This is a genomic window from Ensifer sp. Root127 (genome assembly GCF_001425225.1).
Classification (GTDB): domain Bacteria; phylum Pseudomonadota; class Alphaproteobacteria; order Rhizobiales; family Rhizobiaceae; genus Ensifer; species Ensifer canadensis.
Genome location: NZ_LMDX01000017.1, coordinates 1 through 55,241 on the forward strand (window position 1 = coordinate 1; position 55,241 = coordinate 55,241).

General features: G+C 58.0%; 50 protein-coding genes, 20 pseudogenes and 1 riboswitch. Of the genes and pseudogenes, 30 read left to right on the top strand and 40 right to left on the bottom strand.

The window, feature by feature from the left end:
• On the bottom strand, nucleotides 1-242 hold a 242-nt coding region (locus ASD03_RS18775), incomplete at its 3' end, for a sigma factor-like helix-turn-helix DNA-binding protein (RefSeq protein ID WP_156407983.1).
• A gap of 321 nt (nucleotides 243-563) precedes the next feature.
• Here ASD03_RS18775 and ASD03_RS39710 point away from each other — a divergent pair.
• A complete protein-coding gene (locus ASD03_RS39710) occupies nucleotides 564-701 on the top strand; it encodes a hypothetical protein (RefSeq protein WP_162250513.1) in 138 nt (45 codons plus the stop codon).
• A 141-nt stretch (nucleotides 702-842) separates the two neighbouring features.
• Here ASD03_RS39710 and ASD03_RS39055 read toward each other — a convergent pair.
• The 6 genes and pseudogenes from ASD03_RS39055 to rfbB form a co-directional block, all read right to left on the bottom strand.
• Nucleotides 843-957, bottom strand: a pseudogene (locus ASD03_RS39055) (transposase); the annotation flags it as partial.
• A gap of 73 nt (nucleotides 958-1,030) precedes the next feature.
• Nucleotides 1,031-3,532: a glycosyltransferase gene (locus ASD03_RS18780; RefSeq protein ID WP_057214891.1), complete on the bottom strand. Its 2,502-nt coding sequence runs from the start codon at nucleotides 3,530-3,532 to the stop codon at nucleotides 1,031-1,033.
• A 177-nt stretch (nucleotides 3,533-3,709) separates the two neighbouring features.
• A complete protein-coding gene (gene rfbA / locus ASD03_RS18785) occupies nucleotides 3,710-4,576 on the bottom strand; it encodes a glucose-1-phosphate thymidylyltransferase RfbA (RefSeq protein WP_057214894.1) in 867 nt (288 codons plus the stop codon).
• 21 nt (nucleotides 4,577-4,597) lie between these two features.
• A complete protein-coding gene (rfbD, locus tag ASD03_RS18790) occupies nucleotides 4,598-5,479 on the bottom strand; it encodes a dTDP-4-dehydrorhamnose reductase (RefSeq protein WP_057214897.1) in 882 nt (293 codons plus the stop codon).
• Nucleotides 5,480-5,496: 17 nt separating this feature from the next.
• Entirely contained in the window at nucleotides 5,497-6,069 is a 573-nt protein-coding gene (gene rfbC / locus ASD03_RS18795) for a dTDP-4-dehydrorhamnose 3,5-epimerase (RefSeq protein WP_057214900.1), read from the bottom strand.
• Between the two features lie 90 nt (nucleotides 6,070-6,159).
• Nucleotides 6,160-7,203, bottom strand: coding sequence for a dTDP-glucose 4,6-dehydratase (gene rfbB, locus ASD03_RS18800; RefSeq protein WP_057214903.1), 1,044 nt, complete (start codon nucleotides 7,201-7,203; stop codon nucleotides 6,160-6,162).
• A 226-nt stretch (nucleotides 7,204-7,429) separates the two neighbouring features.
• Between rfbB and ASD03_RS41280 the strand changes: the two are divergent.
• Nucleotides 7,430-7,591: pseudogene (locus tag ASD03_RS41280) on the top strand (IS110 family transposase); the annotation flags it as partial.
• 298 nt (nucleotides 7,592-7,889) lie between these two features.
• Here ASD03_RS41280 and ASD03_RS18810 read toward each other — a convergent pair.
• From ASD03_RS18810 to ASD03_RS18820, 3 genes and pseudogenes are all read right to left on the bottom strand, one after another.
• A pseudogene (locus ASD03_RS18810) lies at nucleotides 7,890-8,681 on the bottom strand (IS110 family transposase); the annotation flags it as partial.
• Nucleotides 8,682-8,748: 67 nt separating this feature from the next.
• On the bottom strand, nucleotides 8,749-10,302 hold the full coding sequence (locus ASD03_RS18815) for an ISL3 family transposase (RefSeq protein WP_057215304.1): 1,554 nt from the start codon (nucleotides 10,300-10,302) through the stop codon (nucleotides 8,749-8,751).
• 91 nt (nucleotides 10,303-10,393) lie between these two features.
• Nucleotides 10,394-10,777: pseudogene (locus ASD03_RS18820) on the bottom strand (IS110 family transposase); the annotation flags it as partial.
• A gap of 83 nt (nucleotides 10,778-10,860) precedes the next feature.
• On the opposite strand from ASD03_RS18820, the pseudogene ASD03_RS18825 reads away from it, so the two are divergent.
• Nucleotides 10,861-11,371, top strand: a pseudogene (locus ASD03_RS18825) (IS110 family transposase); the annotation flags it as partial.
• 63 nt (nucleotides 11,372-11,434) lie between these two features.
• Nucleotides 11,435-11,692: pseudogene (locus ASD03_RS18830) on the top strand (transposase); the annotation flags it as partial.
• A gap of 107 nt (nucleotides 11,693-11,799) precedes the next feature.
• Here ASD03_RS18830 and ASD03_RS40000 read toward each other — a convergent pair.
• A pseudogene (locus tag ASD03_RS40000) lies at nucleotides 11,800-12,139 on the bottom strand (transposase); the annotation flags it as partial.
• A gap of 258 nt (nucleotides 12,140-12,397) precedes the next feature.
• Nucleotides 12,398-12,601: pseudogene (locus ASD03_RS41285) on the bottom strand (IS110 family transposase); the annotation flags it as partial.
• A gap of 245 nt (nucleotides 12,602-12,846) precedes the next feature.
• Here ASD03_RS41285 and ASD03_RS18840 point away from each other — a divergent pair.
• A pseudogene (locus ASD03_RS18840) lies at nucleotides 12,847-13,405 on the top strand (IS3 family transposase); the annotation flags it as partial.
• 34 nt (nucleotides 13,406-13,439) lie between these two features.
• On the opposite strand, the gene ASD03_RS18845 reads toward ASD03_RS18840, so the two are convergent.
• The 3 genes and pseudogenes from ASD03_RS18845 to ASD03_RS41135 all read right to left on the bottom strand — a co-directional run.
• Nucleotides 13,440-14,471: a hypothetical protein gene (locus tag ASD03_RS18845; RefSeq protein ID WP_156407985.1), complete on the bottom strand. Its 1,032-nt coding sequence runs from the start codon at nucleotides 14,469-14,471 to the stop codon at nucleotides 13,440-13,442.
• 812 nt (nucleotides 14,472-15,283) lie between these two features.
• On the bottom strand, nucleotides 15,284-15,646 hold the full coding sequence (locus ASD03_RS41290; RefSeq protein WP_348523271.1) for a transposase: 363 nt from the start codon (nucleotides 15,644-15,646) through the stop codon (nucleotides 15,284-15,286).
• 10 nt (nucleotides 15,647-15,656) lie between these two features.
• Nucleotides 15,657-15,749: pseudogene (locus ASD03_RS41135) on the bottom strand (transposase); the annotation flags it as partial.
• A 234-nt stretch (nucleotides 15,750-15,983) separates the two neighbouring features.
• Between ASD03_RS41135 and ASD03_RS37185 the strand changes: the two are divergent.
• The 3 genes from ASD03_RS37185 to ASD03_RS18865 all read left to right on the top strand — a co-directional run bounded on the left by ASD03_RS37185 (nucleotide 15,984) and on the right by ASD03_RS18865 (nucleotide 18,482).
• Entirely contained in the window at nucleotides 15,984-16,430 is a 447-nt protein-coding gene (locus ASD03_RS37185) for a transposase (RefSeq protein WP_063997090.1), read from the top strand.
• The gene (gene tnpB / locus ASD03_RS18860; RefSeq protein WP_082557336.1) at nucleotides 16,427-16,690 is read left to right on the top strand and encodes an IS66 family insertion sequence element accessory protein TnpB; all 264 of its coding nucleotides are present in this window, start codon (nucleotides 16,427-16,429) and stop codon (nucleotides 16,688-16,690) included. The genes ASD03_RS37185 and tnpB overlap by 4 nt, the downstream gene beginning before the upstream one ends.
• A 136-nt stretch (nucleotides 16,691-16,826) precedes the next feature.
• The gene (locus ASD03_RS18865; protein ID WP_057214923.1) at nucleotides 16,827-18,482 is read left to right on the top strand and encodes an IS66 family transposase; all 1,656 of its coding nucleotides are present in this window, start codon (nucleotides 16,827-16,829) and stop codon (nucleotides 18,480-18,482) included.
• A gap of 199 nt (nucleotides 18,483-18,681) precedes the next feature.
• Here the strand turns inward: ASD03_RS18865 and ASD03_RS18870 are convergent, their stop codons facing one another.
• Entirely contained in the window at nucleotides 18,682-18,870 is a 189-nt protein-coding gene (locus ASD03_RS18870; RefSeq protein WP_057214926.1) for a hypothetical protein, read from the bottom strand.
• A gap of 239 nt (nucleotides 18,871-19,109) precedes the next feature.
• On the opposite strand from ASD03_RS18870, the gene ASD03_RS18875 reads away from it, so the two are divergent.
• A complete protein-coding gene (locus ASD03_RS18875; protein WP_156407986.1) occupies nucleotides 19,110-19,565 on the top strand; it encodes a hypothetical protein in 456 nt (151 codons plus the stop codon).
• A 454-nt stretch (nucleotides 19,566-20,019) separates the two neighbouring features.
• Here ASD03_RS18875 and ASD03_RS18880 read toward each other — a convergent pair whose 3' ends face one another.
• On the bottom strand, nucleotides 20,020-20,247 hold the full coding sequence (locus ASD03_RS18880; protein ID WP_057214932.1) for a hypothetical protein: 228 nt from the start codon (nucleotides 20,245-20,247) through the stop codon (nucleotides 20,020-20,022).
• 355 nt (nucleotides 20,248-20,602) lie between these two features.
• A riboswitch (TPP riboswitch) is annotated at nucleotides 20,603-20,705 on the top strand.
• Nucleotides 20,706-20,846: 141 nt separating this feature from the next.
• Here ASD03_RS18880 and ASD03_RS18885 point away from each other — a divergent pair.
• The 6 genes from ASD03_RS18885 to ASD03_RS18910 are packed head-to-tail and all read left to right on the top strand — an operon-like array spanning nucleotide 20,847 to nucleotide 25,071.
• Complete coding sequence (locus ASD03_RS18885) at nucleotides 20,847-21,590, top strand: ABC transporter permease (RefSeq protein ID WP_057214935.1); 744 nt, start codon at nucleotides 20,847-20,849, stop codon at nucleotides 21,588-21,590.
• Nucleotides 21,591-21,627: 37 nt separating this feature from the next.
• Nucleotides 21,628-22,572, top strand: a complete 945-nt coding sequence (locus ASD03_RS18890; protein WP_057215308.1) for an ABC transporter substrate-binding protein — start codon at nucleotides 21,628-21,630, stop codon at nucleotides 22,570-22,572.
• Entirely contained in the window at nucleotides 22,569-23,309 is a 741-nt protein-coding gene (locus ASD03_RS18895) for a hydroxyethylthiazole kinase (protein ID WP_057214938.1), read from the top strand. The genes ASD03_RS18890 and ASD03_RS18895 overlap by 4 nt, the downstream gene beginning before the upstream one ends.
• Nucleotides 23,296-23,934 carry a thiamine phosphate synthase gene (gene thiE, locus ASD03_RS18900; RefSeq protein ID WP_057214941.1) on the top strand — a complete coding sequence of 213 codons (639 nt, stop codon included), beginning with the start codon at nucleotides 23,296-23,298 and terminating at the stop codon, nucleotides 23,932-23,934. Before ASD03_RS18895 ends, thiE begins: the two co-directional genes overlap by 14 nt.
• Nucleotides 23,931-24,740 (top strand): bifunctional hydroxymethylpyrimidine kinase/phosphomethylpyrimidine kinase, encoded by an 810-nt coding sequence (gene thiD / locus ASD03_RS18905; RefSeq protein ID WP_057214943.1) that lies wholly within the window; start codon nucleotides 23,931-23,933, stop codon nucleotides 24,738-24,740. The genes thiE and thiD overlap by 4 nt, the downstream gene beginning before the upstream one ends.
• A complete protein-coding gene (locus tag ASD03_RS18910) occupies nucleotides 24,730-25,071 on the top strand; it encodes a hypothetical protein (RefSeq protein ID WP_057214946.1) in 342 nt (113 codons plus the stop codon). The genes thiD and ASD03_RS18910 overlap by 11 nt, the downstream gene beginning before the upstream one ends.
• A 19-nt stretch (nucleotides 25,072-25,090) precedes the next feature.
• On the opposite strand, the gene ASD03_RS18915 is transcribed toward ASD03_RS18910, so the two are convergent.
• Nucleotides 25,091-25,333 (bottom strand): hypothetical protein, encoded by a 243-nt coding sequence (locus ASD03_RS18915; protein WP_057214949.1) that lies wholly within the window; start codon nucleotides 25,331-25,333, stop codon nucleotides 25,091-25,093.
• A 77-nt stretch (nucleotides 25,334-25,410) separates the two neighbouring features.
• Between ASD03_RS18915 and ASD03_RS18920 the strand changes: the two genes are divergently transcribed.
• Nucleotides 25,411-26,523, top strand: coding sequence for an IS110 family transposase (locus ASD03_RS18920; protein WP_057214952.1), 1,113 nt, complete (start codon nucleotides 25,411-25,413; stop codon nucleotides 26,521-26,523).
• A gap of 468 nt (nucleotides 26,524-26,991) precedes the next feature.
• Nucleotides 26,992-27,921 (top strand): nucleotidyltransferase and HEPN domain-containing protein, encoded by a 930-nt coding sequence (locus ASD03_RS18925; protein WP_057214955.1) that lies wholly within the window; start codon nucleotides 26,992-26,994, stop codon nucleotides 27,919-27,921.
• A gap of 80 nt (nucleotides 27,922-28,001) precedes the next feature.
• Here the strand turns inward: ASD03_RS18925 and ASD03_RS18930 are convergent.
• The 4 genes and pseudogenes from ASD03_RS18930 to ASD03_RS18945 form a co-directional block, all read right to left on the bottom strand.
• Nucleotides 28,002-28,201: pseudogene (locus ASD03_RS18930) on the bottom strand (transposase); the annotation flags it as partial.
• Between the two features lie 63 nt (nucleotides 28,202-28,264).
• The gene (locus tag ASD03_RS18935; RefSeq protein WP_057214963.1) at nucleotides 28,265-29,797 is read right to left on the bottom strand and encodes an FAD-dependent oxidoreductase; all 1,533 of its coding nucleotides are present in this window, start codon (nucleotides 29,795-29,797) and stop codon (nucleotides 28,265-28,267) included.
• A gap of 193 nt (nucleotides 29,798-29,990) precedes the next feature.
• A complete protein-coding gene (locus ASD03_RS18940) occupies nucleotides 29,991-30,422 on the bottom strand; it encodes an Rrf2 family transcriptional regulator (RefSeq protein ID WP_057215310.1) in 432 nt (143 codons plus the stop codon).
• Nucleotides 30,423-30,470: 48 nt separating this feature from the next.
• Nucleotides 30,471-30,920, bottom strand: coding sequence for a group III truncated hemoglobin (locus tag ASD03_RS18945; protein ID WP_063997091.1), 450 nt, complete (start codon nucleotides 30,918-30,920; stop codon nucleotides 30,471-30,473).
• A gap of 170 nt (nucleotides 30,921-31,090) precedes the next feature.
• Here ASD03_RS18945 and ASD03_RS18950 point away from each other — a divergent pair, with 170 nt between their 5' ends.
• A complete protein-coding gene (locus ASD03_RS18950; RefSeq protein WP_057214970.1) occupies nucleotides 31,091-31,363 on the top strand; it encodes a DUF6522 family protein in 273 nt (90 codons plus the stop codon).
• Nucleotides 31,364-31,900: 537 nt separating this feature from the next.
• Here ASD03_RS18950 and ASD03_RS40150 read toward each other — a convergent pair.
• On the bottom strand, nucleotides 31,901-32,119 hold a 219-nt coding region (locus ASD03_RS40150; RefSeq protein ID WP_210177768.1), incomplete at its 5' end, for a hypothetical protein.
• Between the two features lie 936 nt (nucleotides 32,120-33,055).
• Here ASD03_RS40150 and ASD03_RS18960 point away from each other — a divergent pair.
• The 5 genes from ASD03_RS18960 to ASD03_RS18980 all read left to right on the top strand — a co-directional run bounded on the left by ASD03_RS18960 (nucleotide 33,056) and on the right by ASD03_RS18980 (nucleotide 37,409).
• A complete protein-coding gene (locus ASD03_RS18960) occupies nucleotides 33,056-33,748 on the top strand; it encodes a helix-turn-helix domain-containing protein (RefSeq protein WP_057214977.1) in 693 nt (230 codons plus the stop codon).
• Nucleotides 33,749-33,787: 39 nt separating this feature from the next.
• Nucleotides 33,788-34,894 (top strand): ABC transporter substrate-binding protein, encoded by a 1,107-nt coding sequence (locus ASD03_RS18965; RefSeq protein ID WP_057214980.1) that lies wholly within the window; start codon nucleotides 33,788-33,790, stop codon nucleotides 34,892-34,894.
• Nucleotides 34,891-35,955: an iron ABC transporter permease gene (locus tag ASD03_RS18970; RefSeq protein WP_057214983.1), complete on the top strand. Its 1,065-nt coding sequence runs from the start codon at nucleotides 34,891-34,893 to the stop codon at nucleotides 35,953-35,955. Before ASD03_RS18965 ends, ASD03_RS18970 begins: the two co-directional genes overlap by 4 nt.
• Nucleotides 35,952-36,719, top strand: a complete 768-nt coding sequence (locus ASD03_RS18975) for an ABC transporter ATP-binding protein (protein WP_057214986.1) — start codon at nucleotides 35,952-35,954, stop codon at nucleotides 36,717-36,719. Before ASD03_RS18970 ends, ASD03_RS18975 begins: the two co-directional genes overlap by 4 nt.
• A gap of 327 nt (nucleotides 36,720-37,046) precedes the next feature.
• On the top strand, nucleotides 37,047-37,409 hold the full coding sequence (locus ASD03_RS18980; RefSeq protein WP_057214989.1) for a YcgJ family protein: 363 nt from the start codon (nucleotides 37,047-37,049) through the stop codon (nucleotides 37,407-37,409).
• Nucleotides 37,410-37,840: 431 nt separating this feature from the next.
• Here ASD03_RS18980 and ASD03_RS18985 read toward each other — a convergent pair whose 3' ends face one another.
• Nucleotides 37,841-38,251 (bottom strand): pseudoazurin, encoded by a 411-nt coding sequence (locus tag ASD03_RS18985; RefSeq protein WP_234908049.1) that lies wholly within the window; start codon nucleotides 38,249-38,251, stop codon nucleotides 37,841-37,843.
• 344 nt (nucleotides 38,252-38,595) lie between these two features.
• Between ASD03_RS18985 and ASD03_RS18990 the strand changes: the two genes are divergently transcribed.
• Nucleotides 38,596-39,135, top strand: coding sequence for a cytochrome c oxidase subunit 3 (locus ASD03_RS18990; RefSeq protein WP_057214994.1), 540 nt, complete (start codon nucleotides 38,596-38,598; stop codon nucleotides 39,133-39,135).
• A gap of 3 nt (nucleotides 39,136-39,138) precedes the next feature.
• Complete coding sequence (locus tag ASD03_RS18995) at nucleotides 39,139-39,423, top strand: cytochrome C oxidase subunit IV family protein (protein WP_057214996.1); 285 nt, start codon at nucleotides 39,139-39,141, stop codon at nucleotides 39,421-39,423.
• Nucleotides 39,424-39,845: 422 nt separating this feature from the next.
• On the opposite strand, the pseudogene ASD03_RS19000 reads toward ASD03_RS18995, so the two are convergent.
• The 3 genes and pseudogenes from ASD03_RS19000 to ASD03_RS19010 all read right to left on the bottom strand — a co-directional run.
• Nucleotides 39,846-40,559 (bottom strand): annotated as a pseudogene (locus tag ASD03_RS19000) (IS256 family transposase); the annotation flags it as partial.
• An 84-nt stretch (nucleotides 40,560-40,643) separates the two neighbouring features.
• On the bottom strand, nucleotides 40,644-42,155 hold the full coding sequence (ltrA, locus tag ASD03_RS19005; RefSeq protein WP_244494653.1) for a group II intron reverse transcriptase/maturase: 1,512 nt from the start codon (nucleotides 42,153-42,155) through the stop codon (nucleotides 40,644-40,646).
• 619 nt (nucleotides 42,156-42,774) lie between these two features.
• A pseudogene (locus ASD03_RS19010) lies at nucleotides 42,775-43,257 on the bottom strand (transposase); the annotation flags it as partial.
• Nucleotides 43,258-43,624: 367 nt separating this feature from the next.
• Here ASD03_RS19010 and ASD03_RS19015 point away from each other — a divergent pair.
• Together ASD03_RS19015 and ASD03_RS19020 are read left to right on the top strand one after the other, a co-directional pair.
• Nucleotides 43,625-44,719: pseudogene (locus tag ASD03_RS19015) on the top strand (cytochrome P450); the annotation flags it as partial.
• 389 nt (nucleotides 44,720-45,108) lie between these two features.
• Nucleotides 45,109-46,278 carry an NnrS family protein gene (locus ASD03_RS19020; protein ID WP_057215316.1) on the top strand — a complete coding sequence of 390 codons (1,170 nt, stop codon included), beginning with the start codon at nucleotides 45,109-45,111 and terminating at the stop codon, nucleotides 46,276-46,278.
• A 261-nt stretch (nucleotides 46,279-46,539) separates the two neighbouring features.
• Here the strand turns inward: ASD03_RS19020 and ASD03_RS41295 are convergent, their stop codons facing one another.
• The 3 genes and pseudogenes from ASD03_RS41295 to ASD03_RS39715 form a co-directional block, all read right to left on the bottom strand.
• The gene (locus ASD03_RS41295) at nucleotides 46,540-46,758 is read right to left on the bottom strand and encodes a hypothetical protein (RefSeq protein ID WP_337797744.1); all 219 of its coding nucleotides are present in this window, start codon (nucleotides 46,756-46,758) and stop codon (nucleotides 46,540-46,542) included.
• A 19-nt stretch (nucleotides 46,759-46,777) separates the two neighbouring features.
• Nucleotides 46,778-46,825, bottom strand: a pseudogene (locus ASD03_RS41300) (DUF4172 domain-containing protein); the annotation flags it as partial.
• A gap of 447 nt (nucleotides 46,826-47,272) precedes the next feature.
• Nucleotides 47,273-47,443 carry a hypothetical protein gene (locus tag ASD03_RS39715; RefSeq protein WP_162250515.1) on the bottom strand — a complete coding sequence of 57 codons (171 nt, stop codon included), beginning with the start codon at nucleotides 47,441-47,443 and terminating at the stop codon, nucleotides 47,273-47,275.
• A 23-nt stretch (nucleotides 47,444-47,466) separates the two neighbouring features.
• Between ASD03_RS39715 and ASD03_RS19035 the strand changes: the two genes are divergently transcribed.
• The gene (locus ASD03_RS19035; RefSeq protein WP_156407989.1) at nucleotides 47,467-47,943 is read left to right on the top strand and encodes a transposase; all 477 of its coding nucleotides are present in this window, start codon (nucleotides 47,467-47,469) and stop codon (nucleotides 47,941-47,943) included.
• Nucleotides 47,944-47,945: 2 nt separating this feature from the next.
• Here ASD03_RS19035 and ASD03_RS19040 read toward each other — a convergent pair whose 3' ends face one another.
• The 3 genes and pseudogenes from ASD03_RS19040 to ASD03_RS40580 all read right to left on the bottom strand — a co-directional run.
• Nucleotides 47,946-48,266, bottom strand: coding sequence for a hypothetical protein (locus tag ASD03_RS19040; protein ID WP_057215319.1), 321 nt, complete (start codon nucleotides 48,264-48,266; stop codon nucleotides 47,946-47,948).
• Between the two features lie 215 nt (nucleotides 48,267-48,481).
• Nucleotides 48,482-48,714 (bottom strand): annotated as a pseudogene (locus tag ASD03_RS40575) (integrase); the annotation flags it as partial.
• A 38-nt stretch (nucleotides 48,715-48,752) separates the two neighbouring features.
• Nucleotides 48,753-49,088, bottom strand: a pseudogene (locus ASD03_RS40580) (transposase); the annotation flags it as partial.
• Between ASD03_RS40580 and ASD03_RS19050 the strand changes: the two are divergent.
• A complete protein-coding gene (locus ASD03_RS19050; protein WP_057215011.1) occupies nucleotides 48,978-49,397 on the top strand; it encodes a UPF0158 family protein in 420 nt (139 codons plus the stop codon). The pseudogene ASD03_RS40580 and the gene ASD03_RS19050 sit on opposite strands and share 111 nt — an antisense overlap.
• Before the next feature lie 380 nt (nucleotides 49,398-49,777).
• Here the strand turns inward: ASD03_RS19050 and ASD03_RS19055 are convergent, their stop codons facing one another.
• A complete protein-coding gene (locus ASD03_RS19055) occupies nucleotides 49,778-50,173 on the bottom strand; it encodes a VOC family protein (RefSeq protein WP_057215014.1) in 396 nt (131 codons plus the stop codon).
• Between the two features lie 133 nt (nucleotides 50,174-50,306).
• On the opposite strand from ASD03_RS19055, the gene ASD03_RS19060 reads away from it, so the two are divergent.
• Nucleotides 50,307-51,182, top strand: a complete 876-nt coding sequence (locus tag ASD03_RS19060) for a sigma-70 family RNA polymerase sigma factor (RefSeq protein WP_057215018.1) — start codon at nucleotides 50,307-50,309, stop codon at nucleotides 51,180-51,182.
• A 147-nt stretch (nucleotides 51,183-51,329) separates the two neighbouring features.
• Here ASD03_RS19060 and ASD03_RS19065 read toward each other — a convergent pair whose 3' ends face one another.
• The 6 genes and pseudogenes from ASD03_RS19065 to ASD03_RS19080 all read right to left on the bottom strand — a co-directional run.
• The gene (locus tag ASD03_RS19065; RefSeq protein WP_348523273.1) at nucleotides 51,330-51,935 is read right to left on the bottom strand and encodes a nucleotidyl transferase AbiEii/AbiGii toxin family protein; all 606 of its coding nucleotides are present in this window, start codon (nucleotides 51,933-51,935) and stop codon (nucleotides 51,330-51,332) included.
• Between the two features lie 50 nt (nucleotides 51,936-51,985).
• A pseudogene (locus tag ASD03_RS41305) lies at nucleotides 51,986-52,246 on the bottom strand (nucleotidyl transferase AbiEii/AbiGii toxin family protein); the annotation flags it as partial.
• Nucleotides 52,236-52,823 (bottom strand): DUF6088 family protein, encoded by a 588-nt coding sequence (locus tag ASD03_RS19070; protein ID WP_057215322.1) that lies wholly within the window; start codon nucleotides 52,821-52,823, stop codon nucleotides 52,236-52,238. The pseudogene ASD03_RS41305 and the gene ASD03_RS19070, both read right to left, overlap by 11 nt.
• Before the next feature lie 931 nt (nucleotides 52,824-53,754).
• Nucleotides 53,755-53,958, bottom strand: a complete 204-nt coding sequence (locus ASD03_RS19075; protein WP_025430944.1) for a cold-shock protein — start codon at nucleotides 53,956-53,958, stop codon at nucleotides 53,755-53,757.
• Nucleotides 53,959-54,287: 329 nt separating this feature from the next.
• Nucleotides 54,288-54,377: pseudogene (locus tag ASD03_RS40585) on the bottom strand (IS6 family transposase); the annotation flags it as partial.
• Nucleotides 54,378-54,501: 124 nt separating this feature from the next.
• Nucleotides 54,502-55,230, bottom strand: a pseudogene (locus ASD03_RS19080) (YoaK family protein); the annotation flags it as partial.
• Between the last annotated feature and the right edge of the window lie 11 nt (nucleotides 55,231-55,241).

Sequence of the window (55,241 nt, forward strand, 5' to 3'; positions counted from 1 at the left end):
GGCGGTCGACCGGCTCGGCCGAACAGCCGCCGCTCCAGCTTTGCATCCTCGTCCGCGCCGACTGGCAACGGCCACGAAAGCCCGGCCTCCCGAGCTCGCAGCAAATAGGTCGATACCGAGCTCTTGCCGATCTTCAGCCGCTCGGCAATCTCGCGCACCGAAAGACCCTCTTCGTGGGTCAGGCGCAGAATGGTCCGGATATCCCTCACTGTCGTTCGTCTTGCTTGCTTCCGTCTCGGCATCGGCCCCTCTCAACGTTGTCGTGAGAGGCTTAACCAACAAGACGGCGCAGCCGCGAACCAACCGTCAAACCGCCGCCGGAAAACTGTCCGGGATTTAGCGGAATCACTGTCCGGGAATTACTGAAAACTGTGTCCGGAGATTACCGGAAACCCTGTCCGGACTTTACCGAAACCCGCANAAAACTGTCCGGGATTTAGCGGAATCACTGTCCGGGAATTACTGAAAACTGTGTCCGGAGATTACCGGAAACCCTGTCCGGACTTTACCGAAACCCGCACTATGACGGCGGTTCGCGCTCAGATGCCGCCCGATTGGGCAGTGTGACCCTGCAGATCGGTGAGCGATGGGGTGGTGCGCTGTGCGTTTCAATGCTGCGTATTCCGGTGATGCCGGACGGCTATTCCAATCTGAAGCCGGACAGGTATTCCAATCTCATGCCGGACACGATTCCGATTTGAAGCCGGACAGTTGGCGTGCCCCTGGGTCGTATGTGTTTTTGACCTGAACCGCGTTTCGCGGTCAAGCCGGGGCTGCTTGACCGGTGGTCACGGCTTTCTGTTTTCGCATACTCTCGCCGCTGAGCTCGATGCGATAGGCAACTTGTAAAAGGACGCCGTGCTCATCCCGTGTTCCCGGCAAAGCTCAGGCACTGGAACACCACCTTCTGCCTAGGATCGCAAGGATTTGGGGTTCGCTAAATCTGCTCGTCTTCATCAAAATCTCCTCGATCATATTGCCGAGAAAATTCTACTTTTGAACCCGGTTAATGCGCGGGAGGATTACCAAACTACTGCTGAGTGGCGCGATTTTCGCTATTCCAAAGATCGCCAATCGAAATTGACAACAGCTGGTTCGACAGAGCGGTAGGATTGGATGCGAGATTGATTGGAAGTACAACACCCCAATCAATCTCAGAAACACGCTCTTCCTGAGCACCAATGCTGAAAACGACCGGTGGTATCCTTTTCTTCAAAGCCATTGAGAGCGTGTAACAAAACGTTTCCGGCCAAATACTCGGTATCAGCAAGAGGTCGGGTTTGATTCTGTCAAGTAGATCCATAGCGTCCGTCTCCGCCGCATACCTGCCCCAGACAATCATTCCCTGCGACACGAGGTAATCGTCGATATTGCTGTAGCCAATCAGATGGTATTCGATCGGCAATTCCTTGTTTTTTGCATCAGCCACCAGGCCAGCGAGAACGTCACTGCCCTTATGTGGCCCAATGGCGCCAACAACCGCTATCCGAGTTATACCGTCCACTTGGCGTCTGACGGCGATCGTCGTGTCAGGCAAGTGATCGTCGTGCGGAACCACATTAATTTTCAAGAATGGAAATGCTTGTTGATAGACCTCCCTTGCCGCAGCACTAGGAACCTCTACGTTGCGCACACTCTGGAAAAATCTAGCGTAGACGTCCAACCGCTCTTTGGGGTCACAAGCATCAACACTACCGGAATGATCAGTCATCAAACTCCACTGCCTGAGTGCGGTGAGGTCTGGAAGACCAGCGAAAACATTGTCCGGTCGAATTAATTGATAATGATGACTTATTGGAGAGTAGTCGTGCCCGATGAACGTAATCGGGCATTTCGCAAAGACAATAGCCTCAAGAAATTGCTTGTGCCATTCCCAGCTCAGACCAGCAAAACTGTTGACATGGAAGACCTCTGGCGAAAGATCTCTGATCAACCGCAACAAGAATTTCCACTCGGTTCTGAGGTCTATGTCTGTCAAGTTAGGTACGAATAGTTCGCCGTCGCCAGGCACTTCAACGGTTGCAAAATTCACGTCATGCACTCGCAGCACGACACATTTCTTGCCTCGAGATCGAAGGATTTTCTGGGTATGTTCCAAGTAGGTATCGATACCACCGGACCACTTGTGAGTGATGAACAATGTGCATCCTGCCGAGCTGAGAGCTAGACGTGTGGCATCCAAATTGCGTCGCATATGCAGCTCGGGGTCAGCAGCGATATGATTCCGGATCAGCCTAGTATAATTTGGGTGTTTATACTCCAAAGCGGCTTGGCCCCTTGCAAGATTTTCGTCTTTCGTGCTGGAGAAAGAGACCGAGCCGGTATGATAAACGAAAACATCACCAGCGATGATGTTTCTATAGCCGGCATTGAGAGCCCGCATACAAAAATCGTTTTCCTCGCCGTAACCAACTTTAAAAGTGCTATCGTCGAGCATGCCGATTGTGTCGATAACAGATCTTCGAACGTAGAAGCAAAAGCCTACTCCCGTGGGCGCTTCCACAGACAAGCCTGAATTCGACTGTGCGGCCAGCTGATCTAAGAGCTGTGGCGCTATCTCCAAGGCGTGGTAGTTGTCGTGGTTGATTCGCGGATAGCTGCAGATGGTAGCGTTGTTTGATAGTGGGGTAATCGTGGCAATCCGTGCGTCAAGATCGGCATGTTTAATTAAGCGGTCGAACCAGCCGGTAAAAACGTAAGCGTCAGAATTCAAAAGGACTACATCCAGATCGTGCGACAGGTGCCGCAAAGCGTAGTTGATGCTTTGAACAAAACCTCTATTTATATCGCTCTCAAAATAGTCGAACAGATTGCTGTTTGCGAGCTGAGAGAGTTTAGCTGTCAGTCTCTCATCAGGACTGTTGTCGTTTATGATCAAGAGGCTATAACATTGGCCAGCGCGGGACGATAGCGCGTGGTATATGGAGGTCAGCGTTTCTTCATACCCCTTGTAAACAGGAATGATCACGACCGCTCGGGTACGTGGCGTTCGTTTTGCAGCCTCCACACTAGCCCAAGCAGCCTCATCAGGCACGTAAGGAGAGAACCACAATTTGTCGCTAATTGCATTAGCGATTTCACCGGATTTCTTCCCATTCATAACAAAGTGCGCAAGCGGAAACTCTCGTTCGGCAATTGATTTGTTCTGCTGTAAATAATACCCATGGTCGAAAAACTTAGACGGGTTGCGACCCTCCTTCCAACCCCAAAGAAGATAGTGAATGTCGCCATCTTTTGTATGAGATCGTACGTCCGGGTTTGACGAGAGGTAGAACTGAAGGTCAAACTCCGCGTTCATCGCAGCTTCGATATCTCTGAAGCTGGATGTGGTGCCAATCAATTCTTGCAACGCCTGAGCTGTCTGCTCATTGGGATTGGCCTGAAAGGCTCTTCGAAGGGACTTGTATTTCTCCCAAAGGTTCGTATGCCTCGGTAGAAGGCCAAGTTTACTAAGAATTGCCTTGGCCGGTTTCCCCGCGCGCGTTTGAAGAGAGGAGACGCTGATACCGACAAACTCAAATAACGATCGCAATAGTCACCTCCGGACAAATCGACACGACCTTGTCGAAACGTCAATAAGTTCAGAAAATTGAAGGAACGCAATAACTGATTCGATGAGTTGGCGCCGAAAAAGTGGAGTGTTCCAGCGTAAAGGCCCAGCCGCACTACGGGCCGACCCACTTGCACTCCTCCACAGCCACGCCAGCGCTCAACTGTTCGCTAGGTTCAAGAGGTTCTTACCGTACGCCGTCTTGGAGAATAGCGTTCCGTATTCAAGCAACTTTTCTCGTGAAATCCAGCCATTTAAATAGGCTATCTCCTCGATACACGAAACGCTCGTTCCCTGTCGGTGCTGAATGGTCCGAACGAACTCAGAGGCCTCGAGAAGGCTATCATGCGTCCCAGTATCAAGCCAAGCAAACCCGCGAGACATTCGTTCCACATAGAGTTCGCCGGCCTCCATGTAGATCCGATTGAGATCGGTTATTTCGAACTCGCCGCGTGCCGAAGGCTTCAGATCGCGCGCATACTGAACAACCCTGTTGTCGTAAAAGTACAGACCCGTGACGGCCATGCGGGATTTGGGCAGCCTTGGTTTCTCTTCAAGAGAAACCGCCCTCCCTTCGGGATCGAGCTCAACGACACCATAACGCTCGGGATCATCGACTTCGTAGGCGAATACGGTGGCGCCGGTTTGGCGGTCTTGAGCGCTAGTAAGGAGCCTTCGCATTCCGGCGCCGAAGAAGATGTTGTCTCCGAGCACGAGTGCGACATTGTCATCTCCAATGAAATCGCCCCCGATGGTAAATGCTTGCGCTAGGCCGTCTGGGCTCGGTTGGACAGCATAGGAGATACTTAGGCCCCAGTTAGACCCGTCTTGGAACAGGCGCATATAGTTTTCAATATATTCCGGTGAGGATATGATGAGAATCTCCCGGATGTGAGCTAGCATCAGGACCGATAATGGATAATAAATCATCGGTTTATCATAGATTGGGATAAGCTGCTTGTTGACAGCAAGCGTTGCGGGATGAAGCCGCGTGCCTGATCCACCGGCTAGGATGATTCCCTTCATTGCAGTTTCTCCGCGGAATGATTATTGTCTGTTCTTAAGTTCAACTAGTGTCTCCGCAAGGGCTACATCCCAGGGACGTGGACAGATCGAAAAATCTCGAACGATCTTTTCGGTATTTAGAACTGAATTGGCGGGGCGCTTGGCAGGTGTTGGATAATCGATAGTGGAAATTGCATCGACAACAGGCACCTTATTACCTGTTGACGCCAATTGGCGGAAGATCTCCTGCGCGAAGCCGTACCATGTCACGGCCCCCTTATTCGCAAAATGATAAGTTCCCGAAGGCGACGAGGGATCGCTGGCCAAGCGAACAGCAATGGTCGCGAGAGCAGTGGCGATATCCTTTGCAGAGGTCGGGCAACCATGTTGATCATCCACGATGCGCAGCCGCTGCTTTTCCCCAGCCAGGCGCAACATGGTTTTGACGAAGTTGTTCCCGTTCGCCGAAAACACCCAAGACGTCCTCATGATCACATGCCGCGGATTGCCGGTCCGGACCGCCAGCTCCCCAGCGGCTTTCGATGCGCCGTAAACTCCGATCGGGCTTATCCAGTCACTCTCGACATAGGCGCCGACCTTTAAGCCATCGAAGACGTAGTCCGTGGATACATGCAAGAGGGGAATTCTAGCTTTTCGTGTAGCTTCGGCGAGCGCTGCTGGAGCTAGGGCATTCACCCTCCACGCAGCCACCATATCGGCCTCGGCCTTGTCGACGGCAGTGTACGCGGCCGGGTTGATCACCACGTCGAAGCCGCCGGTTGAGACGAATTCACCGATCGCGTCAACATCAGTCAAATCGAGCTCTGCTCGCGAAGCCATCACAAGCTCAACACCCTCCGGCCAAGATATTTGGCTAAGTTCCGCGCCGACCTGACCAGACGCACCAGTAGCAAGAATTCGCATGTATTATTTCGCCGCGGTTAAATTTCTAGCAAAGATATCGGCGTGCCATCATACGGGAATGGACTGTCGAACTCAGAAAGAAACGGAAGCGCTTCATCCTTCACACTTAAAATGGGCCGAGTGCCTTGCACTAATGGCCAGCTAATATTGATCGTTGAATCATCCCAACGGATCCCACCATCATTTGCTGGAGAGTAAAAGTTAGTAACCTTGTACGTCACTTCAGTTGAAGGTTCCATGGTCATGAACCCGTGCGCGAAGCCGACCGGAACAAAAAGTTGGCAGCCATTCTCCGCCGAAAGCTCCGCCGCCACCCATTTGCCGAAGGTTGGCGAGTCGCGGCGAACATCCACGGCAATATCCACAATCTTCCCCCGAACGCAACGTACAAGCTTGGCCTGCGCGAATGGAGGTGTCTGAAAATGGAGCCCTCTCAAGGTACCTACCGGCGCTGACAGGGAGTGATTATCCTGTACGAATTCGTCGTGAACACCAAATTCGGAAAATGTCTTCTTGCTATAAATCTCAGAAAACCAACCACGATCGTCCCCAAAACGCTTCGGACTGATCAGCAAAACTCTCGATGACATGAATACACTCTATAATACTCTGTTAAAACTGAGCCTAACACGGACGGTTAGAATTGGTCCAGCCCCGACTGCGGGACTTCTCGTGCAGCCTTATAAGAGGCCGAGACGGCCACCGCTATAGTTGTTTCGCAATGGCGCCCACCACCAGTCATTCTCAAGATACCACTGCACAGTCTTCTTGATGCCAGTCTCAAAGGTTTCATGAGCCTTCCAACCAAGTTCGTTTTCAAGCTTGGTTGCATCGATTGCGTAGCGTGCGTCGTGTCCCGGGCGATCCTGCACATACGTGATTAACCGGTCGCGCGGCATACTACCTGGGCGAATCTCGTCCATCAACGCACATATCGCCTTCACCACATCGATGTTGCGTCGTTCGTTGCGACCGCCAACATTGTAGGTCTCGCCGATGCGGCCGCGTGCGGCGATAAAATCCAGCGCGCGGGCATGATCGTCGACGAATAGCCAGTCGCGGATGTTGGCGCCATCACCATAGACCGGTAGCGGCTTGTCTTCGATCGCACTGATGATCATCAGCGGGATCAGTTTCTCAGGAAAATGGAAAGGTCCGTAATTATTGGAGCAGTTCGAGGTTACAATAGGCATGCCATATGTTCGAGCCCAAGCTTTGGCGAAGTGATCAGATGCTGCCTTTGATGCCGAATACGGAGAACTGGGATCGTATGGCGTGGTTTCAGCAAAAAGGCCGTCGTCGCCTAGCGAGCCGTAGACCTCATCGGTCGAGACATGCAGGAAACGAAAGTTAGACCTGTCTGAAGCTGGTAGCGACTGCCAGTAGGAACGGGCACATTCCAACACTGTAAAAGTACCGAGAACGTTCGTTTCGACAAAGTCGCGCGCACCGGTAATTGAACGGTCGACATGGCTTTCGGCGGCAAGATGCATGATACGATTGGGCTTGAAGCTTCTCAAAGCCTGAGAAATCGCGTGTCCGTCGCATATATCCGCTTGCAGGAATTGGTAACGCGGGTTGTCGGCCACTGCCTTCAAAGAGGTTAGTGTTCCAGCATAAGTCAACTTATCAACGTTGAGGACTTCGTAGTTCTTTTCAAGAATTAGATATCGGACCACTGCCGATCCAATGAAACCCGCACCACCTGTTACCAAAACGCGCATTTGGCAAGTTCTCCATTTTTGATCGCTAACGATCGACAAACACCTGGCTTAAAGAAAACGCCCTAGCGTTCGTCAAGTCCTATCTTCTTAGATCGTATTTTAACTTGTTAAGCCTTCTAGAGACCGTATGTTCGTAGGGTGAAGGTGGCCCGCCCCGCGGTAAGCTGAATTCGGGGGGTGCTCTGGATAGGCCGGAACCTTGCCCCGTGCTTAGCGAGGGCGAACCATGAAAGACGGTAGCGTAATTTTCATCGGCTTGGATACGTCGAAGTTGAAGATTTCGGTGGCCATTGCCGAGGGATCACGCAACGGCGAGGTGCGGTTTTTCGGCGATATCTCCTCGGAGCCGACATCAGTGGCGTCGATGGTCAATAAGCTTTCCAAGCGCGCAGCCGGAACTGTCGTCAGGGTGACATTTTTTGCACCGTCGGTTATTGCGGCATCCATGGTCTGAGCCCGATTGCGCGACGCGGCTCGTTGCCAAGCCAAATCCAACTTATATACGGTTCACTGTTCGAAACAGCGGCACCAACATCCCGCTTGCGGCGGACAAGGGCTCAGGAGGACGAGACCATTCTACGAGACGGCATTTCATTTCGAGCCAAGCAAAAGTTCGGTTCGTCCACCCGGATCCGCCAGGACTGATCGGGTCCTGGAAGATTGCAGAATTCAGTTCGGGTAACCGATCAGACGGTCTTTATAATCGCGCCCTCGATGACGACGCCAGCATTGACGTATTTCCATAGCGCGACGAGCAGCTTGCGGGCGAGCGCGACGATCGTCGTCTTCTTGAGACGGCCGCCGTTCTGTTTGACCCGGTCCTTGAACCACACGGTCAGCGCCGCGTGCGGTTGATGACGCAGCCACAGCCAGGCCATCTGGATCATTGTCGTTCGCAGCCTTGGATTGCCTGATTTCGAGACCCCCTGGTCGTGATCGACCGAGCCACTCTGCCAGGGTGTCGGCGCAAGGCCGGCATAAGCGGCAACCTGTCGTCGGTTGTCGAAGTGACGCGACAGCCCCTCCGACCAGAGCACGGCGGCAAACTCCGACCCGATGCCTTTCACGGCGAGCAGCATCGCCGGTGCTGGCGAGACGACCTGTGTGGCGGCGAGCATGGCGTCGCGGGCCGCCTCGATAACCTTGATCTGCTCGAGCAGTAGTTCCAGCCGATCGAGTTCGCGGCCGATCTGTGCCTTCAAATGTGCCGGCAGCGGACGGCCGTCGCCGGTCTTACACTCCTCCAGGCGCGTGCGTCGATCGCGGCGCAGCGGCTCGTAGTCGGATACGCCCTGGCTGAACAGCAGGCCCTTGATGCGGTTGACGTGGCGCACGCGCTCGTTCGTCAAGGCCTGGCGCTCACGCGAGAGGCGGCGACGGTCCTCTTCCTCGGGCATCGGCACCCGGAGCATGGCGCAGACGCGCGGCTCGCCTCTCTTATAGGCGAGCAACGCGCGCACCAGCGCCTCGCTGTCAATCAGCATCCAAAATTCACCCCTTATCGGCATCCAATTTTGGCTCTGACGCAGATTTGATGCATCACTTTCATGTCGCACCGATCAGCCGGGCTTGAAGAAGATCGAGCTTTCCGCGTCCGTACATTTGGCGTTTTACCAGCTTGAGCTTGGTGATCTGCCCTTCGGTCTGCCCATTGGACCATGGTGAGGCGATCGCCGCTCGAACCGCCTTAATGTCTTTCACTACTCCGTTGCCAAAGGAGGCGACCAGACTGTCTCGGGCGCGGTCGATCCACGGCATGAGCTGGCTTTCCATTTTGCGCCGAACCATCACATGGAAGTCGGTAATGATATCGCGAGCCGCAATGAGCAGCGGGACGCCGCTTTCGATCGCGGCGATGGTGACGGTTTCGGATTTCGTCAAGTTGTCTCTGTTGGTTGTTAGGAGGCGAGCAATCGTCCTGGCGGAGGGAGTGCGGGTCAACGTATCCGCGTCCGCCTTGTCGGCCCGCTTCCGCCGTGTGGCCCATTCACTCACGACTCGGCGCGAACCGCGAAAGCCCTGTGTTCTCAAACGCCGCCATAGTTCAGTGCCGTTCCGCCTGCCGGCAGCCCATTGTGCGTCGAGCAATTCCAGATACATTTCCAACGAACTTTCTCGGGACCGAAAGACATCGTTTCGTTGCCCTCTGAGCACCTGGCGGACCAAGCCGCGGCTATGACCGGTGCGGCGCACGATTTCCTTGATCGTCATGCCGTCCTTCGACAGCGCCATGATGGCCGCGTTGGTCTGCTCCCGTCGGAGATAACCTTCGTATTGAAGGCGTTCTGCCGCAGTCAGCAGCTTCGGATCGACGCGCGTTGCACCGAGCGTCTTGCGGATTTGCCGCATCGATTTGCGGACCGCGTCCAGGAATGCACGACTGGCATTCTCCATCAAATGCCATCGATCAGCGACCTGCACGGCATCAGGCAACGCCCTTGCGGCTGCCAGCCCGTAAGCGCCGCCACGGTCGCGGGCAACGATTTGGATTTGGGGGTTCTGCCGCAGCCAAGCCTCCGCCGTCGCTGGCTCGCGGTCTGGCAGCAGACTGACCGGCCGCCGCCGTTCCAGATCACACACGATCGTGCCGTAGCGATGATTGCGACGCCAGGCCCAATCATCGATGCCAATCACCGAGGGTGGGGCTGATGGCGGAAGGCCTTGCCTGCGGATGACGCGTAGCAAGGTGTCGTTGCTGACGGGAAGCATCAGACGTTGGGCAAAACGGGCCGCCGGGCGTCCACCAAGCGCGAGGGCCAAGTGATGGACAACATGCTCGAGGCGTCCGGTTCGTCTGGCATAAGGCGGCAGTACATCGCCAAACCGCTCGGCGAATATCTGTCTCCCACAAAGCACGGCATCACAAGCGAACCTCCGAGTCCGCACGAGAAGTCTGACGCGCCTTCCTGATAGGGGAAGGTCCGCGACCTGGCGGCAATAGCGACTTCGGACCGTTCGAGACATTCGTCCGCACGCTGGACAAGCCGCCGTTGCGTTGGTTCGGGAAAGCAGGATGCAGGTCTCATCGCCGACGCGCGTAATGCGTTCAGCAATGAAGCCAGCCGGGACCAAATCAGAAGCGCAGAGCTTCGTGCTCATCATGCTGATTCCTTTGTGGAAACCAGCAACACAGCATCATTACGACTGCATCAAAAATGAGTCAGAGCCAAATTTGCACGCCGAAACACACCTCGCCGTCGATCTTATCGGTCTTGGCCCGCCGCCGCCGGCGCGAGGTGGCAATCGAGGTCGGATCGACGACGTAGCTTTCGATCCCCTCGGCCTCCAGCACGCGATGGATCCAGAAGCCGTCGAGCCCGGCCTCCTGGACGACAATGATCGGAAAGCACCGGCCGGTTCGCGTCCGCGCCTTCCTCTTGAGTTCGGCAAAACGCGCCAGCATGCCGGCGACGTCGCCGGCGGCCACCGCGTGCTTAGACATCTTGTCGCCACCACCCGGCGACAGCGAGGTGACAAGCCATTTCGATTGGCTCAATTCCAATGAGACGAAGATTGCGCCAAGATCAGTCCGGATAGCGGTCGGCACTTCGGATCGGTGAGCTGCAACAGGCATGCTTGCCTCCAAGGTAGGGTGTTGTGGTTAAGCGACCTCACTTTGCCATAGCGCTGGTCGCTATCCACCCTCCTCATAGGATCTATGAGGCGGGTCCCACGGGGTACGGTCTTTACCGTCAGATTATCGAACTTGGACATGACTGCATGGTCGTGGCGCCGTCCCTGGTGCCCAAGCGTGCAGGTGACCGGGTGAAGACAAATCGCCGGGATGCCATGAGCCTGGCGCGTCTGCACCGGGCGGGCGAGCTGACCGCGGTCTGGGTTCCGGATGGAGGCCATGAGGCGATCTGCGACCTGGTACGGGCGCGCTAGGCGGCCAGCGACGCGCTGAAACAGGCACGTCAACAACTGCGGTCTTTCCTGTTGCGTCATGGCCGGATCTATACCGGCCGCAAACCATGGACGCGCCCATACAAGATGGCTGACGTGCCAGGCCTTCGATCATCCCGCCCACCAAATCCTGCTGGCGGAATATTGCCAGGCCATCGAGGACGCCGGCGTGCGCCTAGATCGGCTGACCAAGCTGGTAGTCGAAACCGCGGTATCCTGGTCTATGGCCCCGGTTGTGGCCGCCTACCAGGCGATGCGCGGTGACCTTGCCCCGTTGAAATAATCCATTTTGAAGTAAGCTCTGGCCCATTGAGAGGACCAGAGAATGAAGCGCAACCGTTTCACAGACGAACAGATCATCGGCATATTGAAGGAGCACGAGGCAGGCACGACAGTCTCGGAGCTTTGCCGCAAGCACGGTGTCAGTGACGCCAGCATCTATAAGTGGAAAGCCAAATTCGGCGGCATGGACGTGTCCGAGGCCAAGCGGCTGAAGACGCTAGAGGACGAGAACGCGAAGCTGAAGCGGCTTCTGGCGGATGCCATGCTCGACAATGCTGCTTTAAAAGACCTTTTGGGAAAGAATGTATGGTCCGCCCCGTCCGTGCAAGGGTTCGCGACATCGCAAATGACGATTCCAGTTGCATAAATGTATCCGGCCTCTCGCGAGTGGGCTGCGGTTGCAGCCTGTGCTGTCGTCTCGTCGGCACGGAGCTTTGATGATGTTTTCAACACATCGAGCAGTCGCTGATGACTGGCCGTAGGTGCCAGGCGGCGCGACCGACCCAATCGGCGAGCGTCGAGCGGTCGAGATCGATCCCTTGCCGCTTGTAGATTTGCGCCTGTCGATAGAGGGGCAAGTGATCAGCGTATTTGGAGACCAGCACCTGGGCGACGGTTGCTTCCGTTGGAATGCCACCTTCGATCAGCCGGGCGGGAGCGGCGGCCTGAACGACGACAACTTCGGGCGTCGAACAACCAGAACCCGGAACTGAGCCGGAACGATATCGAGCTTCTCGCTGACAACATCCTCTCGATCCGCAATAGCCTCGATCTCTCTCGTGACGTCGCCAATGCGTTGCTCCAATTGGCGTAGGTCTGCGAACAGGTTTCCGAGCAACTTGCGCATGGCAGGCGACAGGTCGTTTGATAAATCGTTAAGGGCCTGCCGCAGGTCAACCTTGAACGGGCCTGCTCCCTGCCGCAGCGCTAAGCCGTATTCGAGGCAGAAGGCTCGCATCTGATTGATCAGGCGTGTTCGCGTGCCGATCATCTGGTCTCGTACACGGTGCAATGCCTGAAGATCAGCCTGCTCTTCGCTTTTGATCGCTGCAAACCGCATAGTCGGCCGCGTAGCTGCTTCAGCGATGGCCTCCGCGTCGATGATGTCACTCTTGTTCGACTTGACGTAAGGCTTCACAAATTGTGCCGGGATCAGACGTGCATTGTGACCAAGCGCCTGGATCTTTCTGGCGATCCTCTGATCCGGCACAGGATTCCATCCCTACGACCGCAGGTGCTGCACGCTCGAAGAACTGCAGCAGCGTATCGCGTCGGAAACGAACCTTTTGGACTGGAACTCTGTCGCTTCCTAAGCCAATGACGTGGAAGATGTTCTTGCCGATATCAACTCCATAGACAGCCGCAGGGCGCGGCACATTGCGTTCAGGCATTTCAACGTCCTTTGGTTTAGCCGCCTCATGCTGAGGCAAGAGGGCGAGGCGGACCATCCCATTAGTGGTGACGCCCGCAGCCCAGCGGAACGCTGTCGCGCATCTGATGAGCCAACATGGGATGAGTGACCGGCGGGCGTGTAAAGCCATCGGCTTTTGCCGAATGACGATCCGTTATGAAACCAGCCGCGGCGACGATCATGGCCTTCGCGAGCGAATGAAGGCGCTGGCACATGAACGCCGCCGCTTTGGATATCGACGCATTCATGTGCTGCTCAGACGGGAGGGACAACTTGTGAACCAAAAGAAGCTCTTCCGGCTCTATCGGGAGGAGAAGCTGACGGTGCGCAAGCGCGGCGGCGGGAAGCGAGCGATAGGCACACGAGCACCGATGCTGATCCCGATGGCAGCCAATGATCGTTGGTCGCTGGACTTCGTGTCGGATCAACTCGCCGATGGACGCAGGTTCCGGGTTCTGACGGTCGTCGACGATTGCACCAGAGAATAACTGGCACTCGTCGCCGATACATCGCTTTCCGGTCTGCGGGTTGCCCGTGAGCTTGACCAAACCCAGGATGATCGTCAGTGACAACGGTAGCGAGTTCACCTGCAACGCAATCCTGCAAAGGGTGCCCGCTAATAACGTGCGGCTGCGTCTTAGTCATCCGTTGAGGCTTTTAGGCTGAGGCGCCGAAACTGAAACGTGCTTATGTTCAAGCCCGTAAGTTCATATCCGATATTCACACCGCCGACTTTGTAGTCGGAAAGCCGTACAGAACGGAGGAACCCCTTTTTACTGGCTATTTCAATGGCCCTCCTGGCGTAGGGCAGAATGTCACCATGAAATTGAACCCATTCACCTAGGTGAGTGCTTCGGTTTGACAGTTTCGATGGCGGTATGAAGTAAATTAGCCTCTTGGTTCCGAGATCAATTTGTGTTCGATCACGTTCCGAAGTTTGGAGTGCGTAGCGATCATCATAGGTGCTAATCTGAAGCCAGACGTATTCTCCGTAACCGGGGCTCCGGCGATTTAGGTTCTGGATCGTGAAATTTACCGGGAAGATAATCGCGTGCCTACTGGTATCGTAACCAGGTTTCTTGTTTGGGTCATCATAGACTCTGCGGAAGTCCAGATTAAAGGTGAGGCGCTGCATGCGATCGAGAGAAGGGATGTGCCTCCCATACGTTCCCGGTGCCGCAATCGTTTGCTGAAGTATGAGGTTTGGCAGCGCCGCTCTGTTGCTATTGTATTTTCCGCCTAATTCACTGTCGCCGCTAACAGCAAGTTCAACGCGTCCATCAGGGTAAACAACAAGTCGTTTATCGGGGGTTGACCAACCATATCCGCCGTCGAAGCGGCCGCCGCCCCCGAGATTACTTCGGCTTCCCCATTGGGCGAGCTCCCACACCGGTTTTACGTCCGCCATATCGGGGCGATCTGGGCTCTTAAGTTGATATCGGCTCGCCTTGGCGCACAAAAAGTCGCCGTCTGGGTTCCTGCAAGCACGAATAGCCAGAAAGCCGGCTTTAAAGTCTGGGTCTGCTATTAACTCGCGCCCTCCGAGGGGTTTTTTGTGGCTCCAAACGTTCATCAGGCGCTCTGCGAAAGCAGGATGTGCGCCCTTCCATTGAATCAGGAGAAGTACTGCGGCAACTAGTGCCAAAGTGGCCCATTTACTCATTTTCATCCCATCTACCCATTCTGTAAGCCTGACGATAGCAAGGCTTTCACATCATTCCACCCACTCATGCGACCCGCACACGCCATCCCAATCTAGCCTATCTGCCCGCTTCAATGGTTTCGGAAAGATAGGCGATGATCGGAGAGATCTTTTAACGAAAAGGAAAGGCAAAGCTCCGAGCGGGCGCCTGGTGCGCGCGGCTGGACAGACGCCACACCGGTGACGGTGAAAGGATCTTGAGGAAACTGCCGTCTCGATAGCAGCATGGTTCAAGCTATCACGTCCGCGGTCCGTGAGGACGACTCCGTCTGAATGAAAAGGCGTCTCTTGGCAAGCCCAGGATCCAACTGACCGCGCAATAAGTGGCGAACACGGTCGCGTTCCACGCTGCCTGGGTAATGTCTTCTGAGGTCATTCGCCTCGGTTGAGATTCGGCCGATTTTGGACACTCACGCTTTCGTGAGCGTTGCGTAGATTCGCCGTGGAAGGTGGCGAATGTGGCTTGGAGCGACGTGCTTGGGCCTTACCCAATTGCTCCTTGGTAAGCACCTCTGTGGTTGCCGCCCATTTTGCCACAGGTTTTTGACCTTTCTGGTGAGTAATCGAGTGCGCACCTCTGTCAGACCTTTGATTGCCGCATCAGAGGCCGCTGGCCGCTATGGTGATCTGCGGACAGGATCCAATCCCGATTCCGAGCTTGTGGGCTCTCGCGCTTACGCTGGTTTTCCCCGTCCAGATCTGTTCGATCATTTGCCCATTCGGGTCGCCGACTTCTTACACCCCACCTCGACGTGAGGTCGCTTTTTGCTGCATGACGTTCATACAGCCGCCGCCTTCGCCGGATCCCGATAATCCTCATTCTTTGTCAGCATGGCCCAAATTTGCCGCACCATCCTGTTAGCAAGCGCAATCGCTACCAACATCCGCAGCTTCCTTCCCAGCATGCCCGTAAGCCACGAGCCTTCGGGTAGAGACCTGCGTCCCAACCAATTCAGTCGCGATATGGCGCCAATGATCAGGAGATTGCGGATGTCGGCCTGACCAGCCTTCGACACCCGCCCGTGCCGTTCTTTGCCGTCGGGCGAGTGCAGGCGTGGGACGAGCCCCAGCCATCGCGACCGCGCCGGAAGTTTGTCATCTCTGGAGCGAAAGCGTCGAATGCTGCTTCGGCACAAGCCCAAGCCATGCTCAGAAGTGGCGACCCGACTTGAAGTCGGAGGGTTCTCTCATGGAGGAAACTAAGGCGCTGGCTGTAACGACACCGACGCCGGGAATGGTCATCAGCCGGCGGACGCATCACTCCATTACAACCGGCATCAGATCGCGATCAATACGGAAGAACCTTGTTTGACCTCCCGGAGTTGTTCAACGAGATCTCGTAGAGTATGGCGAACCGGCAGGGAGTTCCTCGAATTCCTCGTCTTCATTGTATGCGCCGCCTACATCCCATTGATTCCGTGTGTTTCTGAGCATTGAGGTATCTGCCACAAGGTTTTCGGCAAGAGCTGGAGATTGGGGATGGCAGATGGTGAGGGATTTGTTGGGCGCTGTGAAATTGTCGAGCCTCGTCGTGGAAACCGGCGATGGCCCAATGCCGTGAAGGCGCGGATTGTTTCGGAGAGCCTTCAGCCTGGAGTTAGGGTCGCTGACGTTGCGCGTCGTCATGATCTCGTTGCGCATCAGCTTTCTTGCTGGCGACGACAAGCACGTCAGGGTCTTCTGGCGCTGCCTGCCGAACTGATGCCAGCCATTGAGGACGGGTCTATCGAACCTGCCTTTGTGCTGCTGGCGATCGCAACGGAGTCGAAGGAGGTTGCCGATGCGTCGCCGGTTCCGGAGCCGGTCGAGATCACATCGGGGATCATGACAGTAGAAATAGGCGCAGACCTCGTGGTGAGGGTTCCCGGCGATGTGCCGGTTGATCGGGTTGCGGCCTTGGTGCGGGCGATGCGAGGGACAGCATGATCGTCGCGGGCCAACGCTTACCGATCCTGATCGCGACGCGGCCAGTGGACTTCCGCTGTGGCCATCAGGCGCTGGCATTGATGGTGCAGACCGAGTTGAAGCTTGATCCGCATTCCGGGGTCACCGTGGTCTTCCGGTCGAAGCGCGGGGATCGTTTGAAAATCCTGGTCTGGGATGGCACCGGAATGGTGCGAACAGGGCAGCTTTGCCTGGCCCAAGGTGCAGGATGGAACGATGCGGCTGTCACGTGCGCAGTTTGAAGCGTTGTTCGAAGGGCTCGATTGGCGACGAGTGATGGCGCGGCGGGTGGCACCGCCAACTGCGGCAGGATGACTCACTGGCTCGATTTTGGCATTGTTTTATTGGGCTTTTCTGCTTGATTTGCTATAAAGCTGCATGTCGCAGCCGATCGATCTCAGCCAGTTCCCGGACCTTCCCGTCGAGGTGTTGAACGCCTTTGCGGCGGTGCAGTTCGAGCTGTCGGTGGAGCGTGCGGCACGTCAGCATGAGCAGGCGGTGGTGGCCGAAAAGGACGCCTTCATCACCGAGCTGAAGGAGCTGATCGAGAGGCTGGAGGGCCAGGTTCAGGACTACCGCCGTACGAAGTTCGGGCCGAAATCGGAAAAGCTGGATCCAACGCAGATGGAACTGGCGCTGGAGGACCTGGAAACGGCGATTGCCGAAACACAGGCCCAGATCGCCTTCGTCGAGGAAAAGATCGCGGCGAGCGGACCCGATATCGGCAAGGACGCCCCTCGTAAACTGCGCAAGACGCGCGCGCTGCCTGAGCACCTGCCGCGGGTCGAGCGGGTGATCGAGCCCGACAGCATCGCTTGCCCCTGTGGTTGCGGCAACATGGTGCGGATCGGCGAAGATCGGACGGAACGGCTCGATCAAATTCCGGCTTGCTATCAGGTGATCGTCACGATCCGCCCGAAATACGCTTGTCCCAAGGGCCGCACGGGCGTGGTTCAGGCCAGAGCGCCGGCGCATTTGCTGGAAGGTAGCTGGCCGACCGAAGCCCTGTTGGCGCAGATCGCCGTGTCCAAGCATTCCGAACATATGCCGCTCAACCGTCAGGCGACAGTCATGGCCCGGCACGGAGCGCCGATCGACCGCACCGTCCTGGCAGATTGGATGGGCAGGACGGGTGCTGCGATCGCGCCGGTGGTAGACCACATGGCCATGATCCTGAAACAGGGCAGCTCAAGGCTCTATGTCGACGAGACCACGGCCCCGGTGTTGGATCCGGGAGGCGGCAAGACCAAAACTGGCTATCTCTGGGCGGTTCTGCGCGACGACCGCGGCTGGAACGGCTCTGCGCCGACTGGCGTGGTCTTCCACTACCGGCCTGGGCGTAAAGGCGAATATGCCGCAGAAATCCTCGACGGCTTCAACGGCACGATCCAAGTGGATGCCTATGGTGGCTACTCGCACCTCGCCACGCCGGACCGCACGGGCGGCGATCCGTTGAAGCTGGCCTTCTGCTGGGCGCATGGCCGCAGAAAACTGATCAAGGCCAAGCCAAAGAAGGGTTCGCCCATCGTCGACGAGGCGTTGTTACGCATCGCCGCTCTTTACAAGATTGAAGACGGCATCCGAGGCCGTGATCCCGAATATCGCCGGGATGTCCGCCAACACCTGTCCCGCCCATTGGTGGATGAGTTCTTCACCTGGCTGTCCGCTCAAGCCGCGCGCGTCTCGCGCAAGTCCGACCTCGGTCAGGCTATGGCCTATATGCTCAAACGCCAGGATGGCTTCCGACTGTTCCTCGACGACGGCTGCGTCGACATCGATTCAAACCTGGTCGAAAACGCCATACGCAGCCCGGCCATGAACCGCCGCAACGCGCTGTTTGCCGGGCATGACGAGGGTGGCCGAAATTGGGCCCGCTTTGCCAGCCTGATCGGAAGCTGCAAAATGAATGGTGTCGAACCCTACGCCTACCTGCGAGATCTCTTCATCAGCCTCGCCAACGGTCATCTCGCCAAAGATATCGACGCACTCATGCCGTGGGCCTATGCGCACCGCCGGATCAGCGCCTCACAGTGAGCTCGCCCGGGACTCTTCGATGAGCTCACAGGACATCCGCAAGCGATAGACCTGACCGCTGCAACCGCAAAATCAATGGGGTGGAGACGCCGCATACTCTTTTCATTGAGTTTGTTCAGAAGCGCAATGGTGTGGGCCCGGTCTAACGGTTGGTAGTGATCCCAACTACATCATAACATTGCTGCGCCTGTCTCCGTTTCTATCGACGAAACCGATCCAGGCGGTTGTCCGCAATGTATTTCTCGCAGATCTCGAGCTCGTGGGCGAGTTCGCCGATGCGGCGGGCATTGTCCCGAGTCCTGGCGAGCTCCAACTCAACCTTTAGTCGATCCCTCTGAGCGAGATAGCGTTTTGCGAAGTCGGCGGCGCGTTTTGCAGCGTCGGTCATTCTCACGAATTCCTTTTAAGTCCCTGCCGGCGTGGTGCCGCAGGAGCGTTCTATCACACCCAAATCGGAAGGTGCATTATCAATATGAACCGACGCACGCGGCGGCCCTTGCACTCGTCAAACAGTGGGAAGTCTTGTAGACGAAGGCTTATTCGGAACTCGCTGACGTCCTGACCACTGGCTACGGCCACACCAGCGCGAGCAACATAGTGATAACTGGAGCGCAGGAAGGAGGGATCTTGGACGATCTCGCCACGTTCGAGCAGCGGGTCGCGCGCCTAGTTGCCACTCACAGACAACCGGTTCACGGTATCGTCTCCCGAGATCTCAACACCGGTAGGCTTCACTCGTCGATGCTGCTCAAAAAGCTGAATGAGGGCGACTATGACGCCGTGCCCGCCGAACTGATGAAGTGGGTTTATACTGGCGGCAAGCGTGTGAAGGGTCTAATCAACCTCGACCGACCGAGGCTGGATTGGGGCGCAAAACGAGTTCGTCTCAACCAACACGCAACCGGCCGCACCGAAGGCTCCCAACTCGTGACAAAGGAAAACGTCAGCTGGGTTGCCGGCGTCCTTTCGATGACCGCATTCGCCTTCACCGGCACTGGTCCACACCAGTGGGCCGGGGACCTGGTCGTTGCATTCGTGGTCGGTGCAGTCCTCTTTATCCGTAATTGGCTCGGTCCGGCATGATCACCTGGCCGAAGATCCTCGGCGGCGCGCATCCTTGCGACAATCGCCGTTCCCAACGCGCCTGCACACCAAAGGCGGTGCGTGTCCTAAACCGCGTTATGCCGGCGCCTACACCTAAGGCCGACTACAGTTTCGGCACACCCCGACGGACTGTGCGTCCGCGCGGCAACGCTGACTGTTGCCCTGCATGCTCATCCAAAGCGAACGGCCGTGGAGTTGAAGCGGCACGAGCGTCATCGGAAGGTCCAGCGCTGCTGGAAGCGCGGGCCGTGTGGGGCAATGCGGCACAACATCTTAGGGCTCGTTATGCGGTCGGCACTGGCCGTCAAGAAGCCCGGTACATCTGCAATCGTGCCCATATCTATAGTGGGAAACCGATGCGGGTGGATCGCTAGGCCCCCCGTTGATGGAGCCATCGGGATGCTGAATTGGCGCTAGAAGTCCGAAAGCAGTTTCAAGCTCGCCATGAAGATCCAGACCCGCTGCGCCGTTGCGCGATCGAACGCGACCAGACGGGACCTGATCTCAACGCCGTTTCATTATGGTTGATCCCAACAATCGCCCCGTCGCCGACACGCTCGAAGGCGATTGCAACGAGAAGCTCCGCATATTGACCAATGCCCGCGACGGCCGTGAGCGCGGCCGAGAGCACAATCAATTCATCCTCGATAAAGCTGTCCATGAGCGATTGGTCGCAATGACGGCGAACTTCCACAAAGTCTGGTAGATCCCGACAGCCAAAACCGCGAACGAAAACGGCTGCTGGCACACCATTGAGGATGTCACTCTCTTAAAGCTGCCGACGGAAGGACCATTAAGCTTCACGTTCGCTTAAAGGGAAGCAAAAGCCAGACGTTCACCACCATGAACCCGAAATCCTCCGCTAAGCAGATCAAGACAAAGCCCAGTATCGTTGAACTGCTCGGTAGGCTTTTCGATAATTGCAGGGAGCGAAGACCGTCCACTTCATCACTTGATAAGGAACAACCGGCTGTCAATTTTGCGATTGACATCGTCCCAGTATTGCCTACAAATCCGGGTATTCCGAGGGGAGCACTTCACAGTGCTGAGATGGCGGTGAGCCGGACCCTTGAACCTGATCCGGGTCATGCCGGCGTAGGAACGGGAAAAGAGCCTCTTTCGGCAATCTAATCACGTCTTCGCTTTCACCTGGGTCTCCGTGATGTTTTGTCTGGAGATCGATCGATGCTGTCTTTTGCCAAGTTGCCGCCGGATGGCGGGTTTGCGTTTCGTCCGGGTCGCTGCGTCGGCTGACCGGCGATGCGCCTGGCGTTTACCTTTGGCCGTAGCCTTGTTGCGCTTGCTGTCCTTTGGCAGGCGGCGGTGTTTGTTTTTGCGCTGCCGCGCTATCTGTTACCGACGCCGGTCGAGGTGCTGGCCGTGTTTGCGCGACAGCCTGCATTTCTGCTTGAGCAGAGCCTTGTGACGATTGCCGAAATGCTGGCCGGCCTCGCGGTTGGTACGGCGTTCGGCGTGGCAACGGCTATCGGACTTGCGGCTTTTCCGCGGCTCGGAAAGCTTGTCTGGCCCTTTGTGCTCGTCCTTCAAGCCTTTCCCGTCTTCGTCATCGCGCCATTGCTGGTGCTGTGGTTCGGCTTCGGCATGGTTTCGAAGATCGTGATGGCGGCGATCATCATCTTCTTTCCCGTTGTGTCTGCGTTCTCGGACGGTCTACGCCGTACCGATACGCAGATCCTTGATGCCGTTGCGCTGACCAAGGCGAGCCACTGGCAGGCGCTAAGGCTCGTGCGACTGCCGCTGGCGTTGCCGGGGCTGGTCACCGGCCTGCGCGTTGCTGCCCCCTTGGCACCGCTCGGCGCCGTCGTTGGCGAGTGGGTAGGCGCTTCGGCCGGCCTCGGCTTCGTTATCGTCCAGGCAAATGCCCGCATGCAGACCGATGTCGTCTTCGCTGCGATGGCCATTCTTGCTGTGCTTGCCGTCGCCCTCAGGCTACTCGTCGATGAGGCAACACGTCCACTCGCGCACTGGGTGCGGGAAACCTGAACTTCTGAGATCAATTGGGAGAGTTCAAAGCATCATGATCCGCAAATCTCTGCTTTCCGCTAGCCTCGCTCTCGGCGTCGTCTTTTCAGCCGGTTCGGCAACGGCCGCCGAAAAACTGACGGTGATGCTGGAGTGGTTCGTCAATCCCGACCATGCGCCGATCGTCGTCGCGAAGGAGCTCGGCCTGTTCGAAAAGGCGGGGCTCGATGTTGAGTTGGTTCCGCCCGCCGATCCTTCAAGCGTGCCGCGTCTCGTTGCAGCGGGGCAGGCGGATATCGGCGTGCATTATCAGCCGAACCTGTACCTTGACCATGCTGCAGGCCTGCCTCTGGTTCGCATCGGCACCTTGGTCGAGACGCCGCTCAACACCGTCACCGTCCTTGACGACGGTCTGATCCGAAGCCTTGCCGACTTGAAGGGCAAGAAGATCGGCTTTTCCGTCTCCGGTTTCGAGGATGTGATGCTCGGACATATGCTCGCCTCGGCCGGTCTCAAGAAGGAAGATGTCGAACTGGTCAACGTCAACTTCGCCCTGTCTCCGTCGCTGATCGCAGGCAAGGTCGATGCAACGATCGGCGGCTTCCGGAATTTTGAACTGACGCAGATGCGGCTCGAGGGGCAAGAGGGCCGGTCCTTCTTCCCAGAAGAGCATGGCGTGCCCGTTTATGACGAACTCGTCTTCGTCACCGACAAGGCAAAGGTTGCCGACAAACGCTTGCGGCCTTTCCTGGCCGCGGTGGAGCAGGGTGCGATTTTCCTTACCAATCATCCGACTGAAGCTTGGAAGCTGTTCGTCAAGGCTTATCCGAACCTCGATGACGAACTCAACCGCAGTGCATTCACGGACACGCTGCCGCGCTTCGCCAAAAGGCCGGCGGCGCTCGACCGTGGCCGCTACGAGCGGTTTGGCGCTTTTCTCTCCGAAAGCGGGTTGATCGGCAAGGCACCGGCTGTCGACGATATCGCGGTGGAAATCCGATGACGGGTACATCGGACTTCGTCGACAGTGTTGCCGCATCGCTGGCGCTTGTGCGGCAGCGGCGCCCCCGCGTGCATTGCCTGATGAACACGGTGGTGCAGAAGTTCGTAGCCGATGGGCTGGCAGCTCTGGGTGCGATCCCCTCGATGACATCGGCCCTGGAAGAGGTCGAAGCTTTTGCCCAGCGAGCCGATGCGCTCGTCGTCAATCTAGGTACGCTTGATGAAGAGCGACGCACGGCGATCCGCTTGGCAACAGTCGTTGCGCGCCACGCCAATAAACCGTGGATCGTCGATCCCGTGCACTGCGACTATTCGCCGTCACGGCTCGCCTTCGCCCGAGAACTCATCGCGTCCGAACCTTCAGTTGTTCGCGGCAACGCCAGCGAGATGGACCTTTTTGGGGAGGTCAATGGCGCGCTGAAGATCAAGACCGGGGCAGTCGATGAACTCACACTGGATCTACATACGATCCGGGTTGAGAACGGCCACCCCCTCATGGCGCAGGTCACGGGTACCGGGTGCCTCTCCGGCGCCTTGATCGCAGCTTTCATGGCCGTCGAGCCGGATCGACTGAGGGCCGCCACGGGTGCATTGCTGACAAGCGGCATCGCCGCCGAAATCGCCGCGCGAAGCTCGAATGGCCCCGGGACGTTCGAAGCAGCCCTCCGCGACGCGCTCGCAGCGCTGCGCCCAGAGGATATCATTGTCAATGCGAGGATTTCCCATGCCGAAGGTTGACTACCGCCTCAACGCCCTCGTCGATGCACGCCTTGGGGACAAGGCGCATTTGGCTGATCTGGCGCGCATCGCCGCGCTCAATGGTGCGACGCTGATCCAGTATCGCGACAAAACGAGCTCGACACGGGAGATGATCGAACAGGCGCGGGCGATCTGCGCTGCTCTTTCAGACACCGGAGTGCCCTTCGTCGTCAATGACCGCATCGATGTGGCGCTCGGATCGGGCGCTGATGGCGTCCATCTCGGCCGGGACGACATGGACGCAGCCACGGCGCGCTCGATCATGGGCGATACCGCGATCATCGGCCTGACGGTCAAGAACGAAGCGGACGCTGAGACGGCGATTGCCTCGCCGATCGACTATGCTTGCATCGGCGGGGTCTATGAGACGCTGTCGAAGCACAACCCCGATCCGCCTGTTGGCCTCGAAGGGTTCGCCAGACTTCGTGCCATGCTTCTGGCGGCCAAGCCGAACCTGCCTGTCGGAGCCATTGCCGGTATAAATGCACAGCGCGCCGCGGACGTTGCAGTTGTCTCCACAATCTTCGCCGCTGTGGATCCAGCGGCGGCCACGCGCGAATTGGGCGCCTGTGTCGATAAGGCGCTGAGGGAGGCTTCGCGATGACCGCCATTGCAGTCACCATTGCGGGCTCGGATTCCGGTGGCGGGGCGGGCATCCAGGCAGACCTCAAGACCTTTTCGGCTCTCGGCGCCTATGGCGCGAGCGTTATCACCGCGATCACGGCGCAGAACACCAGGGGTGTCACGGCGGTCGAGGATATCTCGCCGGCAATTGTCGAAGCACAGATCGATGCGGTGTTTTCGGATCTCGCCATTGGCGCGGTAAAGATCGGCATGGTGTCCCGCGGCGAGACGATCGCGATCATAGCCGACGGACTCCGCCGATACGGCAAGATGGCCGTGCTCGATCCTGTGATGGTCGCCACATCCGGTGACCCGCTGCTACGCCCCGATGCGATTGCTACTTTGACCGAGCAGTTGGTGCCACTGGCGCTGATCGCCACGCCCAACCTGCCGGAGGCGGCATTGCTGACCGGGCGCGCGATCGCGACGGATGAGGTGGAGATGGCCCGGCAGGCGGAGATCATTCTGAAGGCCGGCGCGCGTTCGGTGCTAATCAAGGGCGGACACGGGCACGGCCCCGAGGCGACGGATATCTTTTTCGACGGAGGAGACCCCGTCCGATTGACGGCGTCGCGCATCGAAACGACGAATGATCACGGCACGGGATGCACGCTGTCGGCGGCGATCGCTGCCGGGCTTGCAGGCGGAATGTCAATCGCAGACGCCGTCATTGCCGCCAAGGTTTATCTACACGGTGCCATCGTTGCCGCCGGCGATCTCAAAGTCGGGCAGGGACGGGGACCAGTCCACCACTTTCACCGCTGGTGGCAGCCCGATGTTCGCTAGCGCGGCGCAGGCGTTTTCGCTGCAACTGGAGCGAACGCTAGAGCTTGCCGGAGCGTTTCTGCTTGCGCTCCTGCTCGTCACCATCACGCTCACAGTTGTTCTCCGATATGCGGCGGCAAGTGGATTTACCGGGGCAGAGGAAGCGGCGAGCTGGTTGCTGGTGGCACTTGTCTCGGTCGGGTTGCCACTTGCCTCGACCGCTGGGGGATTACGGATCGATCTGTTCGAGGGGGGGAGCGGCGTTTGGTCATGGCCACGACCATGCGCAAGTTTTACGCCGCTCGTCGCAGTTCGTTGGGGGCGGCAACACCGAATCGTGGCTCTGGCCTAGGCGCATCGCACTTCGGGATCTACGCGCGCTGCTCTCCGGCGCCATCACCCTGCTTGGTTGCATCGTCCTGATATCGGGCAGCGGCAAAGCGGCTCTTGATCTTGGCGGCCCTTCGCCGTCGCTCGGCCTGGCCGAAGGACTGCGTCCGGCCATGTTGAGTGCCGGGGGCGTGCTGGCGATCGTTGCGGTTCTGCTCCGCCACCTCGCAGAGGGTCGCCTCGTCGCATTCGTTTCGATGCTTGTGGTTGCCGTCGGATTGCATTGTTCGGTCGGTGTCGCGCCGGCCCTGGGCCTGGCACCGCCCAGCGTCATGCTTTGCTGTCAAGGAAAGGACGGACCATGACAGAGGATAACGTTTTTTACGTCGGTGTCGATGTCTCGAAATCCAAGCACGCGATCGCAATTGCCGAGGGCGGACGCAATGGAGAAGTTCGGTATTTCGGCGAGATCGAGGCGACGCCGGCGGCCGTGGAACGGTTCGTGCGCAAGTTTGAGAGCAAGTCTCGACACCCGCACTTCTGCTACGAAGCGGGTCCGACCGGTTATGGGCTTTATCGCCAGCTCGTTGAACTCGGCCACCGCTGTGATGTCGTAGCGCCCTCGCTGATCCCGAAGCGGGCGGGCGAACGGGTCAAGACGAACCGGCGCGATGCGGTCAGCCTGGCGCGGCTTTTGCGGGCCGGTGAGTTGAAGGGAATATGGGTTCCCGACACGGTGCATGAAGCGGTGCGCGATCTGGTGCGGGTGCGGGCCGCAGCGAGCGAAGATCTGCGCAAGAAACGCCAGCAACTGCTCTCGTTCCTGCTGCGCCATGGCCGCGTGTTTACTGGCCACAAGAATTGGAGCCGTGCGCATGTCCGCTGGCTGGCGTCGCAGAAGTTCGACCATCCGGCCCAGCAAATCGTCTTCCAGGACCAGATCGACGTGCTCACCGATGCGCAGAACCGGCTGGAGCGGCTGGATGCTCAGCTGTCCGAGCTGGTGCCCAGTTGGTCGATGGCACCGGTGGTCGCGGCCTATCAGGCGCTTCGCGGCGTCTCCTTCCTTGTTGCCGTCACCTTCGTCAGCGAAGTCGGCGATGTACGCCGCTTCGACAACCCGCGGCAGTTGATGGCTTTCCTGGGCCTCGTACCCTCGGAACGGTCGACCGGTGAGACGGTCAAACGCGGCGGCCTGACGCTGGCCGGAAACCGCCGCGCGCGCCGCGTCCTGGTCGAGGGCGCCTGGAGCTATCGCCATCCCGCCAGGGTGACGGAAACCATTCGCGTCCGGCTTGAGGGTCTGCCGAAGGCGGTGCGGGAGATCGCCTGGAAAGCGCAGACGCGGCTGTGCGGCCGCTACCGGCGCCTGACGGCTGCGGGCAAGAAAAACCCCATCGTCGTTGCGGCGATCGCGCGCGAGATGGCAGCGTTCCTGTGGGCCATCGGCCACCAGGTCGAACCGGTGCGCTGACGATGCGGTGCGCTGCTACCTTAAGGGTCCAAGTTGCAACCAGCTGCCCCCCAGCGCGGGCGCCGCCTCATTGAGGGGCTTTGCCCGCGCCGGAGCCTCGGCGGACATCAGGGGCAGCACGGAGACGGGATGGGCCGCGGTGGGGAGTTCCCGGCGACCCTATGTGGCTGGACATCAGAATCCAACGCCCGACTTCTAGACAGGGATGGCCCAAGACGAATTACGGAAGTGCGGTAACCAACCCGCGGATAAGAGCTGGATCAACCGTCGTCTGAAGGCCCATCCCGTCCCCGCGCTGCCCCATCAACGGTAACAAATCGGTGTCAAAGACATGCGGCGCATAAGTCCGCGTATCACCCTCGACCACGGTCATAAGAGGGTTCTCACTGCCCTATCATCGGTCTACATTGCCGCGAATCATGTGCCATAGGTTGACGAATGCAGGGCCCACACCATAGCCACGCGCCGATGAAGTCGAGTATTGCTCATCTCCCTGAGCGTAAGCAGGTTGAGCTCGCGCACGTTGTCGAGGTGCTGCATGAGGAGTTCGAGGACGCGCTGAAGGACGGTACTGCCGACTTCAAAAAACGCGGTCGAATACTGAAGATCGTTCTGTTCGGTTCTTACGCACGCGGGAACTGGGTGGATGAGCCGCATACTAGGAAGGGCTATCGCTCGGATTACGATATCCTTGTTGTTGTGAACAACAGCAAGCTCACGGACTTCGCACGTTATTGGGCAAAAGCGCAGGACCGATTGCTGCGTCTCTCCGGAGTGGAAACACCAGTTAGCTTGATCGTCCACTCTCGTCGCGAAGTGAACACCGCTCTCTACGAGGGCCGGTATTTCTTTGTCGATATCCGGTGCGATGGCATCGTATTGTATGAAATAGACGATGAGCCACTCGCGGAGCCAAAACCCCTGACGCTTACCCAAGCTTATCGTGTGGGGAAGGAACACTTCGACAGCCGCTTCCCTTATGCGCGTGATTTTTCCAAGGGCGCACAATTCTACGCGAGTGCCGGCAATCTAAGCTTAGCTGCTTTTGAACTGCACCAGTCGATCGAGCAGGCCTATTCTACGCTTTTGCTGGTTTTGACCAACTACAGCCCAGCCTCTCATAACCTGAATTTCCTGCGTCGTCGCGCCGAAGAGCAGCATCGCGAGCTGGCGGAGATCTGGCCGCGAGATCAGCAGCGCTTCGTTGCGTGGTTTAACATTGTCAACGAAGCCTATGTAAAGGCGCGTTATTCCAGGCACTTTGAAATCACCGAGGAAGCACTGTTGTGGCTACTGAGCCGGACTGAGGCACTCATCGATCTCGTCGAAAATGCCTGCCGCATCCACCTTGAATCTCTCAAATCAGAAACTGGAAGCCCCAAAGAACCAAGCGAATAAAGCCCGACACCAGGTGTCTTTGGCGGCATCTTGATCATGCATCAGTTTCTGGGATGGGGCGCCAACGGATCCGGGTTGCACCATTGTGTGCGCGCGGCTTGCGGCGTCTCCTGGGCGAAGGCCGTAGCGATGAAGGCGGACACGACACGGCGGCCGCTCTTGCCGGTATGTGCCAGCACATTGCGCATGAAATGCACCCGGCCCTTTGCCATGTCGCGCACAGGACCTTGGGGACGGCCGCCTTGAGGCCTTCCTGCACATCGGAAAAGACGAGCTTGACGGCGCGCTGAACTGGCCTCGTCCAGGAAGAGAGGGCCGGATCTTAGATCATAATTCGTCCCGACTAGGCCTCGCCCCGCTCCATCGCCAGTTCTGCCTCGAGGCTCTCGGTGTCGCGGAAGATCGTGGCGACCGCCAGCACACGTCCGCCGCGCCTGAAGCGCAGGAGGCAGTCCCTGGCGGGAATGTCGCCCTCGACTTCTATTTCGTCCCATCTCTCGGCATGGCCGACATAGTTGATCGGAACGTCGTAATGTTGGCTCCAAAAGAACGGCACATCCGTGAACTTCTTTCGGCGTCCGAGCATGTTGAGTGCGGCCGCAGCACCTTGCCGCTGCGCCACCACCCAGTGCTCCACCCTGATGTTCTCGCCACTGTAGGGATCGGGCCACCGGGCAATATCGCCGGCCGCATATATGCCCGGCACACTGGTCTCAAGATATGCGTCGACCAGAACGCCCCGATCGGTGGCAAGCCCGGCCGCTTCGGCGAGACCGATCCGCGGCCGCACGCCGATGCCGGCAACGACCATGTCTGCGGCCAGGATGCCGCCGCTGCTCAGTTGGATCTCCTTTGCACCGATGCTCGTCACGGTATCCCCAAGGTGGAAGATGACGCCATTTTCCTCATGCAGGGCGCGGATGAAATCGCCGATCTGCGGCCCCAGTATCCGTTCCATCGGCCGTTCGTCGGGCGCCACCACATGTACTTCGACGCCGCGGGTCCGAAGGGCAGCGGCAACTTCGAGGCCGATGAAGCTGGCGCCCAGGACGACAGCGCTGCGTGCAATGCCGATTTGCGCGATGATCTTCCGGCTGTCGGCAAGCGAGCGCAACGTGTGGACATGAGGCTGGTCGGCGCCGGGGATGGTCAGGCGAACCGGTTCGGCACCTGTTGCCAGCAACAGTCTGTCGAAGGCGACCCGAGCTCCGTCGGCGAGCAAGATTTCGCTCGCGCGGACATCGATGTCTGTAACCCTGGTTCCGAGGCGCAAGTCGATGCCGTTCTTGGCATAGAAGCCCTCCTTGCGCAGCGGGATCCAGTCCTCCGGCGCCTTACCGGCGAGATAGTCCTTCGAAAGGTTAGGGCGGTCGACGGGCAGCGCCTCGTCATCGCTGATCATGACGATGGCGCCCTGAAATTGTTCGCGCCGCAGCCTCTCGGCGGCGGCAAAGCCGGCGGCGCCACCACCGACGATGACGATCTTTTCGGGAGCCGCCCCGGCATCGCCTTCGCGTGGGGCCGGCGCCTGCTTCTTGCGCTTCTCGCCAACGATTATTTTGTCGCCGCGCTGTTCAACCGACCAGCATGCGAGCGGCGATAACGCTGGAGCACGCAGGGCCTCTCCGGTGCGCAGGTGAAAGCAGGCGTGATGCCAGGGGCAGCGGACGGTGTCGTCGGCGACGAGGCCATCGACCAGCGGCCCACCGTAATGCGAGCAGTTGGCGGCTATCGCGAATATCTCGGATCCGCGGCGCAACAGAATCACCGGCTCGCCATCGCGATGACCGACCAGCTTGCCGCCATCGGGAAGATCGGTGAGCGCAATGCCGAGGGCGAGGTCGGGTCCGGTCGGGCCTGAATGGTTAGCGGCCATCTTCTCCTCCGTCGAAGGGCAGCTGCCGGTATCGTCCACTGCGACGCTGGGCTTACCTACCCAACAGGCAACTCCTCTGGGATTGTCCGCCATTCCGGCTCCCAGGCAAGTGAATTTGACCTGAAGTTGCGTGCAATCTTTGCGATATGCCTAATCGGAGCCAAGCGCGGTCGTTCCCGCGCCGGGGCAGTCGCTAGGTGCGGGGCGTATCAACCAGGAAATCCTGGCGCGTCAGTGCGATGTCGGCAAGCGTGTAACGGTCGAGGGTGTTCTGGAACGACGACAGCGCGTCGCGCAGCATGCCGGAAAGCTTGCAGCAACGCGTGATCGTGCACTGGTTGCCGGTGGCAAAGCATTCGACCAGGGCGAAGTCCGGCTCGGTCAACCGGATCACGTCACCTATGCGGATGTCTTCCGGACGACGTCCGAGCGTCAGCCCACCCGATCTGCCGCGAACCGCCGTCAGGTACCCGGCGCGGGTCAGCGTGTTGGCCACCTTGTTGAGATGCGCCTTCGACACGCCGAAGGCGCGCGCCGTTTCCTCGATCGTAAACAGCCGGTCCCCAGCGGACGCCGCGAACATCAGCATGCGCAGCGTGTAGTCGGAAAAGTTCGTCAGCCTCATTTCGCTCCAACCTTTGCGCATGCCGATCCTGCCGGTTGCCCCGTAAGGTCATAGGCTGTCGGCCGTGATCGGCTCGACGGACAACGTGTTTTCACCGCGATTGTAGGCCAGTGCAAGGCGGAAGGAATGCGCAATGCGCAATGCCCGTTCCATGAACAGCGCCGCAATCTCCGGCGGGCAGAGTTTTTGGACTGTAGCGCGAAACAAACCCAGCCATTGGCGGAAATGCTGTTCGCCAAGACCAGGAATCGCCAGATGCGGCGGCAGCGGGCGGCCGTCATAGCGGCCGCTGCGAAGCATCAAAGACGACCAGAAGTCGCACATTTTCGTCAGATGCTGTGGCCAGTCATGCCGCGCGATGGCGCTGTTGAACACCGGCCCGAGCAGGGCATCCTTGCGGATCTCGTCGTAGAAGCCGTGAACCACGTCGTGGATCATCTGCTCGTCTAACTGCTCGGGTAGCACCCGGCCGTCGATAACGATGGTTGATTTGTCCATTGCGCCTTTGCTCATGCCTGGATTCAGCCCTCAGTCAGGGCGATGCGGCCCTTTGTCGTCCAACGACGATGGGTGTGTGATGAGAATACGCTTCACTATGCGGATCAAAACATATATCGTCAATATATCTTTAAGCTGCATAGCGGCGTACATTCGATGAGGGTGGCCAGATGAGGCTCGAGCTTGACCAGACCGGAGATTATGTTCTGGACCCGGCATTCCTGGCGGTGCGGCTTTCGATTGAGGCGAGCGAACTTCGGCGCCGAATGCGTCTTGGCCTCGTGACCAGCATAGTGGAGCGCGGCGTCGACAGCGACGCAGGCCGCAAGCGCCTGACTGTGCGTAACGGCAACTCGGTCTGGCGGGGCATTGTCGACGCCGACAACTGCATTGTCAGCGAGGAGTCCCTTGACCTCAGGCGACCTTCGACCTCGGGAGGCTAGCTGCGTTCGTCGACCATCCTCGTCGTCCCGCAGAAAGCGTTCGGCAGGGCCCGACCAAAGTCAGTTAGCCAAGACACGAAACCAACAAATAGGCGGAATAGCAACATGAACGATCGTCAGTCGGAAAGTACACTCGTGCCAATGCTGGTCGTTGGCTTATTGCTCGTTATCGTGGGCTACATGGTCGTTATGATGTTCGTGTAAGCGAAACTACTGCGCTGTTGGCGAGGCTTCTAATCGATTGATTTCGCTCATCCGGGATTGGCGGTCTTGTCCCGCAGTTCCACTGGAGCTTTCCACCCCGAATTGACTCCGTTCATGTTCGGAAGCTCATGGGGGACGGAAGGTGTTCGTGAACATATTGACCAGAAGCCAGAAAGAAAGTTCGTTCGTGATGTAATCGGTGAGATTTCCTCGACTTACGCGCCAATCCGCTTTGCTGTTCGATGATCGCCAGCAACAAGTAACGGTGCAGGTCAGCCATTTCATCGGGCATTCGTCGTTCGCTCAGATCGAGCTAGCGAACACGATCGGCCATCAACTGGGCTGGAGGGCGTAAGACGATATCGTGTCTGCAAGGGCTCTCAGTTTGGTACTGATTTCGCGAGCCTGATGCTCAGTCAGTGCAAATTGGAGTGCTGATACGTCGGTGTTATCGGGATTGACGCTGAACTCGAGCCTAAGGAAGATGTCGGCTTCGTTGTTGATCAGCGTTGCGGCCTTCCAGCCGACGACCGGTGATACTCTGACGCTGCCNGGATTGACGCTGAACTCGAGCCTAAGGAAGATGTCGGCTTCGTTGTTGATCAGCGTTGCGGCCTTCCAGCCGACGACCGGTGATACTCTGACGCTGCCGCGCCCGTCCTTGTTCCAACCATTCATCGTGTTGCAATCCTCCGGCTGAGGAAGTCAGATTAAATCAAAACAATGACAGGTTGTCGACTGTCGCCACGATTTCATGGCAAGGCAGGCTGATGCTCTGGCCGCCTGGCCGCACCGATCGTTGCCACTTGGACGTTTTGTCGCTCACTGCGGCGCCTTCGGATTTTAAAGTGCGCAATCACGGGTTGTTTTCTCGGGGGGCGGTTTCGACGGACTACCACCATTGCCGAGGCAAGGCGTGCGGGAATGTCGCTGAAGCTTGATCTGGAGCAAGGTCGCTCGCCAGCAACAGGGTATCAATAGAGTGTCAAATCGGGAGATTTCAGTTGTCACGGGCTTATGGAAAATGGGCGACCTATCTGCGCTTGCTGTGCGCGATTGCCCTGTTGTCCATATCATTTGCCCATAGGGCTCCGGCTACCGCGTTCGTAGCTATCGGCACTGACGTTTCCGCGTTTGCTCTTCCAGATGGCACGGCGCCGGACTTATGCCTTGCCGGCGTCCATGACGGTGAAGAGGGGCATGGCGCATCGGGAGCCTGCGATGCGTGCCGCCTCAGTGCCTTGCTGCTGCTTCCGTCGCCGACGGACACGGTCGGGGTGCCGGTAAGTTCAAATCGAGAGCACGGTTTTTCAGCACGCCCGAACACAGACCGGCGACCTGTGCGAACCGCCAACGCGTCGCCGCGAGCGCCTCCCGCCAGCGTCATGGGTTGATCGTACCGCCGCACCTTGCGCCGGCGGATAGCATTCTTGGCGGCTGCATCGCACTTGCACGAGCAAGCCCGCGGCCGAACGCCGGAAAAAATCCATGCTTAACATCTCGATGCCTGTGGAGGCAGCGCTTGCGCTGCCGCCGAATTTCGCAGGCTTGCCGATTTGTCCATCATTTGTCGGCCGTCGCCGGCTGTTTTCACCCCGAACGACGATTTACGACCAGGATGAGACCGCTGTCCCCATCTATCGACTGGTGGATGGTTGTGTCGCGCTCACACATTCACTCAGAGACGGTCGCCGACAGATCCTCGACATCATTGGTCCCGGTCGCTTGTTCGGTCTCGTCTTTCACGAAGACAACCATTGCGGCGCCCAGGCATTGACGTTCAGTCAAGTCGAAAGCCTTGGTCGAACGGTTGACCAAGGCATTCTCGACCAGGCTCTGGTGCAGATGCTGAACCGGGCTCACAGCCTTGCAACCCTGCTTGGACGCAAGACAGCGATGGAGCGCGTGAGCTCGGCCGTGTTTGATCTTGCCCAACAGTTCAAGCGCGCATCGCGCAACCCTCAACGCGGTGCACCGACGTTCAATCTGTATTTGACCCGCGCCGATCTCGGCGACTGGCTCGGCTTGACGATTGAAACAGTCAGCCGATGCCTCAACCAGCTCAAGCGGGACAAGGTCATCGATTTCTCCCATCCGGAAATCGTGAGGGTGCTGGACACGGACAGGCTGCAGGCGATGGCCGCAGGGGGACGCGGCGAGGTCCGCAAACGTCGAGCCTGAACCGGACTTCACACAAGATACTGGAAATGGATCATTCCCATGAAAAAGACACTTGCACTGATCGTCACCACTTTTGTCCTGGTCTTTGCCGGACAGGGCCGCGCGGAAATCAATGTCACCGATGTCAAGGGCCGTCACGTCACGTTGGCTGCTCCCGCGCAACGGGTCGTCCTGAACTTCTATTATGAGGACTTCATCGCAGTCGTTGGTCCAGGCGCCATGGACAAGGTAGTCGCGGTGTCACTTTCCACCTGGAAGGACTGGCGGCCGAACCAGTTTGCGGCCTATCTCGACGCAATTCCCTCCCTTGCAGCACTGCCGGATGTCGGCGATACGGAAAACGGCACGTTTTCAATTGAGAAGGTGCTGTCGGTGAAGCCGGACCTCGTCATTTTATCCGCCTGGTCTTTCGACGCGCTTGGCGAGGCCGTCAAACAGATGGAGACGGCCGGCATTCCTGTGGTCGTGCTCGACTATAACGCCCAGACGGTCGAAAAGCATGTCCAGTCGACGCTTGTTCTGGGGGCGGTCATGGGATCGCGTGACCGTGCAAAAAGACTTGCTTCGCAATATGAGGCAGCAATGCAGGCTATCGACAGGCGCATCGCCAACGCGAAACCGACGAACAAGAAGGTCTATGTCGAGCTGGCTCAAAAAGGCCCGTCCGAAGTCGGAAACAGCTACGGCAACGGTATGTGGGGATCGCTCATCGACAGACTTGGCGGGACCAATATCGCCAAGGGGCAGTTGGAAAACTGGGGGCCGCTCAGCCCGGAATACGTTCTTGCACAGGAACCCGATATCATCTTTCTCGCCGGCTCTGAATGGTTGGACAAGCCACAGGCGGTCACGGTCGGGTTCGGCGCCTCGAAGGAAATCGCACGCGACCGCATGAAGGCCTATATCGCCCGACCGGGTTGGGACGGGCTGCCGGCGGTTAGAAACTCCGCCTTGCATGCGATCTACCACGGTGGTGCGCGAACTTTGTCTGACTATGTCTACGCGCAATATATAGCCAAGCAGCTCTACCCGGATGCTTTCAGCGACGTAGACCCGGCAGTCGAGATTAAACGCTACTACGACACCTGGATGCCGATAAAAGCAGATGGCGTTTTTGTGCTCCCCTATCGGGCCGACGGCCAATGAGCGACGCGGCCCTTAAACTCGATATCTTTCGCTCGCACTATCGCCGCGACGTTTCCCTTCGTCTTGCGGCACTTGCCGCCGCGATGCTGGCGCTTGCATTTCTGGTGCTGGTTGACCTGGCAAAGGGGCCGTCAGGCATGGCACTTGCCAATGTCTGGGCGACGCTTTGGGCTGGCCCTCATGGCGCAGATCGAATGGCGGCGACGATCTTGTGGCAGTTGCGCATGCCCCAGACGGCGATGGGCGTGCTCGTCGGCGTCTGCCTCGGGGTTGCCGGATTGCAGATGCAGACGATACTTTCCAATCCTTTGGCAAGCCCGTTCACGCTCGGATTTTCCGCTGCCGCAGGGTTCGGTGCGGCGCTGGCAATCATGTTTGGTGGGTTCCTGCCTTTGCCGGGTTTCATTCTGGTTCCGGCATCAGCCTTCGTCATGACGCTCCTTGCATGCGGCCTCGTCTACTGCGTTGCGGCCTTGCGGGGAACGACCCCCGAAATTCTCGTGCTGGCCGGCATTGCGGTCCTGTTTCTTTTTCAGTCCATGCAATCCCTGCTGCAATTCATGGCCGCACCCGAAGTTCTCCAACAGATCGTCTTCTGGCTGTTCGGCAGCCTGCTGAAAGCAAGCTGGACCACTGTTGCCGTCACCGCGGCGATCCTGACCGCATGCCTTCCCTTCGTCATACGCGACAGCTGGAAGCTGACCCTACTGAGATTGGGTGACGTCAATGCCGCCAGTATGGGCTTGTCGGTTGATGCGCTGCGCAGACGCAGCTTCGTACTCGTCTCGCTTTTGACGGCCGCGGCCGTCTGTTTCGTGGGGACGATCGGTTTCGTCGGCCTGATCGCTCCACATGTGGCGCGCGCGGCCGTTGGCGAGGATCACCGCTTTGCGCTGCCAATGAGTGCAACGGTCGGCGGGATCATCCTGATCGGTGCATCGGTTTTCGGAAAGCTGCTGTCCCCGGCCGCCGTCATCCCAGTTGGCATAATCACGGCTGTTGCTGGCGTTCCCATGTTGTTTGTCGTCATTGCGCGGCGTGGTAAAGGAGAGCGACTGTGACCGAGGGTCTGACTTTGACGAATGTTTGCGTAGACCACGGGCGAACCCGCACGATTGATTGCTTCTCGCTGACGCTCGCGCCGGGCCAGATCGTCGCCGTCGTTGGCCCGAACGGTGCTGGCAAATCAACCTTGCTCGGCGCCATTGCCGGGAGTGTTGCGCATTCGGGCACGATCTTATGGGAGAGCGGCCCAATCGACTGCAGAACTGTCGGCTTCATGCCGCAGCATTGCTCTGTAAACGCAGATCTCTCTGTGCTGCAAACCCTTCTGCTCGCCCGCCATGAGCAGTTGGGATGGCGAATAGGCGAACCTGAGATCACGAGAGCCTTGATGATGCTTTGCGAATTAGGACTGGAGCATCTTGCCGATCGCCGGATCAACACGCTGTCGGGCGGTCAACAGCAGTTGGTCCTGCTCGGGCAGCGGCTCATGCGCCAGCCGCGGCTGCTTATCCTCGACGAAGCGACCTGCGCACTGGATCTGCGCCATCAATTGACGGTCCTTGCTCTGTTGCGGGACTATGTTTGCCGATCGGGCGCACTCATCCTCATGGCGGTTCATGATCTCAATCTCGCGGCTCGGACCACCGACCGGCTGCTTCTGCTACACAAAGGCAGGGTTGCCGCTTCCGGAGAGCCAGCGGCTGTCCTGACCGCCTCGAGACTAGGCTCGGTCTATGGAGTTGATGTGGAGGTTGTCGCTGCGGGACAGGACGTTCCCTTCGTCATACCGATCGCGGCGCGGCGATCCCATGCCGCCTAGATTGCGAATTCCCGTACAGCTCCGCCTGCTTGTTCGGTGCCTAGCGACGACGGCAACATCGTCTATGGCACAATGGGTAAGGGATGTTGCCCAAGCAAGGTGCCGGCCATCACGTGATGATCTGGCGAGGATACTGCTATGGCAAGTGGTCACGGCCGCGGCGTCGCCAGCATCCTCACCCGTTCGGCAATCGCTGCGCTACGTTCCCGGATGCGGCCTCCGGTCCCGCCCTTGATCCCAATTCCACTCAATCGGCACGCAAACATGTTTTCGTCCGTTTGTCTTTTATTCTTTGAAGAAGAATCACCCCCTAAGCGAGGTCCAACTATGAACAAACCGTACTTTTCGATTTCTCTGGCCTTGCTGTTGGCCCTGGGCGTGATGCCCGCTCACGCAAAGCAGCGGGCCACGATCCAATCGCCAGCGTCGGGCGTGCTCTGCGACCGCTACGTGTGCGCCAATGAAAAGGGGATCTCCCACGAGCTGACGAAAAAATATCTCGGTAAGAAGGCCGCCGCGAACAAGCTGTTCACGACGAGTGATGTTGACCTGACCGAGTTCACCTTTGCCAACGGGATTTTCTGCGACGCGAAGGAGCGGCTGTGTCGTGAAGATCGGTACTATGGCGCGAACGGACAGCGCAGCGGGACCGTCTCCAAGAAATACACCAAGGCGCTGTTTGGCGAATGACCAAAACGGGTCGGTTCCGGCTAAGGTCGAAATGACACTCTCTCATGACCGGCACAGGCCTTCCTCGCTCTAAGCACGGGCATAAGCTGGAAGCTCGCCCAAGGTGTCTCGAGGATTTTCCATCATGCCTGGATTTCGCGGCATGCCGGTTGCAGAACTCCCGTGGGTCTATTTCCTCGTCGAACCGGTTGGATATGTCGGCTCACATTCCGCACAAAACCTGCCAGTTCTCGGTTGCGGTTTGCAGGCCGCAGAGTGCCGACGGTATCGCTGGCACAGCCTTGCCTGTGCCTTCGAACCGATGCCTTGATCTCTTCCGGAAGATGTTCGATCCGCATTGTATCGTCCTTCCTCGCGCGCCGGCAGTCGATAGGACCATATGAAAACGCCCACGTTTTGGGAACGTGGGCGTTCAGATCGTCGCGGCGTTGTTACATCGCTCCCGCTGCAATGTCGGCGTCGAGACGATCCCGCGCCTTCTTCGGGAGCTTGGCAGTCTTCACGGTTTCGAGGTTGTCCGGAGCGTCGCCGACGACGACAAGAGCGACCATACCCATGCTCATGTGGGGAGCGCATTTGATGGCGTACGCGCCCTTAACATCGAAAGTGATTTTCACCGTTTCGTTCATTTTCCCTTTGAAAGGCTGCGCACCTTCCGGGATGAGGTTGGCGATTGATTCGGCATTGTGAGACTTATCGGTCGGTATGAATGTTACGGTGTCTCCCGGGGCCACTCGAGTAAGTCCCGGCTCGAACACCATCACACCGTCTTTGCCTTTGTTCAGCATGTGGACTTCGTAGTCGGCTGCCTGCGATACGGTAGTCATTACCGCCAAAGCCATTGCCGTTCCAATCGTGAGGTTTGCCAGTCGTTTCATTGCTCTTCTCCTGTTCTTGAAGCCGCTTGGCTTCGTTGACGCTGATCTACCGGAGAAGGCGCCGTGAACTTTGACTAAACGCAAATAACTCGACGTTCGCCAAAATCGCTCACGCAATGCGTTGCCGTAGTCGCTCTCATATCCTCGACAGGGAGTTTCCCTGGCGCGAAGACGCCCCTAGAGACCGCGCGTCTCCAACCATTGGCGATCAGCGTCGCGAAAAGCGCACTCGGAACGTTCTTTGTGCAAGCACAAAGAACGCCGCGGTGTTTTGTAGCACCAGTGCATAAAGTGGAGATTTCGAGTTCATGGCAGTTGAACTGGCGCAAAGCGACGAACCGAGTGATGATCTGGTCCTCTGGATTCTCGTTTGGAGCGAATTGTTTGCGTTCGGCGTCTTGCTTGGCGGGTTCATGGTGATGTCGTACCTTCACCCGGACAGCTTTTCGCTTGCCAAAATTCATTTGAATGGGCGGCTCGCTAGTCTCAACACGCTCGTATTGATCGCAAGTGGATGGTTGGCGGCGGAGGCGGTGCGTGCGGCGACATACCAGAAGCGAAGGTTCGCCTTGGTCGCATCAGCGATGCTTGGATTTTTGTTCGCAGCGACCAAGGTCGTTGAATACCAAGGCGAGTTACGGTTCATCGGTGACGCGACATTCAATGCCTTCTTCGAACTCTACTTCATGATCACAGGTTTCCATCTCGCGCATGTCGTATTCCTGAGCCTGCTCATGTTGCTGATCGCACGAAGGATGGAGCGATCCAATGTGGTGTTGGTTACTACTGTCTGGCACGTGATTGACATCGTCTGGCTGGTAATTTTTCCAGTCATCTATCTGGGGTAGACGATGCAAACGAACAATTCCATATGGCTGCTTGGTAGTGCCGCAAAACTACTGTTACTTGCAATCATCGCCGCTCTTATCTCGGCTCAATGGAAGCACGAAGCTGTCCCGTTCACAGCTTTCGGCGTCATTCTGATCCTAACCGTCATCAAATCGCGCTGGGTGGTGGTCTACTTTATGGGGCTGCGTGATCTGCGCCCTCGATTATCGATGGCACTCGTCGGGTGGTCCGCATTCTTCGCGGTCGCCGCAGGCACAAAGGCGCTACTCGCGACATATGGCTCCTGAGTAGGGGGCCATGGACGGGTGAAAGAAGTCCACTCTCACGCCGTGCCAGACATACCGGGAAGGGCGATCTGGTATCTGATGCCAAGTCAAGGGCGGGCGGTCCGTGCCTGAATCCCGATCGATATCTGGTGCATGGTCGACTATGTTGCCAAACAATTGGCTAACGATCGGGACTTGTCACGGCAGCGGGGAAGCTTCGCCAGGTTGTGCTTCGCATTTGAATTTTCGCTGCCCAGACGACAGTCTCGAATAGTCGGCGCGGCCGGATCTCAATTCGAGGGAATATCATGGAGCGAAAGGGGTTCTCGCATCAGGTTTTCGAACTCGAGGGCGGAAACTTCAAGATCCAATTCGATCGTGTCCATGGGAGTGGTGTAGCTGACGGCTGATGGCCGTGCTTTCCGACATAGGCCGGAGGGATATCAGCGGGCCACAGCGGGCAGACTGATTTGGGGATCATCGCTCATTTGGGCCATGGTCTCAAGTGTCATATACCTGGCACGTTGGACGGCCCACTCATCATTCTGTTCGAGCAGTAGCGCGCCGACGAGGCGGACGATTGCTTCGTCGTTCGGAAAGATGCCGACGACCTCGGTGCGGCGCTTGATTTCGCCATTGAGGCGTTCAATCGGATTCGTTGAGTGCAGCTTTGCCCGATGCTCCTTTGGGAAGGTCATGTAGGCCAGTACGTCCTCTTCAGCATCGTCCATGATGGTGGCAAGCTTCGGCACTTTTGGTCTGATCTGGTCGGCGACACTACGCCAATGAGCGCTTGCTGCCTCCGGCGTCTCCTGGGCAAAGGCCGTTGCGATGAAGGCGGATACGACTCGCCTGCCGCTCTTTCCAGCATGCGCCAGCACGTTCCTCATGAAGTGAACCCGGCATCTTTGCCAGGTGGCATTGAGAACCTTGGTGACGGCGGCCTTGAGACCTTCATGCGCATCGGAGACGACAAGCTTCACGCCGCGCAATCCTCGGCGTGTCAGCTTACGCAGGAATTCCGTCCAGATCGGCTCGGCCTCCGACGTGCCGACCTCCATGCCCAAGACCTCGCGCCGGCCATCGCTGTTGACGCCGACGGCGATGATGACTGCGACGGAAACAATACGTCCGCCACGCCGAACTTTGAGGTAGGTCGGATGAGTAGGCGATACGCGCCTTACCGCATTACGGCGGCAGGTTTCGCATCGCCTCTCGCCGAACCGGACGTGCGCCTTTCGTTACGCATCCGGCTCTCCAGAAGACATGGCAAAGTCAGGCATATCCATCCACGCGAGACGGTATCGCTCGACAGGTGTCCAGCCGAGCACATGTTGCTCAACGGCCCCTTCTCTCCAAACCCGTCTCGTCGCCCGGCGTCTGCTTGGCTGTTTCGAGCCCCACAGTTCGCTCGGCGTAGCCTTTGGGCGTTTCTTATGCAGCCAGCAGTAAAGGCGCAGGCCGATGTACCAGTCGAGGGCGACAAATACGCGGCCGGCGCCGACACAGTAGCGATAATAATTCGCCCATCCGCTGGTGATGGAATTCACCTTCCGGAGCTTTTCGCCAAGACTGACGGATATGCTATCGCGCTGCGTCAGTTGCTTGACCTTGTGACGCAGGTTCGCGGCCTTTGCCTTGGGTATTTCAACGCGCGGGCCATAGCCGTAGCGTTTATCCCAATGCACACTGAAGCGGAATCCGAGAAACTCGAAGCCCTCTGTCATGGCCGTAACCTTCGTCTTTTCCGGCGACAACGTTAGCCCGGTCGTCTCGATCAGGTAGTCGGCCAGAGCGGATTTCTCTGCCATAGCCTCCTCCAGCGATCCAGACACCAAAACCACGAAGTCGTCGGCGTAGCGCACCGGCAGAAACACACAGCGTCCTGCTATGCGATCACTGTCCCGGGCGCTCGCCGCTGCCGCCACTCCGTCGCTTTTGCGACGGGCTTGGGTCTTTCTGCGGTGATAGGTCCACCTTTCATATCGCTCCTCGATCGCGCTAAGGGCGATGTTTGCGAGCAATGGTGAGATGATCCCGCCTTGAGGGGTACCGGCGTCCGTCCGCAGGAACTGATCCTCCGTCAAAACACCGGCCTTGAGGAATAATCCGACCAATCGCACCACTCGTCGATCACCGATGCGCTTGCGCATCCGTTCGAGCAGGTGATGATGATTGATATTGTCGAAGCATCCTTTGATGTCCCCCTCAATAACCCAAGGGTATGGCAACCGGTTTCGCCGGGTGTCCCTGTCCCGCTTCTGCGGCAAGGCTGCCCGACGAATGTACTCCAGGGCACCGTGGGTGTTTCTGCCGGGTCGGAACCCGTAAGAGACATGCCAGAACTGTGCCTCGAAGATTGGCTCCAGAAGAATCTTGACCGCGCCTTGTACGACGCGGTCTCTGATGGTGGGGATGCCCAAGGGCCGGAATTGCCCCGGTTTCCCGGCCTTTGGAATCAGTTTGCGTCTGGCCGGACTTGGCCGATATGCGCCGCTGCGCAGATCCGCTTGAAGGTCGATCAAAAAGCAATGTTCACTCCGGTTCCGGATGCGTCCCACCGTCATCCCGTCAACCCCGGCCGTACGTCCACCTTTATTTGAGGCAACGCGCAGCCAGGCATGACGCAGCACCCGCAGGTCGGTCAACCAACCCCACATGTCACGCCATTGGTCGTCGGGATTAGCCTTACTCCACTGATAGAGTTTGCTTTGAATGCCGAGTACCCAGACCTTGTCGGTCTGATGATCCATGTCCACAGATCACTCCTCCGTCTTTACAAGCCTATCGTCTTCCTGCTTCCCTTCGCCCTGTGCGCGGCTTTCCCGCACTCCGACTACTACGAAAGCTCCGCCCTTGGTGTCGTCCATATCCGGCCATCGCAGCGAGCCCAGCTTCCAACCGGGCAGACAATCCAAGTTCCCGTGTTCCGACTTCCAACCTTGTGCCGTTAGGCGGTGAGCTCTACCCCGTGCAATGCGGGAGATGGGGCATAGGAGCCAATCCCATCTCGGGTCTCTTCGAGAACCCGGCAGCAAGGATCGATGAGCCTTGCCGCCTCTGATTGCTCTTTCGTGCCTCCACGCCATCACGCTAATGGAAGCGATTTCTGTGTTTCGAGGCTTCTGACGCTCACTTCGTTGTCTCGCCATGGGCATTGCGGTAGCCCGACCTGCGGTTGATGGCCCGCATCCGGTACAGTTAAGGCCGATCTGCTTATGCAACCCAACCGGCGACGCCCGGTCAGGCTTCTCGGCCCCCTTCGATCCACTGCTCCCGTGGATCGGACGGCATTGCAGCCGTCGGTCAAAAATCGGCAAGCTTGAGAGGTTACACTAAATCATACGCACCTCCCGCGCCGCACGGCGCACCATCGACCCAGACGTACGGCCACTCGCCTTCAATCGGCCTGTCGAGGAACGCCTTCACCTTGACGTCGATCTCCTCACATAGCCGGCTCACCTGGCTTTTGGAGATGCCGCTCATACCCATGGCCTTGACCAGATCGTCGACAGAACGGGTCGAGATTCCCTGGATATACGCTTCTTGGATAACGGCCGTCAGAGCCTTCTCTGCCATACGGCGCGGCTCAAGAAAGCTCGGAAAATAGCTGCCCTTGCGCAGCTTGGGAATGCGAAGCTCGACCGTTCCGGCCCGCGTCTCCCAATCCCGATCACGGTAGCCGTTGCGTTGAGCAAGGCGCATCGGATTCTTCTCGCCGAAGTCAGCACCCGTGGCTGAGCCGACCTCCAGCTCCATCAGCCGTTCGGCGGCAAAGCCGATCATCTCGCGCAATAAATCTGCATCCGCGCTCTTCTCAACAAGTGAACGCACGTTCATCATGTCATTGGTCATCGGTGGTCTTTCCGTCAGGTTGGTCTTGAACAACCCGACCCTATCGGAAAACACTGATGGCCGCCCGCAAACCCGATCACCCGCTACAGCGCTATGAAAAGCGCGCGGGCGTTCGGCTTTGCTACCTCCCGCCACCTACACCACGTCCCGGGACACGATCTCCAATCTCCAATTCATGCCAACGAAGCTTGCTACGCTCCGGTCTTCTCCAGCCCGGGTGGTCGGAGCCGTAATGGGGGAACTCGCCATATCGAGCAAAAATTGGGCTAAAAAATACGGGAGCGTGCGCAGACTGTTTGAGTGACGACAAAGAACGCGCCTGCCGCTGATGCACATATGGGCACATATTGGCGGAAAGGGCGCATGAATGGAATCGGCAGCGGGAGAGGCTTCCAACCAGCACAAGTCTTCTATGGAGACAGTCTCCGATTGGGATCCTCGCAGTCGCGAGGTTCTAGCCAATCAGATCCAGGCCTACGACCGGATGCGCGAGGCGTGCCCGGTGGCCTATAGCGACTACCTCGGATGGTCGCTTTTCCGCCATACGGATGTCGTGCAGGTACTGAACGATCACGAAACCTACAGCAACGTTGTTTCACGCCACCCGTCAGTTCCCAACGGAATGGATCCGCCTGAACATACACACCACCGGCAGATGATCGAGCCCTACTTCGCGGTGGAACGGATTGAGGCCTTCGAGCCGGCATGCCGCCGAATTGCTCGCGATCTGGTCGCCTCACTCAAGAAAGACCCGTCCAGCGAATTCATGATGGGATTTGCTGAACCATATGCCATACGAATCCAGTGTGGCTTCTTGGGCTGGCCCCGATCATTGCATGAACCATTGCGGCAGTGGGTCCGGAAGAACCGCGAGGCGACGCTGGCCCGCGATACGAACGCCCTTGCGTCCATAGCGCTCGAATTCGATGGCTATATCCGATCACAGCTGGAAATACGCCAGCGGGCCGGCGCTGCTGCACCGGACGATATCACCACCAGCCTGGTGCGGCAGACCGTTGATGGACGGCTGCTCCGACATGCGGAGATCGTTAGTATCTTGCGCAACTGGACCGTGGGCGAACTGGGTACCATCTCCGCCTGCGTCGGTATCATTGTCCATTTCCTTGCGGAACATCCCGAAGTCCAATCACGGCTACGCCGTGACAGGGCTTTCCTTCCGCAAGCAGTGGACGAAATACTTCGTCTCCATGGACCATTGATTTCCAATCGGCGCGTTGCTTCTCGATCTGTGGCAATCGGTGAGCGGACGATCAAGGCAGGGGAAAGGATGACAGTGATCTGGGCATCAGCAAACCGTGACGGTGCAGTGTTTAAGGATGCGGACCAGTTCCGTCCCGATCGGGATCAGTCGCAAAATCTGCTCTATGGTGCGGGGATCCATATCTGCCCCGGCGCAGCATTGGCAAGGATGCAACTGAGGGTCGTCTTGGACGAACTGCTTAGCGGCATCGGGAACTTTGTCCTTCCTCTCGGTACCGAGGCTATCCGTGCGGTCTACCCTGCAGGCGGGTACGCATCATTTAACCTGCAAATCAATGATGCTTCCGTTGGGCTGCAGTCTGCCCCCCTCACGAGCGAACACCATCGTTGTCGGTAGTGCAGGTTTGGGAACAGACCAAGACCGGAACAATGGCTCGGCAAGACGGCAGCTCCCATCTCGGCAAAATTGCCGGGTGTCGCGGAATTTTCTCACCACGATGGCGTTTGCACCGCGTTCGATACAGGACGGTGCAACTCAACTGACGATCGGGTGATGCATATGCATTTTGAGAACGCAGAACGGCTTGCGCGCTTTGGGGCTCAATCCGAGAGGGGCATTTGATATCAGCGGTGGTCAATTCGAAGTCTATTTGGCAGGCACCCTACCGACCGCTGTTTTTTCTCGCCGGACTTTGGGCGCTCGTCGTACCCCTTGTCTGGATCCTCCCGCAAGAAATCGCGTTGGAGAGAGTCAGTTGGCATAGTAGCGAGCTTTTGTTCGGCATGGCCGGTGCTGCGGTAGGGGGCTATCTCCTTACGGTCTTGCCCGCGTGGACGAAGAGAGGTCCCGTCCCACCCGCCGTCACAATAATTGCTTCTTCCCTTTGGTGTACTGCCCGGCTCACGGCAGCATTTTCTACGCATTTGTCGCATCTTGCGTCTGTCATCGGGGCATCTGCATATTTCGTGTTCTTGGCGGCTGTCCTGGCGGTTGCGTTGTTAAAGGCCGGGGCGTGGCATCGCCTGTGGGCACCATTCGGAGCGGCCGTACTTGGAATTCGCGCCGTGCTCTCCACGTTTGATGGCTTGAACTCGATGGGTTCGCCGTGCGGGATTTATAGCCTGTTGATCATCGTAATTGGTGGACGCGCCGTGCCTGCCTTCACGCGGCATTGGCTCGTCCGGACCGGGACACAGACCCCCTTTCGCGATCGGCCGGCATTTTCGTATCTGGCGATCCTGGGTATTCTGGCCGCCATCTGTCTTCGAGGCGCCAGCCAGAACATATCCGGCTACCTGCTGATGCTTTCAGGCGCTGTGTTGTTGTTGCAAATGGCGAGTTGGCAAAGCCTCAAGGCCGCGCGGTATCCGGCACTGTTTATCCTGCATATCGCCTTCGCCTGGATGCCGGCGGCGCTCATCCTGAACGGCCTTGCTATTATCTTCCCCGCCCAGTTCCCACCGATCGCCGCCCTGCATGCAATGACGATGGGAGCTATGGGAACGATGATCGCCGCCTTCATGATGCGGTCGGCCTCGGTTCGTGACGGCGAGAGGCTGATCCTCGGCAGGCCCAAGGCCTGCGCGTTCTCGCTACTATCGGTCTCCGCTTTGCTGCGTGTTTTCGGCGACGGCATGAGTGACGCGTATTTCGAACCCGTTGTTGCCGCGGCGATCTGCTGGATGGCCGCGTGGGCTCTCGTCATGATGGCCTTTGTTCAGGCGATGAGCCGTCCTGTGCCCAGACCGGTCTTTAGTGCGGCCAGCCGCAATCAGGCTTACGGCAAAAGGGGAAAGTGACGTTCGACCTTATTTGCAGAACACGGCAGACCGGTGCGCGGTGAGTTCGGCCAATTAACAAGGCCTAAGGAACACAACATGCCGGCAACTCTGTGCTGTCGACGAGCGCATACCTTACAAATCGCTCCTCACAAGCAAACGCGTGTAAACGCACGCAAATGCCTTAATCAACGGGGCCTGACTACGGCCCCGTTGATGAATGTAGCGTTGCGGAAGTCCTTCGCAACGGTATTGATGTCCGGAGCTACGGATAGTTCACGGCTACGGATGTTCGCGAACATCACGTTCCAGCTGGCTGATAAGGTCCTGTCGAGTATCCTGGCCGCGGGCGACCGCCTTTTCCTGCCGCTCGTTGAACTGCCCGCGGAACCGATCATAGAATTGCGCCTTGTCGAGGTAAAAGGCGACCCGACGCAATGTCGTCTGTTGCGCTTCCAGGATGGTCTGCGCGAAGTAGATCAGCCTGGAATTGCCGTTCAAGCGGCTCAAGCCGGGAAGCGTCAAATCTGAATTCGGGCCAGCCTTGCTGTGTCCAGTTCCATTTCATGAGCTATAGAATTCCTTTCTATAACTCATTTTTGCCCAAAATAATGAGCGATAGCAATCGCGGCTATAGCTCATCCGGCCAAGGGGAGCCGAACGGAGCCCAAAGGCCGATTCAATCTCTCTGCCTTGGGTGGCAGGGGAGGAGGGGTGTTGAAGGGACGGTCCGGCCGCAGGTAGAGCCGGCCGCTTCGGGAACGAATGGCGACATTTCTGGGAATGAGCGGGTGCGGCCGACACCCAGATTGGCGGCGAGCGTTTTTCCACCTTTCGCAAGCTTCTCCAAATCGCGGCTCAATTTCCTGTCCGCCTTGCGGGCGGGTCATCAGGACTATGTTCTCAATGACGAAGCGATGAAGTGGCTGAAGGCGCAGGGCGTCGAGCACGCGCTTATGGCCAGGCTCAAGACCAATCCCCCAGCAGTATTCACCGATCAGGTTGCGTTCCTCGATCATTTGGCAGCAAGGGCATCGATATCCTCGACCGACAGCTTCTGCGTCCTGTTGCGGAGGCGGCGATCTGGGGCGCCATCCGCCATCACGGCCTGCTCGGCGGCACGGTGATCGTTTCGGACGATGCGGGTCAGTTCCGTGTCGCCAACCACGCCTTGTGCTGGATCCATGCGGAACGCTGCTGCTGAAACTGATGCCCACGACACCGAAACAAGAACGGCTGGTCACGACGATACGTGACCTTGTCTGGCGCTTTTACAAGGCGCTGAAGGTCTGGAAACAACAGCCTTCACCGCAGTTGATCACCGGGTTTCGGCGCAGGTTCGACAAAATCATCGCGCGACGTACCGGTTATACCGAGCTCGACAAGTTGCTCTTGCGCCTCCACAGACGAAAGGTCGAACTGCTCAAAGTTCTCGAGCACCTGTATATTCCCCTGCACACCAACGCGTCGGAAAACGATATTCGTTCCTTCGTCACTAGGCGCAAGATCTCCGGCGGCACCATAAGCGTCGACGGTCGCATTGCCCGCGACGTCATGCTCGGGCTGATGAAGACCTGCCAAAAGCTCGGCATCTCCTTCTTTCATTTCCTGGGGGATCGTCTCGGGTTGGGAAGCGCAGGACGGCTAATTCCACCTTCGTCGCAACTCGTCATGATGGCGAGTTAAAGTCAGGCCTTTCTCGAAAACGGCACCAGCTTGCCCCTCTGCCCCTCGTCAGGCCGCTTTTCCTTTCGCAGCAACTGCGGTGAGACATTCCATTGCCGGGCGTTGTCGCCGTGCACAGTCACCGTTTTGCGGTTGCGACGGATAACGATTCCGGCCTGCGTCTGGCCGTTATTGTCTTCGAACATCACGCGCGCGCCGATCGCCAGTTCAAGCAAGGCATGCGCCGTCTTCTGCTGATACAGAAAGTGGAGCCGATCGACGACCGCATCGTGCAATTCGATCAGCTCTGCTTCACTCAAGGCGTCAAGGTTGATCCCGTGCATCGTGGCCTCCATCCGGTGCAATCGTCACTCCGAAATTGGACCAATGCAATGCGGATCATCGGCTACCCACAACATCATCAACCAACTGAGTTTCGGCGCCGCCACCCTTTCTGCCCCACGTACTTTACTGCCCGATTTCAATTGAAGCGATAAGCTGAAATTTCGCCCATCGATTGTGACCTTGCGCTTTCAGCGCGGGGCAGCGGAGAGGCCCTTCAAAGCCCGGATGCCTTGGTGAGATTGATCCGGAAGCGGTCGCGGCGGCGCTGATATTTGCGGGTCATTTCCCTGCTGGCACGGCCGAGCCCGAGGAGGCAGGCCCGGCGCGCGGCGAATGACCTGAGTGTTTGAGCGCGCTCCCTCCGAGGTGCGCACGAACACCGGCGGCAAGCGCGGCCGTGTTGACGACGCGGGCGACGTGCCTGTCGCTGAGGCAGTCTGGTACCGCGTCTTTCCCGTTCGACGCCGCGGTCGGAGCGGCGCCATGCGCCTGCCCAGAGCCTGGCCCCTCAGGGCGCGTTCGGCCGCGGTGTTCGTCCAGCAGATCCGGCCGTCCTCGGCGAAACGAGCGAAGTCGCTCCAGCGCTTGAGCATGTCGTCGATGGACGAAGCAGCAGTCTCCTTTGTAAGTTGCAGGTGACTCCCATATTTGCGCCCGATTTGAGGCCGAGTTGTATACGGCGACGATAGGCTCATGAGCGCAGGACGGGAATGGCGGTGGACTTCAGCGAGCTTCTGGATGCGTTGGAATTCGTGAGTTCCGTCGGAAGCGGCGAAAACACGGCTTATCTGTGCAAGGAGACCGGCAAGATCTACTGGCATTCGGGCTGGGCGGACGATGTCGAAGAACTGCCTCACGACGTCGAGGACGGCGAGAAATACGTCCCAATTCCGGAGAAGAGGGAACTCGATCTCGGCAAGCCGCTGGTGCTGAAGTTCGCGCGCCACCACCTGCCCGACGATTACGATAAGGTTTGCGGGATGTTTAGCCGGGCGGGTGCCTATGTCCGCTTCAAGGACCTGTTGGAGCACAGGCACGCCATCGATCGGTGGTACGCCTTCGAGCAAAAAGCCACGGAAGACGCGTTGAGGACCTGGTGCGAGGACAACCACATCGAGGTCAGCGGCTGACGTTGAGGCATCAAGTGACTGGTTTCAGGATCGTCTGATGACTGGCTCGCAAGGAACCGTGGACGGTTGAAATTCTTAGCAACAATTCGGTCGACCGATGCCGCTCAAAGCCAATGGAGATATGACAATTCCCCGTTTGAAATCCGGAAGCAAAAGCCACAACCGTGATGGCGAATGGATCCCCAGATGCCTGCTTCCGCGAGCACACGGACCGCCTGCCTGTCGAAGATGTCGATACCCTTGCCGGCCATGAGGCATCGGCGGGCTCTCGCGACTGGATGCAATTGAGCCTTTCGGCGCGGCTTGCCAAGCTCTATCGCATGGTCGCAGGCGCGGCCGGCAAGAGTGTCCTTGCCGATGCCGCGCCGTCTTCCGGCTCGCTATTTCCCGAGCTGCCGTGGGCTTCCTTGCTGCCGCAGAGCAATCCGATTGCCGTCGGGATCCAGGGCAGTCGCCCGCACGCCATAGGCGTAGTCCTCGGGCTCAGGCTCGACGAACTTGATGCCGCGCGCCTTGAGCTCGGCGAAGTCCTTCCGAAGGTCGTCCGTTTGAAGAAAGATCGTGCCCATTTTGTCCTCCTCGGAAGCCGCGCGGCCTCCTGTGCCGGGCCAAAGCAGGATCGGCCATCCCTGACCCTTGTAGCTCATCACCAGGAATCGGCCCTCGGGCCCGGGATTATCGGCCACCTTCTCGAAGCCGAAGTTACTCGTGTAGAAGTCGAGCGCCTCTTTTTGATCTGACACGAACAAGGCGGCGAACATGATTTTGCTGAACATTGTTATACCTCTCTGCTCGGTGCGAGCACCGGCGTTTGAATGAGACGACGCCACCGCCGGAACCGATCGCTGTCACATCCGCCAGGTTTCGTTCGTCATGCCCATGACGGAGCCAACGAAGGAAATGTGACCGATGGAAGCAAAAAAGATCTCACTGGAACAGTTCGAGACCAATCGCCCCCACCTGCGCGCAGTGGCCTGCCGCATGCTCGGTTCGTTGAACGAGGCGGAGGACGCGGTGCAGGAAACGTGGCTGCGCCTGTCCCAGACGGAGGCAGGGGACATCTCGAACCTGGGCGGTTGGCTAACCACCGTCACAGCCCGAATCTGCCTCGATATTCTGCGATCACGCAAGGCGCGGCGTGAGGAACCGCTCGACAAAATCGAATCCGATCCTATCGCCACACGCGAAGCTGGCAAAAGTCCGGAGGATCAAATATCCGCAGCGGATTCGGTTGGCCTAGCTCTGTTTGTGGTACTCGAAAAACTTGCTCCCGCTGAGCGGCTGGCGTTCGTGCTGCACGATGTATTTGCCGTACCGTACGGTGAGATCGCTCCCATTGTCGGCCGTTCCACGGAGGCAACACGCCAGCTCGCAAGCCGTGCCCGCCGCCGCGTGCAAGGTTCGCCCATTGCGTCCAACGCCAATCGCGCCAGGCAGCGGAGTGTCGTCGAAGCCTTTCTCGCCGCCGCGCAAAACGGCGACTTCGATGCACTTGTTTCAGTGCTCGATCCGGACGTCGCTTTCCGGGCTGACAACGAAGCTATCCGTCAGGGTTCAGTTCCTGAGATCCGCGGCGCAATGGCGGTGGCAGAGGCTTTCAAAGGTCGCGCGCGCAGCGCATTGCCGGTGCTTGTGAATAGAGGCTTTGGTCTCGTCATAGCTCCCAACGAACGCCAGCGCATCGTGCTCCGTCTCTCGTGCAAGAATGAAAGAATCAATGCGATTTGGGCGATCGCGGATCCGGAGAGCCTCGCACGGCTCGACCTGGCACTGCTGCCGGATTGAAGCGGCTGCTAGCGTCCCGCCGCCCTCGTCCGGGGGAGATCGCGCATTATCGAAGGGCCCTGTGAAGAGCTACCGGATGAACTGGATTTCGGTATCATACACCCGCATACCGAAGACGTGTCGCTGACACGGATGGCATCTGGATCGCTAGAGGCGATCTGCGTATGAACGGATGCGCGTGAGGATCTCTTTCAGGTTGGGCCTGCCGTGATAATAAAGCGGCGCGGTCCGTTCATAAGCGCTTTCGTAGAGCGCGAATATCCCGGGGTCGGGAAGGCTGAACGCGGGATTGTTGGAGATATCCGGATTGTCGAGTTTCGGAAAACGCCGGGTCTTATGGGCTAGGTAGTCGTCCGCGCCGATGAAGGCTTGCACGTCCGGTTGGTCCAGCAGGCAGTAGACGTCGTAATAGTGCCGCAGGAAATTGACGGGGAACTGTCCGGTTTCCTGCTGTTTGCGATATTTGGTGGAAATGGTCTGGAGCTTCTCCACCAAGGTGTAGCCGAGTTCATAGCAGGGTACGGCCAGCGATGACGCGAAATCGTAAGCCCAGGAACTGATGTCCTTGTCGATGTTGGGGGCAACCGTATCGAATCCGGCCTCGAGCAGCACGCCGTCTTTGAGTACCGATTTCGTGCCGGTCGTCTCGGGATAATAGAGGCGGATGCCTCCGCTGCGATAGCTTCGTTGTCGAATTCCAGATCGCGCTCGATGCTTTGAATGCCGTTGATCGTTATCGTCGTAGCCAGCCAGTCATAGAATGCCCTGCGGCTTTCCCGGTGGGCGGGCTTATCGTGATTGGGGCCGATTTTGACATTCATCGCTTCCGGAGGTTCGATGCGGATATCGATATCCTCCGAGAAGCGGTTGATGATCCGGTATCCTTTGGAGAGGGATGTGCCTCCTTTCAGCTCGAACGCCATGCCTAGCTGCTGCAGGCCATACAGGCAGTACATGATCCAGTAGTCTTTCTCGACCAGCACGAGCTGCACCTTCATCTCCACGGCGACGATGCGCAGCAGGGATGCGAAATCCTTGTGGTTATGCAGGAAATCAGCCGGCATGCGTATCGGCTGCGAGTCCGTTGAAGAACTTCCGTGTGCGCACCATGCCGTACGCCTTGGCGGCACGGTTGAGGGCGCTGCGGTTTCCCTCTAGCGCACGCTCCTTCACGCGGGCCAGCACCTGTTCACGGTCCTCGGCCAGATGGTCGAGATTATTGACCAGGTCGACCAGCAAAAACTCTTTGGTCAGGGTTTTGGGGAACGCCGGTTTCTTGCGGAATTCGAACTCTCGCCCGCCGAGCGTGAAGTTGCCGTGGCGCTTATGGTTGTAGACGACGGTCTTGTTATAGAGCTGCGTCGCTCCGACTCCCAGGCTGTTATAGGCATTGGGCGAAGTGACGAGATAACGGTCGTCCTTTAGGAAAGCCTCGACGAGGGCATTATCTTCGGCCGGGGCCTTCCCGAACGCCGTCTCTTTCGGCCGGTGATACATGCCGGTCGATAGCTTGGTCAGATATCCTTCAGCAAGGAGCTGCTGCAAGTGCCGATCGACCGATGACGACCATTGAGCGAGGTCCTCCCGCCGGTAAACCTTGCCGGATCGCAGATGTCTCTTGAGTTCCTGTAACTTCGTCATGTCCATAGCTCCTGCTCTCACCATACCGAAATATGAAGGTGAATGCAATTTTTTCCAAATGTCATGCAAAAACCAATAGTAAATGGATGTTCATCCGGCTGTATACATTACGTTTTATGAGAATCTGCACACCTGCTAACAAAAATACTCTGTCTGGATCTTTTGGGAATCACAAACCGGCATACCACAGAAACCTGGTTACGGAAAAACCGTGAATCCCGGCACTTGCTGCCCCTCGGGAAGATTATGAACCACGGCCACCACATGCCTGGCGCGCGTTTGCGGTTCGAGCTTCTTTGATATATTAGCTCCCTGAGCCACGCGACCATTTCGCGCGTGGGGTAGATGATCACCCGATCGAACCCAGGGTCTTTGGACCGTCCGAATGTAAGCGTCTGCGGGTCGCTCGATGCGGCCTTAACGCCGGAGTGCCAGCGCAGCTGCACCGGACGGCATGTTTCAAGATAGCGGGGCAGGTCCTTCGGGCGCACGATATAAAGTCCGGCATCGGCCTGTACCGGCTGCCGGCAGACCGCGCAATCACACGCACCCGCCGCTGCGATGGCGGGATATAGCTTGGAAGAAATTTCACAGAGGGCGGCGCTGTTTCGGTGTGACGTGGCCAAGCTGGTCACATCACGCGATCTGTTTGGGCAGGTTTTCGCGAATAAATTCGGCAATATTGCTTGAGGAAGGACTTTGACGGGTAGGGCGAGACGACCTGCTTGCCGCGAAGTACGCTTGGTCAAAGAAGGTAAATACTGGTTCCCACGACTTTGACGATGACCGAGCTGACGACGAAGATAATGGGGACGGGGAGGAAGACACGCACCCTGAAATGCTGGACTTCCTTTTCACAGAGGTGGTCTTAAATCGTTTCTCCACGGATCGTTCTCGGCCCGCCTAACAGGAACGGGCCGAGTAATCCAACTTAGAGAACGCTGACGTTCTCGGCTTTGGACTTTCCGGTCTTGCGGTCCTGCCCTAACTCGTAGCTGACCTTCTGGCCATCTTGGAGCGAGCCACCGAAGCCGACGGCCGAGATATGAACGAACACATCAGGACCGCCATTGTCCGGAGTGATGAAACCAAAACCTTTGTCTTGGGCGAAGAATTTTACCGTGCCAGTTGCCATAGTGTCCTCCTTGACTGCTTAGCGCTGGCCAACGCTTTAGCGATCATTGCTGAGCTCGGCAAGGTTGCTACACCGGTGGACGTGAGCCTCGCTGCGACTGCGCATAGGCGGGGCGACGCCCCCTCCTTGCCGCAATCACGCCGTTCCGACGGGCGCGCCATACGGCAGTTTCCACACTCTTTCCTGATTTTCTTTGGCTAAGTGGGAAGATCAGGATTGGGGCGAAGGGAGCCGTTCTTCACGAGCCCCCCGTGCACGGCCTGTTGGCCGGGCAAGTGAGGGGAGGAATGGTCCGTCGTTGCCAGGATGGCGACCCATGGGGAGGCCGGCATCAGGCGCTTGGCGGCTTTGGCATTTCGGCGGCTTTGCTCGAGAACTTCTAGAACAAGGCCGTCTTGATCCACGGCACGCCAGGGAAAGCGATGGCGGTGATAGAGGGGTGACGGATCGTCATAACCCGTCATCGCACAACGAGTTGCAAGTTCCGTTAACTTTACGATGCCTTCATCAGAGCGATCGCCAGAGTCGCCTAAGGTGAGCTGACATGTCGTCGACGATGGGCACGGCCGCCAGCACTAGGAGAATGGCCGCCAGAAACAGTGTCGTAGCAAAGCCGAAGTGCTTGAAACCCACCGCCCCGATGATGCCACCGGTGAAGAATAATGTGACGAGGACCGCCAGCAGCTTCAGCTTCTGACGATCCGCTCGCACGAACGGCTTCTCCGAGTTTTCCCGTGATGCGTTCCAGTAGAACAGTTTGCCAAGCTCGATACCGATGTCTGTGACCATCCCGGTGACATGCGTCGTCCGAATTCTGGCTTCCGACAGTTTGGTTATGATGGCGTTCTGCAAGCCCATGATGAAGCACAACAGCATGACGGTCATCGGCACAAACAACCCTGCATGACGCGCAAGGTGACCACCGAGCAGACCAAAGCAAATCAGCAGGACAGCTTCCAAACCGAGTGGAAACGCGTACTCGCTCTGCAGATGCTGACGCCGGCCCCAATTGACCAGAACCGCAGAACAAGCAGCGCCGGCGACGAATGACAGCACAGCGCCAAATCCGGAAAGCACCAGCACGACATCGCCGAGGGCTATATTGTCGGCCATGGATGACACGATGCCGGACATGTGGGACGTGTACTGCTGGACCGCAAGAAAGCCGCCGGCATTGGCCGCTCCTGCAATAAAAGTCAGAAAAAGTGCGAGGTGCCGATTGGCCTCTTCGTCTCGCTCTTTTCCGGTCAGCCGGCGCAGATAGACAATCATGAGCGAACGCT

Bases quoted from the DNA above. Each gene is read 5' to 3' on its own strand.
- rfbA (WP_057214894.1), bottom strand. From the start codon at position 4,576: ATGAAGGGAATCATCCTAGCCGGTGGATCAGGCACGCGGCTTCATCCC.
- rfbD (WP_057214897.1), bottom strand. From the start codon at position 5,479: ATGCGAATTCTTGCTACTGGTGCGTCTGGTCAGGTCGGCGCGGAACTT.
- rfbC (WP_057214900.1), bottom strand. From the start codon at position 6,069: ATGTCATCGAGAGTTTTGCTGATCAGTCCGAAGCGTTTTGGGGACGAT.
- rfbB (WP_057214903.1), bottom strand. From the start codon at position 7,203: ATGCGCGTTTTGGTAACAGGTGGTGCGGGTTTCATTGGATCGGCAGTG.
- ASD03_RS18815 (WP_057215304.1), bottom strand. From the start codon at position 10,302: ATGAGCACGAAGCTCTGCGCTTCTGATTTGGTCCCGGCTGGCTTCATT.
- ASD03_RS18845 (WP_156407985.1), bottom strand. From the start codon at position 14,471: ATGAAAATGAGTAAATGGGCCACTTTGGCACTAGTTGCCGCAGTACTT.
- ASD03_RS37185 (WP_063997090.1), top strand. From the start codon at position 15,984: ATGGCAGATGGTGAGGGATTTGTTGGGCGCTGTGAAATTGTCGAGCCT.
- tnpB (WP_082557336.1), top strand. From the start codon at position 16,427: ATGATCGTCGCGGGCCAACGCTTACCGATCCTGATCGCGACGCGGCCA.
- ASD03_RS18865 (WP_057214923.1), top strand. From the start codon at position 16,827: ATGTCGCAGCCGATCGATCTCAGCCAGTTCCCGGACCTTCCCGTCGAG.
- ASD03_RS18870 (WP_057214926.1), bottom strand. From the start codon at position 18,870: ATGACCGACGCTGCAAAACGCGCCGCCGACTTCGCAAAACGCTATCTC.
- ASD03_RS18880 (WP_057214932.1), bottom strand. From the start codon at position 20,247: ATGGACAGCTTTATCGAGGATGAATTGATTGTGCTCTCGGCCGCGCTC.
- ASD03_RS18885 (WP_057214935.1), top strand. From the start codon at position 20,847: ATGCGCCTGGCGTTTACCTTTGGCCGTAGCCTTGTTGCGCTTGCTGTC.
- ASD03_RS18895 (WP_057214938.1), top strand. From the start codon at position 22,569: ATGACGGGTACATCGGACTTCGTCGACAGTGTTGCCGCATCGCTGGCG.
- thiE (WP_057214941.1), top strand. From the start codon at position 23,296: ATGCCGAAGGTTGACTACCGCCTCAACGCCCTCGTCGATGCACGCCTT.
- thiD (WP_057214943.1), top strand. From the start codon at position 23,931: ATGACCGCCATTGCAGTCACCATTGCGGGCTCGGATTCCGGTGGCGGG.
- ASD03_RS18910 (WP_057214946.1), top strand. From the start codon at position 24,730: ATGTTCGCTAGCGCGGCGCAGGCGTTTTCGCTGCAACTGGAGCGAACG.
- ASD03_RS18915 (WP_057214949.1), bottom strand. From the start codon at position 25,333: ATGCAATCCGACGGCAACCACAAGCATCGAAACGAATGCGACGAGGCG.
- ASD03_RS18920 (WP_057214952.1), top strand. From the start codon at position 25,411: ATGACAGAGGATAACGTTTTTTACGTCGGTGTCGATGTCTCGAAATCC.
- ASD03_RS18925 (WP_057214955.1), top strand. From the start codon at position 26,992: ATGAAGTCGAGTATTGCTCATCTCCCTGAGCGTAAGCAGGTTGAGCTC.
- ASD03_RS18935 (WP_057214963.1), bottom strand. From the start codon at position 29,797: ATGGCCGCTAACCATTCAGGCCCGACCGGACCCGACCTCGCCCTCGGC.
- ASD03_RS18940 (WP_057215310.1), bottom strand. From the start codon at position 30,422: ATGAGGCTGACGAACTTTTCCGACTACACGCTGCGCATGCTGATGTTC.
- ASD03_RS18945 (WP_063997091.1), bottom strand. From the start codon at position 30,920: ATGGACAAATCAACCATCGTTATCGACGGCCGGGTGCTACCCGAGCAG.
- ASD03_RS18950 (WP_057214970.1), top strand. From the start codon at position 31,091: ATGAGGCTCGAGCTTGACCAGACCGGAGATTATGTTCTGGACCCGGCA.
- ASD03_RS18960 (WP_057214977.1), top strand. From the start codon at position 33,056: ATGCTTAACATCTCGATGCCTGTGGAGGCAGCGCTTGCGCTGCCGCCG.
- ASD03_RS18965 (WP_057214980.1), top strand. From the start codon at position 33,788: ATGAAAAAGACACTTGCACTGATCGTCACCACTTTTGTCCTGGTCTTT.
- ASD03_RS18970 (WP_057214983.1), top strand. From the start codon at position 34,891: ATGAGCGACGCGGCCCTTAAACTCGATATCTTTCGCTCGCACTATCGC.
- ASD03_RS18980 (WP_057214989.1), top strand. From the start codon at position 37,047: ATGAACAAACCGTACTTTTCGATTTCTCTGGCCTTGCTGTTGGCCCTG.
- ASD03_RS18985 (WP_234908049.1), bottom strand. From the start codon at position 38,251: ATGGCTTTGGCGGTAATGACTACCGTATCGCAGGCAGCCGACTACGAA.
- ASD03_RS18990 (WP_057214994.1), top strand. From the start codon at position 38,596: ATGGCAGTTGAACTGGCGCAAAGCGACGAACCGAGTGATGATCTGGTC.
- ASD03_RS18995 (WP_057214996.1), top strand. From the start codon at position 39,139: ATGCAAACGAACAATTCCATATGGCTGCTTGGTAGTGCCGCAAAACTA.
- ltrA (WP_244494653.1), bottom strand. From the start codon at position 42,155: ATGGATCATCAGACCGACAAGGTCTGGGTACTCGGCATTCAAAGCAAA.
- ASD03_RS39715 (WP_162250515.1), bottom strand. From the start codon at position 47,443: ATGGATCCAGCACAAGGCGTGGTTGGCGACACGGAACTGACCCGCATC.
- ASD03_RS19035 (WP_156407989.1), top strand. From the start codon at position 47,467: ATGCCCACGACACCGAAACAAGAACGGCTGGTCACGACGATACGTGAC.
- ASD03_RS19040 (WP_057215319.1), bottom strand. From the start codon at position 48,266: ATGCACGGGATCAACCTTGACGCCTTGAGTGAAGCAGAGCTGATCGAA.
- ASD03_RS19050 (WP_057215011.1), top strand. From the start codon at position 48,978: ATGGCGGTGGACTTCAGCGAGCTTCTGGATGCGTTGGAATTCGTGAGT.
- ASD03_RS19055 (WP_057215014.1), bottom strand. From the start codon at position 50,173: ATGTTCAGCAAAATCATGTTCGCCGCCTTGTTCGTGTCAGATCAAAAA.
- ASD03_RS19060 (WP_057215018.1), top strand. From the start codon at position 50,307: ATGGAAGCAAAAAAGATCTCACTGGAACAGTTCGAGACCAATCGCCCC.
- ASD03_RS19070 (WP_057215322.1), bottom strand. From the start codon at position 52,823: ATGACGAAGTTACAGGAACTCAAGAGACATCTGCGATCCGGCAAGGTT.
- ASD03_RS19075 (WP_025430944.1), bottom strand. From the start codon at position 53,958: ATGGCAACTGGCACGGTAAAATTCTTCGCCCAAGACAAAGGTTTTGGT.